54 protein-coding genes and 2 tRNA genes (2 of these 56 cut by a window edge) are annotated in these 54,992 nt (G+C 74.8%); 30 read left to right on the top strand and 26 right to left on the bottom strand.

Annotated elements, in window-relative coordinates; all coding sequences use genetic code 11:
• Positions 1-1,978, bottom strand: partial view of a type 2 lanthipeptide synthetase LanM family protein gene (locus tag AQJ66_RS26255; RefSeq protein WP_061926946.1) — the 5' portion only. 1,154 nt of this gene lie to the left of the window's left edge; only the first 1,978 of its 3,132 coding nucleotides appear in the window; the start codon lies at positions 1,976-1,978; its stop codon lies beyond the left edge, outside the window.
• Positions 1,979-2,447: 469 nt separating this feature from the next.
• On the opposite strand from AQJ66_RS26255, the gene AQJ66_RS26250 reads away from it, so the two are divergent.
• Both AQJ66_RS26250 and AQJ66_RS40695 read left to right on the top strand, forming a co-directional pair.
• Positions 2,448-3,059 carry a helix-turn-helix transcriptional regulator gene (locus AQJ66_RS26250; RefSeq protein ID WP_061926944.1) on the top strand — a complete coding sequence of 204 codons (612 nt, stop codon included), beginning with the start codon at positions 2,448-2,450 and terminating at the stop codon, positions 3,057-3,059.
• Positions 3,056-3,703, top strand: coding sequence for a helix-turn-helix transcriptional regulator (locus AQJ66_RS40695; RefSeq protein ID WP_061926942.1), 648 nt, complete (start codon positions 3,056-3,058; stop codon positions 3,701-3,703). The genes AQJ66_RS26250 and AQJ66_RS40695 overlap by 4 nt, the downstream gene beginning before the upstream one ends.
• 167 nt (positions 3,704-3,870) lie before the next feature.
• Here AQJ66_RS40695 and AQJ66_RS26240 read toward each other — a convergent pair whose 3' ends face one another.
• Both AQJ66_RS26240 and AQJ66_RS26235 read right to left on the bottom strand, forming a co-directional pair.
• On the bottom strand, positions 3,871-4,653 hold the full coding sequence (locus tag AQJ66_RS26240; protein WP_063804090.1) for a 4'-phosphopantetheinyl transferase family protein: 783 nt from the start codon (positions 4,651-4,653) through the stop codon (positions 3,871-3,873).
• Entirely contained in the window at positions 4,646-4,897 is a 252-nt protein-coding gene (locus tag AQJ66_RS26235; RefSeq protein ID WP_061926940.1) for an MbtH family protein, read from the bottom strand. The genes AQJ66_RS26240 and AQJ66_RS26235 overlap by 8 nt, the downstream gene beginning before the upstream one ends.
• A 258-nt stretch (positions 4,898-5,155) precedes the next feature.
• Between AQJ66_RS26235 and AQJ66_RS26230 the strand changes: the two genes are divergently transcribed.
• The 11 genes from AQJ66_RS26230 to AQJ66_RS26180 all read left to right on the top strand — a co-directional run bounded on the left by AQJ66_RS26230 (position 5,156) and on the right by AQJ66_RS26180 (position 18,325).
• Entirely contained in the window at positions 5,156-7,480 is a 2,325-nt protein-coding gene (locus AQJ66_RS26230) for a lantibiotic dehydratase (protein WP_061926938.1), read from the top strand.
• Positions 7,480-8,967, top strand: coding sequence for an amino acid adenylation domain-containing protein (locus AQJ66_RS26225; protein WP_061926936.1), 1,488 nt, complete (start codon positions 7,480-7,482; stop codon positions 8,965-8,967). Before AQJ66_RS26230 ends, AQJ66_RS26225 begins: the two co-directional genes overlap by 1 nt.
• Positions 8,964-10,055, top strand: coding sequence for a threonine ammonia-lyase (locus tag AQJ66_RS26220; RefSeq protein ID WP_244162943.1), 1,092 nt, complete (start codon positions 8,964-8,966; stop codon positions 10,053-10,055). The genes AQJ66_RS26225 and AQJ66_RS26220 overlap by 4 nt, the downstream gene beginning before the upstream one ends.
• Positions 10,056-10,087: 32 nt before the next feature.
• Positions 10,088-10,357, top strand: a complete 270-nt coding sequence (locus tag AQJ66_RS26215; RefSeq protein ID WP_061926934.1) for an acyl carrier protein — start codon at positions 10,088-10,090, stop codon at positions 10,355-10,357.
• Between the two features lie 54 nt (positions 10,358-10,411).
• Positions 10,412-12,700, top strand: a complete 2,289-nt coding sequence (locus AQJ66_RS26210; protein WP_061926932.1) for a lantibiotic dehydratase — start codon at positions 10,412-10,414, stop codon at positions 12,698-12,700.
• 74 nt (positions 12,701-12,774) lie between these two features.
• On the top strand, positions 12,775-13,737 hold the full coding sequence (locus tag AQJ66_RS26205) for a Rieske (2Fe-2S) protein (protein WP_061926930.1): 963 nt from the start codon (positions 12,775-12,777) through the stop codon (positions 13,735-13,737).
• 259 nt (positions 13,738-13,996) lie between these two features.
• The gene (locus AQJ66_RS26200; protein ID WP_079060432.1) at positions 13,997-16,207 is read left to right on the top strand and encodes a sensor histidine kinase; all 2,211 of its coding nucleotides are present in this window, start codon (positions 13,997-13,999) and stop codon (positions 16,205-16,207) included.
• Between the two features lie 92 nt (positions 16,208-16,299).
• Positions 16,300-16,734, top strand: coding sequence for a roadblock/LC7 domain-containing protein (locus AQJ66_RS26195; protein WP_061926928.1), 435 nt, complete (start codon positions 16,300-16,302; stop codon positions 16,732-16,734).
• A 2-nt stretch (positions 16,735-16,736) separates the two neighbouring features.
• A complete protein-coding gene (locus AQJ66_RS26190; RefSeq protein ID WP_061926926.1) occupies positions 16,737-17,108 on the top strand; it encodes a DUF742 domain-containing protein in 372 nt (123 codons plus the stop codon).
• Positions 17,086-17,685, top strand: coding sequence for a GTP-binding protein (locus AQJ66_RS26185; RefSeq protein ID WP_061926924.1), 600 nt, complete (start codon positions 17,086-17,088; stop codon positions 17,683-17,685). The genes AQJ66_RS26190 and AQJ66_RS26185 overlap by 23 nt, the downstream gene beginning before the upstream one ends.
• 61 nt (positions 17,686-17,746) lie before the next feature.
• The gene (locus tag AQJ66_RS26180; protein WP_061926923.1) at positions 17,747-18,325 is read left to right on the top strand and encodes a GAF domain-containing protein; all 579 of its coding nucleotides are present in this window, start codon (positions 17,747-17,749) and stop codon (positions 18,323-18,325) included.
• A gap of 21 nt (positions 18,326-18,346) precedes the next feature.
• Here AQJ66_RS26180 and AQJ66_RS26175 read toward each other — a convergent pair whose 3' ends face one another.
• Complete coding sequence (locus tag AQJ66_RS26175; RefSeq protein WP_061926920.1) at positions 18,347-18,643, bottom strand: muconolactone Delta-isomerase family protein; 297 nt, start codon at positions 18,641-18,643, stop codon at positions 18,347-18,349.
• A gap of 121 nt (positions 18,644-18,764) precedes the next feature.
• On the opposite strand from AQJ66_RS26175, the gene AQJ66_RS26170 reads away from it, so the two are divergent.
• From AQJ66_RS26170 to AQJ66_RS26140, 7 genes are all read left to right on the top strand, one after another.
• On the top strand, positions 18,765-19,694 hold the full coding sequence (locus AQJ66_RS26170) for a LysR family transcriptional regulator (RefSeq protein WP_061926918.1): 930 nt from the start codon (positions 18,765-18,767) through the stop codon (positions 19,692-19,694).
• Positions 19,695-19,919: 225 nt separating this feature from the next.
• Positions 19,920-20,948: an L-threonine 3-dehydrogenase gene (tdh, locus tag AQJ66_RS26165; RefSeq protein ID WP_061926916.1), complete on the top strand. Its 1,029-nt coding sequence runs from the start codon at positions 19,920-19,922 to the stop codon at positions 20,946-20,948.
• A 36-nt stretch (positions 20,949-20,984) separates the two neighbouring features.
• Positions 20,985-22,178, top strand: a complete 1,194-nt coding sequence (locus tag AQJ66_RS26160; RefSeq protein ID WP_061926914.1) for a glycine C-acetyltransferase — start codon at positions 20,985-20,987, stop codon at positions 22,176-22,178.
• A 31-nt stretch (positions 22,179-22,209) separates the two neighbouring features.
• Positions 22,210-23,112 (top strand): LysR family transcriptional regulator, encoded by a 903-nt coding sequence (locus AQJ66_RS26155; RefSeq protein ID WP_061926912.1) that lies wholly within the window; start codon positions 22,210-22,212, stop codon positions 23,110-23,112.
• A 46-nt stretch (positions 23,113-23,158) separates the two neighbouring features.
• A complete protein-coding gene (locus AQJ66_RS26150; protein WP_061926911.1) occupies positions 23,159-23,731 on the top strand; it encodes a helix-turn-helix domain-containing protein in 573 nt (190 codons plus the stop codon).
• Positions 23,728-24,258: a GNAT family N-acetyltransferase gene (locus AQJ66_RS26145; protein WP_208611460.1), complete on the top strand. Its 531-nt coding sequence runs from the start codon at positions 23,728-23,730 to the stop codon at positions 24,256-24,258. The genes AQJ66_RS26150 and AQJ66_RS26145 overlap by 4 nt, the downstream gene beginning before the upstream one ends.
• Before the next feature lie 30 nt (positions 24,259-24,288).
• Positions 24,289-24,648, top strand: a complete 360-nt coding sequence (locus tag AQJ66_RS26140) for an MmcQ/YjbR family DNA-binding protein (protein WP_061926907.1) — start codon at positions 24,289-24,291, stop codon at positions 24,646-24,648.
• A gap of 52 nt (positions 24,649-24,700) precedes the next feature.
• Here AQJ66_RS26140 and AQJ66_RS26135 read toward each other — a convergent pair whose 3' ends face one another.
• The gene (locus AQJ66_RS26135) at positions 24,701-25,624 is read right to left on the bottom strand and encodes a transketolase family protein (protein WP_061926905.1); all 924 of its coding nucleotides are present in this window, start codon (positions 25,622-25,624) and stop codon (positions 24,701-24,703) included.
• A gap of 39 nt (positions 25,625-25,663) precedes the next feature.
• Positions 25,664-26,371, bottom strand: coding sequence for a thiamine pyrophosphate-dependent enzyme (locus AQJ66_RS26130; RefSeq protein WP_061926903.1), 708 nt, complete (start codon positions 26,369-26,371; stop codon positions 25,664-25,666).
• A 126-nt stretch (positions 26,372-26,497) separates the two neighbouring features.
• Between AQJ66_RS26130 and AQJ66_RS26125 the strand changes: the two genes are divergently transcribed.
• A tRNA-Pro gene (locus AQJ66_RS26125) sits at positions 26,498-26,574 on the top strand.
• On the opposite strand, the gene AQJ66_RS26120 is transcribed toward AQJ66_RS26125, so the two are convergent.
• The 6 genes from AQJ66_RS26120 to AQJ66_RS26095 form a co-directional block, all read right to left on the bottom strand.
• A complete protein-coding gene (locus AQJ66_RS26120; protein WP_079060431.1) occupies positions 26,553-27,614 on the bottom strand; it encodes an MASE1 domain-containing protein in 1,062 nt (353 codons plus the stop codon). The two genes, AQJ66_RS26125 and AQJ66_RS26120, sit on opposite strands and share 22 nt — an antisense overlap.
• A gap of 95 nt (positions 27,615-27,709) precedes the next feature.
• Positions 27,710-29,041 (bottom strand): PP2C family protein-serine/threonine phosphatase, encoded by a 1,332-nt coding sequence (locus AQJ66_RS26115; protein WP_061926900.1) that lies wholly within the window; start codon positions 29,039-29,041, stop codon positions 27,710-27,712.
• A gap of 344 nt (positions 29,042-29,385) precedes the next feature.
• Positions 29,386-29,913 (bottom strand): NUDIX hydrolase family protein, encoded by a 528-nt coding sequence (locus AQJ66_RS26110; protein ID WP_061926898.1) that lies wholly within the window; start codon positions 29,911-29,913, stop codon positions 29,386-29,388.
• Between the two features lie 16 nt (positions 29,914-29,929).
• On the bottom strand, positions 29,930-31,141 hold the full coding sequence (locus tag AQJ66_RS26105) for an amidohydrolase family protein (RefSeq protein WP_061926896.1): 1,212 nt from the start codon (positions 31,139-31,141) through the stop codon (positions 29,930-29,932).
• A 2-nt stretch (positions 31,142-31,143) separates the two neighbouring features.
• Positions 31,144-32,547, bottom strand: coding sequence for a type I glutamate--ammonia ligase (locus tag AQJ66_RS26100; RefSeq protein ID WP_061926894.1), 1,404 nt, complete (start codon positions 32,545-32,547; stop codon positions 31,144-31,146).
• A gap of 55 nt (positions 32,548-32,602) precedes the next feature.
• On the bottom strand, positions 32,603-33,412 hold the full coding sequence (locus AQJ66_RS26095; RefSeq protein ID WP_061926892.1) for an SAM-dependent methyltransferase: 810 nt from the start codon (positions 33,410-33,412) through the stop codon (positions 32,603-32,605).
• A gap of 163 nt (positions 33,413-33,575) precedes the next feature.
• On the opposite strand from AQJ66_RS26095, the gene AQJ66_RS26090 reads away from it, so the two are divergent.
• Positions 33,576-34,430: a Cof-type HAD-IIB family hydrolase gene (locus tag AQJ66_RS26090; RefSeq protein WP_061926890.1), complete on the top strand. Its 855-nt coding sequence runs from the start codon at positions 33,576-33,578 to the stop codon at positions 34,428-34,430.
• A 26-nt stretch (positions 34,431-34,456) separates the two neighbouring features.
• Here AQJ66_RS26090 and AQJ66_RS26085 read toward each other — a convergent pair whose 3' ends face one another.
• The 4 genes from AQJ66_RS26085 to AQJ66_RS26070 form a co-directional block, all read right to left on the bottom strand.
• Entirely contained in the window at positions 34,457-35,260 is an 804-nt protein-coding gene (locus AQJ66_RS26085) for an SAM-dependent methyltransferase (protein ID WP_061926887.1), read from the bottom strand.
• A gap of 64 nt (positions 35,261-35,324) precedes the next feature.
• Entirely contained in the window at positions 35,325-35,972 is a 648-nt protein-coding gene (locus AQJ66_RS26080; protein ID WP_061926885.1) for a hypothetical protein, read from the bottom strand.
• A 16-nt stretch (positions 35,973-35,988) separates the two neighbouring features.
• Positions 35,989-36,333 carry a DUF3140 domain-containing protein gene (locus AQJ66_RS26075; protein ID WP_061926883.1) on the bottom strand — a complete coding sequence of 115 codons (345 nt, stop codon included), beginning with the start codon at positions 36,331-36,333 and terminating at the stop codon, positions 35,989-35,991.
• 104 nt (positions 36,334-36,437) lie between these two features.
• Positions 36,438-37,235, bottom strand: a complete 798-nt coding sequence (locus AQJ66_RS26070) for an alpha/beta hydrolase (protein ID WP_061926881.1) — start codon at positions 37,233-37,235, stop codon at positions 36,438-36,440.
• 157 nt (positions 37,236-37,392) lie between these two features.
• On the opposite strand from AQJ66_RS26070, the gene AQJ66_RS26065 reads away from it, so the two are divergent.
• Both AQJ66_RS26065 and AQJ66_RS26060 read left to right on the top strand, forming a co-directional pair.
• Complete coding sequence (locus AQJ66_RS26065; protein WP_061926879.1) at positions 37,393-38,580, top strand: thiolase family protein; 1,188 nt, start codon at positions 37,393-37,395, stop codon at positions 38,578-38,580.
• A 109-nt stretch (positions 38,581-38,689) separates the two neighbouring features.
• On the top strand, positions 38,690-39,463 hold the full coding sequence (locus AQJ66_RS26060) for a sulfite exporter TauE/SafE family protein (protein ID WP_061926877.1): 774 nt from the start codon (positions 38,690-38,692) through the stop codon (positions 39,461-39,463).
• On the opposite strand, the gene AQJ66_RS26055 is transcribed toward AQJ66_RS26060, so the two are convergent.
• Positions 39,452-40,231 carry a TIGR01458 family HAD-type hydrolase gene (locus tag AQJ66_RS26055; protein WP_061926875.1) on the bottom strand — a complete coding sequence of 260 codons (780 nt, stop codon included), beginning with the start codon at positions 40,229-40,231 and terminating at the stop codon, positions 39,452-39,454. The two genes, AQJ66_RS26060 and AQJ66_RS26055, sit on opposite strands and share 12 nt — an antisense overlap.
• Before the next feature lie 112 nt (positions 40,232-40,343).
• Between AQJ66_RS26055 and AQJ66_RS26050 the strand changes: the two genes are divergently transcribed.
• Positions 40,344-41,126 carry a cobalt-precorrin-6A reductase gene (locus tag AQJ66_RS26050; RefSeq protein ID WP_061926873.1) on the top strand — a complete coding sequence of 261 codons (783 nt, stop codon included), beginning with the start codon at positions 40,344-40,346 and terminating at the stop codon, positions 41,124-41,126.
• Here AQJ66_RS26050 and cobF read toward each other — a convergent pair.
• Positions 41,090-41,866, bottom strand: a complete 777-nt coding sequence (gene cobF, locus AQJ66_RS26045) for a precorrin-6A synthase (deacetylating) (protein WP_061926871.1) — start codon at positions 41,864-41,866, stop codon at positions 41,090-41,092. The genes AQJ66_RS26050 and cobF overlap by 37 nt on opposite strands.
• A gap of 47 nt (positions 41,867-41,913) precedes the next feature.
• Entirely contained in the window at positions 41,914-42,447 is a 534-nt protein-coding gene (locus AQJ66_RS26040) for a DUF309 domain-containing protein (RefSeq protein WP_061926869.1), read from the bottom strand.
• A 105-nt stretch (positions 42,448-42,552) separates the two neighbouring features.
• Between AQJ66_RS26040 and AQJ66_RS26035 the strand changes: the two genes are divergently transcribed.
• Both AQJ66_RS26035 and AQJ66_RS26030 read left to right on the top strand, forming a co-directional pair.
• Positions 42,553-42,626, top strand: a tRNA-Pro gene (locus tag AQJ66_RS26035).
• A gap of 161 nt (positions 42,627-42,787) precedes the next feature.
• Positions 42,788-43,660, top strand: coding sequence for a universal stress protein (locus tag AQJ66_RS26030; RefSeq protein WP_061926867.1), 873 nt, complete (start codon positions 42,788-42,790; stop codon positions 43,658-43,660).
• Positions 43,661-43,671: 11 nt separating this feature from the next.
• On the opposite strand, the gene AQJ66_RS26025 is transcribed toward AQJ66_RS26030, so the two are convergent.
• Entirely contained in the window at positions 43,672-45,039 is a 1,368-nt protein-coding gene (locus AQJ66_RS26025) for a phosphoribosyltransferase family protein (RefSeq protein ID WP_061926865.1), read from the bottom strand.
• An 85-nt stretch (positions 45,040-45,124) separates the two neighbouring features.
• Entirely contained in the window at positions 45,125-45,352 is a 228-nt protein-coding gene (locus AQJ66_RS26020; protein WP_061926863.1) for a DUF1918 domain-containing protein, read from the bottom strand.
• A gap of 126 nt (positions 45,353-45,478) precedes the next feature.
• Here AQJ66_RS26020 and AQJ66_RS26015 point away from each other — a divergent pair, with 126 nt between their 5' ends.
• A complete protein-coding gene (locus AQJ66_RS26015) occupies positions 45,479-45,919 on the top strand; it encodes a universal stress protein (RefSeq protein WP_061926861.1) in 441 nt (146 codons plus the stop codon).
• 4 nt (positions 45,920-45,923) lie between these two features.
• Here AQJ66_RS26015 and AQJ66_RS26010 read toward each other — a convergent pair whose 3' ends face one another.
• The 5 genes from AQJ66_RS26010 to AQJ66_RS25990 form a co-directional block, all read right to left on the bottom strand.
• Positions 45,924-47,330: an amino acid permease gene (locus AQJ66_RS26010; protein ID WP_061926859.1), complete on the bottom strand. Its 1,407-nt coding sequence runs from the start codon at positions 47,328-47,330 to the stop codon at positions 45,924-45,926.
• Positions 47,331-47,556: 226 nt separating this feature from the next.
• A complete protein-coding gene (locus tag AQJ66_RS26005) occupies positions 47,557-49,575 on the bottom strand; it encodes a beta-galactosidase (protein WP_061926857.1) in 2,019 nt (672 codons plus the stop codon).
• 27 nt (positions 49,576-49,602) lie between these two features.
• Positions 49,603-50,496 (bottom strand): carbohydrate ABC transporter permease, encoded by an 894-nt coding sequence (locus AQJ66_RS26000; RefSeq protein ID WP_061926855.1) that lies wholly within the window; start codon positions 50,494-50,496, stop codon positions 49,603-49,605.
• On the bottom strand, positions 50,493-51,473 hold the full coding sequence (locus AQJ66_RS25995) for a carbohydrate ABC transporter permease (RefSeq protein ID WP_061926853.1): 981 nt from the start codon (positions 51,471-51,473) through the stop codon (positions 50,493-50,495). The genes AQJ66_RS26000 and AQJ66_RS25995 overlap by 4 nt, the downstream gene beginning before the upstream one ends.
• Positions 51,474-51,481: 8 nt before the next feature.
• Positions 51,482-52,795 carry an ABC transporter substrate-binding protein gene (locus tag AQJ66_RS25990; RefSeq protein WP_061926851.1) on the bottom strand — a complete coding sequence of 438 codons (1,314 nt, stop codon included), beginning with the start codon at positions 52,793-52,795 and terminating at the stop codon, positions 51,482-51,484.
• A 525-nt stretch (positions 52,796-53,320) separates the two neighbouring features.
• On the opposite strand from AQJ66_RS25990, the gene AQJ66_RS25985 reads away from it, so the two are divergent.
• Entirely contained in the window at positions 53,321-54,340 is a 1,020-nt protein-coding gene (locus AQJ66_RS25985) for a sugar ABC transporter substrate-binding protein (RefSeq protein WP_061926849.1), read from the top strand.
• Positions 54,340-54,992, top strand: partial view of an ABC transporter permease gene (locus tag AQJ66_RS25980; protein ID WP_061926847.1) — the 5' portion only. Its footprint extends 424 nt past the window's final position; the window shows 653 of its 1,077 coding nt (coding positions 1-653); the start codon lies at positions 54,340-54,342; its stop codon lies beyond the right edge, outside the window. The genes AQJ66_RS25985 and AQJ66_RS25980 overlap by 1 nt, the downstream gene beginning before the upstream one ends.

Below are 54,992 nucleotides of genomic sequence, written 5' to 3'. Positions count from 1 at the left end.
GCACGACCTCCGGGACCGGGGCCGGGGCGAGTTCGGACCGCCGTGCCAGGGGCGAACCGGCCCCCCGCGCCGCCAGCGTGGCCGAGACGATCCACTCCTGGTCGTGGCAGTCGACCTCGTCCATCCGGGCGAGCTTGTCGCGGACGGCGGTGAGGCTCGCCACCGGCAGCACCTCCGGCAGCCACGTGCCGTCGGCCGTCCGGACCCCTGTACCGGACGGCCGGTGCACGAACAGCGGCACGTCGCCGCGCCACAGGTCCGCCGTCTCGTGCTCGGCGAGCCGCCGGCGTGCCTCGTCGTGCTCGGACTCGGTCCACAGCACCGCGAACACGCCCTCCCGGGCGAGCGCGTCCCCGAGCAGGGACGGGTGGGCGGACTCCTCCAGCAGCGTGGCGTACAGGCGGGTCGAGCGGACGATGAGCCGGGCCTCGCCGTCGGCGTGCGACGCGAGCGGTGCCGCCGGGGCGAGCAGTGCGCGGCCGTGCGCGGCGAGCGCCGCGTAGGCGGTGCGGAACCCCTCCAGCAGAGCCGCCCGGTGGTCGGCCCCGTCGAGGGCCGCCCCGGCGGGGCGGGGCTGGTTCTGCGCGGCGGGGCTGAGCAGCGGGGCCCGTACGGCCCGCATGGTGTCCCGGCCGCTGTCCTCCCAGCGCAGGCCCTCGCTGGGGAAGGTGCCTTCCGCGGACCGGCCGAGTGCGGAGATGTCCAGCGCGCCGTGTTCGCCGATCAGCAGGTGCGGCAGCAGGCAGGTGCGGTGCACGGAGGCGTGCAGGGCGTCCGCGGCCGGGTCGGTGCCGGCCGTCATGGGCTGCGGCAGCCCGGTGTGCAGCAGGGTCTCGGCGTCCACCAGGACGGGCTGGTCGCCGCAGGCGATGACGTTCTCGTAGTGCATGTCGGCGCCGTCCACCGCGTACAGCAGGGCCAGCAGCGCGCCCTGGCGCCGGTAGAAGGCGTCGGTCTCGGCCACCGACCGGCACCAGCGGTGCTCCACGAACTCCAGCCATCCGTACCCCGGCCGGCGCAGGCTGCGCGGGGTGCGCAGCGCCAGGCCGGGCACCTCGGCGTTCAGCCAGGCCACCAGGTCGTCGAGCAGGGCGTGCTGGTCGAGCGGGCGGGGCTTGTGGACGATCCGGTCCCCGCCGGCGAAACGCAGGACGGCGACCGCCCGGTTGCCCTGGTGGGCGTCCCCGAGACCGAGGTCCACCCCGGTCAGGGCGCCGGGCTCGCGCCCGTCGAGGAGCCCGGCGACCAGGTCGTCCCGGTCGGCCTGGAACCGCGCCACCAGCTCCGCCGCCGCGTCCGCCGCGTCCAGCGCGGTCTGGCCGAGCATCCGGGCCAGCACCGGGTAGGCGGCGACGAGTTCGGTAAGGCCCCGCCGGGTGCCGGTGGCGGCGGCGAACGAGGCGAACCGCTCGCGCGGTCCCGCCCCGGCGAGCCGCCGGGCGCGCCGGGCGAGGGCGAGCTCGTGGACCAGCGTACGCGCGGCCTGCTGGACGAGCTGGCCGGTCAGCCGCCGCTCGAACGCCTCCTGCCACACGGCCTGTTCGGCGGCGGGAACGTCCGCCATGCGGTGGGCCAGCCGCTCCGCGGCCGGTACGACGAACGGCCGTACGACGCCGGCGAAGGCGTCGGGGCCCTCCCCGTCCGTGGTGAGCTCCCGCACGGTCTCGGGGGCGGCGGCCAGGGCCGCCTCGACGTACCCGGCCCAGCGGGGCTCGGCCGCGCGGGCGGCGAGCAGCTCGGCCGGTTCCGCCGCGAGCGCCGCCGCGGTCGCCCCGTCCACGCCCAGGTGGGCCAGTCGCAGGGCGAAGCCCTCGGGGTCCCCGGCGGTCCAGGGAGCGCGCCCGGAGGCGGCGGAACGGGCGGACGCCGCCGGCAGGCCGGGGGCGGCGAGCCGTTCCGCGAGGGACAGCGCCGGGGCCCACCACGCGAGCGGCGGGCCGGCGCTCCGGGAGGCCGGGAGGCTGGCGGTCTCAGTCACGACAACGAAGGTGGCAGACGCCCGCGACCCCCACATGGGGAAGTGACCCCCATATTCCTGCGGACCCGCCCCCCAGGTGGGGAATGCCCGCTCCGGGAAGGCCGCGCACCGGGGAGAAGCGCACGTCAGCGGCATGGCCCGGCCGTCTCCCGGAAGGGGGGCGGACCGGTCGGCGTACGGGTGAACCCCCACCTCCCGCGGCGGCCCGCCCCGCAACCCGCGGGGGCCCGCCCGCACGCCTGCCCGGTACGGGCGTCCGTCCGCCGGGCCGCGCCCCGGGCGGGCCCCGGGCGGGCCCCGTGTGCGGGACGGCGGGAAACCGGCCGCCCGCCCCGGCGGGCGGGCGCGCAAAAGGTGGGGACCGACTACCGATGCCGCGGCACGGCCGGCGGGCGCACGGTGTCGTGCAGAACCCCCAGACCGCCCGCCGTGCTCACCACCGGGCGAACGACCTTCCAAGGAGCAGCAGATGGGAGCACCCGTACCCGTCGGTGTGGTCGCCCTCGACCCCGTACTGGAGGCCGGCACCCGCAGCACCCTCCTCGCCTGCCCGGAACTGACCCTGTGCGAGCCCGCCGACGCCCGGGTCGCCGTACTGACCGTGGACCGGCTGGGCCCGGCCGAGCTCGACACGGTGCGCCTGACCCGCGCCCACCGGCAGCGCCCCGCGGTCGTCCTGGTGGCCGGCGCCCTCGCCTCCGGCGACGCCCTGCACGCCCTCGCGGCCGGCGCCCGCGGCCTGCTGCTGCGCCGCGAGGCCGACGCATCCCGCCTCGGCCACGCCGTGCTGGCCGCCGCCCAGGACGACTGCACCCTGCCGACGGACCTGCTGGAAGAGGTCCTGGACAGCCCGGCCGACGCCCGGCACGGCAGCGGCGGCTGGGCCGGAGGCACGCTGTCGGACCGGGAGCGGTCCGTGCTGCGCCTGGTCGCCGACGGGCACGAGACCGCGGAGATCGCCCAGCGCCTCGCCTACTCGCCGCGGACCGTGACGACCGTCGTGCACGACATCACCCAGCGTTTCCGGCTGCGCAACCGCGCACACGCGGTCGCCTACGCCCTCCGGGCGGGCCTGCTGTGACGGCTCCCCTCACGGCCGCGCCCCCCGCGCCCGCCTCGCCCGCCGCCCCCGCCGTGTCCCGCGCCCCCGCGACCCTGCGGGTGCTGCCCGCGCACGGTGCGCACCGGGTGCGGGCCCTCGCCCGCCGCGCGGGCCTGAGCTGCACCGACGGGCACACGACCGCGGGGACCGTCACCGTGGTCGTCGCACAGGACGCCGAACGGGCCCTGCGCGGCCCGCGCGACACCGGGCCGCTGCTGCTCGTGTGCGACACCGTCGGCCGGACCGGCCTGCTGCGCGCCCTGCGCGCGGGCGCGGTCGTCCTGCGCAGCGGGGACCTCACACCGGAGAGCCTGGCGGCGGGCGTCCGGCGCGCCGGGCACCCGCACCCGTGCATCCCCTACCCGGAACTGTCGCACCTGCTCACCAGCGGCCCGCCGCCCGGCGGGGAACCGGGCGGCCGCGGCGGGCCGCCGGTCCTGACGGCACGCCAGACCGCCGTCCTGCGCCTCATGGCCGACGGACACGCCAACGCGGACATCGCCCGGCTGCTGAACTGCTCGGCACACACCGTGAAGAACGTCGTCTACGAGGTCATGGCCCGCCTCCAGGCCCGCAACCGGGCGCACGCGGTCGCCCAGGCGGTCCGCCACGGCCTGGTCTGACCCGGCCCGGCCCGGCCTGGTCTGACCCGGCCCGGCCCGGCGGGCGGCGCCGACGCGGTGCGGGGGCCGTACGAGGAAGGGGCGGGCGCAGGCGCCCGCCCCGGACACACCGAAGGAGAGCGGGGACCGGCCGTCCGGCCGGTCCCCGCTCTCCTCGCGCTGCGCCCTCACCGCGTGCGCAGGGCCACCGCCGCCGCGTACCCCGCCGGGACGAGGACGTCCCGCAGCGTCCACTCCGGTGCCGGAGCGGCCGGCAGCGGGCCGGTGCCGACGTAGTCCAGCGCCGGATCGCGCACCAGCCCGGTCCCCAGGCCCTTGAGGTAGGCCTCCTTGCGGACCCAGGTCCGGGTGAACGCCGCCGGGCGCTCGTGCGCGGGCAGCCGCGCCAGCTCGTCCGCCTCCGCCGCGTGCAGCGCGGACTGCGCGCCGAGCACCGCCTGGGCGGTGGCCAGCCCCTCCACGTCCACACCCACCGGGGTCGGGGCGAGCGCCACCATCACCAGGTCCCCGCTGTGCGACAGCGAGAAGTGCACCCCGGAGGTGCGCAGCGCGGGCCGGCCGTGCGGGCCCCCGCAGCCCGCGCACGGCTCGCGCACCAGCGGCAGCGCGTCGGCGGGGACGCCCAGCAGCCGGCTCAGCACGCCGCGCAGGGACGCGTGCGCCACCACGTACGCGTCGCGGTCCCGGGGCCGGTGGAACGCGGCGGCCCGCGCCCGTTCCTCGGCGTCCAGCAGCTCCCGCGCGCGCCGCAGGGCGAGGCGGTCCTGCCGCCCCACCTCCGCCAGGTACAGCTCCACCGGCCGGTGCGGCACCCGCGGGCCCGGGTCAGGGGTGCCGGAGCCCGGTCCGGACAGGTCCAGGACGGCCGGGCACAGCCGGCCCGGCGGCGCCGCCGACGGCGGGGCGTGCGCCGGCCGCGCGAGCAGCGGACCCGGGCGGGACTCAGACATCGGCCCCGGCCGGCCGGCGGCGCAGGCTGAGCGGGCGCATGTCCGTCCAGACGGCGTCGATGTGGTCCAGGCACTCCTGCCGGGTGCCCCGCCGGCCCTCGGCGTGCCAGCCGGCCGGCGGTTCGCGGTCCGCCCGCCAGATCGAGTACTGCTCCTCGTCGTTGCGCACCACGAGGTACACCTCCTCGGTGTCCGGGCGGACCTCCTCGCCGCCCGTGCCGGTCGCGAAGTCTGATTGCGTCACGGTGAACCTCCCGCAGGTGATGGGGCCGGCCCGCAGGTCAGAACCGGCGAGGTCAGCGTGCCCGCCGCCGCCCGCCCCGGTCAGGGCCGAACGCGCCGGACCCGGGGCACGCGTTGCTGCCGGATCTTCTCTGGTGACGGGAGGCCGCCGCGCGGGACCGTGCTCTCCGGTCGCGGGACGCCCGGCACCCCGGCGGCGCCCGCCGCCCGGCCGAGCCGCGCGATCCCCGCGCACCCCCCGTTTCGGAAGGAGCACGCGATGTCGGACGAGCACGCACCTGTCCTGCTGCCGGGCGGAGGCTGGCGGCTGTGGGAGCAGTTCGCGCTGCGCGGCCCCGGCTTCCCCGCCGACGGCGTGCTGCGCCTGGCCCCGCCCGGACTCGCCGAGGCCGCCGACAAGTTCGGTCCCGGCGACGAGCTGGCGGGGCCCGAATGGCAGGCCTTCGCCGACGACCTCGCCACGGCCGCCGTCCACACCGCCCGGCACCTGCAGCAGATCGCCGCCCAGCCCCGCTTCCAGGCGGCCCTCGCCTGGCAGAACCCCGCCGTCCTGCGCACCGGCATCGCACCGTTCCTGCGCTGGACCCCGGGCACGGACAGCCGCAGCAGCATGCCCCGCCAGCGCGAGGAACTGGTCGCGCACTACTGGCAGCGGTTCTGCGTGAAGAACGACACCATCGGCTTCTTCGGCCCGGTCGGCTGGGGCCGCTGGGACGTGTCCGCGCCGGGAGCCGTCGTCGTGGACCCCGGGCGGGGCTTCCTCGCCGCGCACGAGGTGTACTTCTCCGGCTGGGCCGTCGACGCCCTCGCCAAGGTCCTCGCCCAGGACCCCGCGCTGATGCGCTGGATCCCGCCGCGCCGGGTGTCCTTCGTGCGCTGCGCCGACGGCGCGGTCCACGTCCCCGGACGGCCCGCCCAGCGGATCGGCGCGACCGAGCTGGCCGTGCTGAAACTGTGCGACGGCACCCGGCACCCGGACGCCATCGCCGCCGAGCTCGGCATGGACAGGGACGAAGTGGTCCGTGCCGTCGGTGAGCTGGTGTCCCGGCGCTGGGTGCAGTGGCGCCTGGAGGTGCCCGCCGCCACCCATCCCGACCGCGCGCTGCGCCGCATCCTCGAACGCGTCCCCGACGAGGCCGCCCGCACCCGGGCCCTCGACCGGCTCGCCGTGCTCGAACGCGGCCGGGACGCCGTACGCGCCGCCGGCACCGACGCCGCCGCGCTGACCGCCGCGATCGGCGCCCTGGAGGCCGACTTCGCCGCGCTCACCGACAGCGAGGCCCAGCGGGCCAAGGGCGAACGCACCGCGCCCTGCCGGGGACTGGTCTACTCCGACGCCCGGCGCGCGGCGACCGCCACGGCCGGCGCCGGGCTGCTGGCCCACCTGGAGCCGCTGCAGCTGTGCCTGACGGCCGCCCGCTGGATGACGAACCGCTTCGCCGACGCCGTCCGCGTCCGCCTGCGCACCGTCTACGACCGGCTGCGCGCCTCCGGTGAACCGGTGGACCTGGGCACGCTGTGGCTGCACACCCTGCCCTCGCCGCACCCCGACGCCGGCGACCTGATCGACGCCGTGCAGGCCGAACTGCGCGCCAAGTGGGCCCGCGTCCTGGACCTCCCGGCCGGCGTGCGCCGGGTCCGGCTGACCGCGGCCGACCTCGCCGAGCGGGTGCGCCGGGAGTTCGACGAGCCCGGCGACGGCTGGTCGCTGGCCCGGTACATCAGCCCCGACGTGCTGGTGATCGCCGACGACGAGGTCGCCCTCGCCCGGGGCGACGTGCGGCTCGTCCTCGGGGAGATGCACTGCGCGCTGAACACGATGGGCGCCTCCCTGTTCGTGCACCAGCATCCGGACCGGGACGCGCTGCTCGCCGAGACCACCCGCGACTTCCCCGGCTCCCGCCTGCTGCCCATGCTGCCCAAGGAGCTGCCCCTGAAGTGGTCCACCCGCAGCAGGCCCTCGCTGGACCGGCCCGAGGACCACTACGTGGCCCTGGTCGACCAGACCGGCGACCCGCACCGCCCGCGCACGCTGCTCGGCGCCGACGTCACGGTCGAGGACCGGGCCGGCCGGCTGACCGCGGTCCTGCCCGACGGCACCGGGTACGACCTGCTCGACGTCTACGCCAACACCCTCACCCAGCGCGTCATGGACCGCTTCACCCTCCGCCCGGAGGGCGCGCACACCCCGCGGATCACCGTCGACCGCCTGACCCTCGCCCGCGAGACCTGGCACCTGCCCGTGTCGGAGGTCGACTTCGCCGACGACAAGGCGGAGGCCGCCCGCTTCGTCCGCGCCCGGCACTGGCAGCGCCGGCACGAGCTGCCGCGCTTCGTGTTCGTGGTCTCGCCGACCGAACCCCGGCCCTTCTACGTCGACTTCGACAGCCCCGTCTACGTCACCATCCTCGCCAAGGCGGCCCGCCGGCTCGCCCGCAAGGACCCGGACGCCCGGCTCAAGGTCAGCGAGATGCTGCCCACCCCCGAGCAGGCGTGGCTCACCGACGACGAGGGGCGCCGCTACACCAGCGAGCTCCGTTTCGTCGCCGTCGACCAGACCGTCACCGGCGAGGGGGACGCGTGATGCGCACGATCGCCGACGACATCGCCGCACACGCCGCCCGGCACCCCGACCGCGTCGCGCTCAGCACCCCGGCGGGCGAGGTGACGTACGGCCGGCTCGCCGCCCGGATCGAGGAGATCGCCCGCCTGCTGCGCGCGCACGGCGCCGGTGCGGAGACGGTCTGCGCCGTGGCCGTCGAGCACGGCACGGACGCCATCGCGGCCATGGCCGCGGTGCTGCGCTGCGGCGCCGCCTTCCTCACCCTGGACGTGGGCCAGCCCCGCGACCGGCTGCGCGGCTTCGTCCGCAGCGCCGGCGCCCGCCTGCTGCTGACCCGCGCGGACCTGGCCCCCGCACTCGACCTGGGTGTCCCGGCGGTCCTGCTGGACGGGCCCGGGGCCGCGGAGGGCCCGCCGCCGCGGCCGGTCGACCCGCGTGCGCTCGCGTACGTCAGCCACACCTCCGGCAGCACCGGCCGGCCCAGCGCCGTCCTGGTCGAGCACCGGGCCCTCGACGCCTACCTGCGGGACACCGCCGGGGCGTTCGGGCTCGGCCCGGACACGGTGGCCCTCCAGACGGCACCGCTCGGCTACGACGCCTCGATCCGGGACACCTTCGCACCGCTGCTGGCCGGAGGCCGCCTGGTGATCGTGGACCGCGCCCGGCTGCTGCGCCCCGAGGAGTTCGCCCGCACCGTCCGCGAGCACCGGGTGACGGCCCTGCTCAGCGTCACGCCCTCCTTCCTGTCCCACCTGGCGGCCCAGCCGGGGCTCACCGATCCGCTGGCCGGTGTCACCCTGGTCGCCTCCAGCGGCGAGTCCCTGCGGCCGTTCCTCGCCGCCGGGGGACGCACGCTGGTGCCCGGCCGGCTCGTCAACCAGTACGGCCCGACCGAGTGCACGATGACCACCACCCGGCACAGCGTGCCCGTCCCGCCGGACCCCTCCGCCGACCTGGTGGGCACGCCCCGCGCCGGGACCGTGGTCCGCGTGCTGGACGCGGACCTGGCCCCGGTCGCCGACGGCACGGTCGGCGAGGTGTACATCGGGGGAGTGGGCGTGGCCCGCGGCTACGGCGGGCGCCCGGCCCGCACCGCCGAGTGCTTCGTGCCCGACCCCTACGGCCCGCCCGGCGCCCGCCTGTACCGCACGGGCGACCTCGGCTGGTGGGGGCCCGGCGGCCTGCGCTACGCCGGCCGCACCGACCGGCAGGTCAAGATCCGCGGCTACCGCGTGGACCCGGCCGAGGTCGAGGGCTGCCTGCTGGCCCACCCGGGTGTCACCGGGGCGGTGGTGACGGCGCACACCGACGACCGGGGGCGCGTGCATCTGCTGGCCCACCTCACCGGCGACCTGTCCGGCACCACGGACGCCGAGCTGCGCGGCCACCTCGCCCGGTCGCTGCCGCCGCACCTGATGCCGCGCCGCTTCCTGCGCCTGGACACCCTGCCCACCACCCGCGGCGGCAAGGCCGACCGCCGGCTCCTGGCCGCGGGGAGCACCCTGTGACCGCCCTCGGCCTGCGGCACACCGCGACGGACCCGCGGCCGGCCACCGCCGGACCCCGAGAGGTCCCCGGCCGGGTGACCGGCGCCGAGCCGCAGCCCGGTGCGTGCGGCTCCGTGACCGGTGCCGAGCCGCTGCCCGGCACCGCCGGCCGGGCGCCCGGCATCGCCGACGTGCGCACGGCCGCCGCCCGCATCGCCCGGTACGTCGTCCGCACGCCCCTGCTGCCGGGACCGGCGACCAGCGCACTGGGCCCCGGACTGCTGCTGAAGGCCGAACACCTCCAGCACGGCGGCTCGTTCAAGATGCGCGGCGCCGCCAACGCCGTCCTCGCCCTGGGCGCCGACCGGGTCGTCGCCGGCTCCTCCGGGAACCACGCCATCGCGCTGGCCCGGCTGGCGCGCTCGCTGGGCATCCGGCTCACCGTCGTCCTCGCGGCGGGAGCGGCTCCGGCGAAGGCCGCCGCGATCCGCGCCCTCGGCGCCGCGACCGAGCAGGTGGGCGGGGGAGTGGCCGAGCGCGAGGAGCGGGCCCGGGCGCTGGCGGCGGAGCTGGACGCCGTCCTCGTCCCGTCGTCCGACCACCCGCTCGTGGTCGCCGGGGCGGGCACGGTCGGCACCGAGCTGCTGGCCGACGCTCCCGGCACCGAGACCGTCTACGTGCCCACGGGCGGCGGCGGACTCCTCGCGGGCGTCTGCCTCGCGGCCCTGCACCGTCCCGTCCGGGTGGTCGGCGTGGAGCCGTCCACCACCGCCCGGTACGCCCGCTCCCTGGCCGCCGGCCGCCCCGTCCAGCTGCCGCCCGGCACCACGGTCGCCGACGGTCTGCGCGGCCAGCGCCCCGGAGCCGTCCCCTATCCGATCGTCCGCGACCGCGTCGACGAGCTGATCGCCGTCGGCGACGCGGAGATCCTCGCCGCGGCGGCCCTGCTGCACCGCCACGGCGTCGACGCCGAACCCAGTGGCGCGGTCGCCCTGGCCGGCGCCCTGCGCGCCGGCCGCCGCGAACGGGCCGTGGCCGTCGTCTCGGGCGGCAACACCCCCGCCCGGCTGCACGCCCTGCACCACGACCTCACCCCCGGCACCTTCTGAACACCCGTCAGATCTACTGAGGAGCAACGGACATGACCCCGAACGCCACCACCGCCGCGACCATCGCCCCCACCGCCACGGTCGACCTGCTCGTCGGCATCTTCCAGGACGTGCTGCGCCTGCCCGAGCTGACCGCCGAGACCGACTTCTACGAGGCGGGCGGCGACTCGCTCACCGCCTTCCAGATCACCGGCCGCCTGCAGGAACTCCTCGGCGCCGACGTCCCCGTCTCGCTGGTCTTCGCCTACCCCACGCCGCGGGAACTGGCCGAGGTCGTCGACGCGGACCACGGCACCGCCTGACCGGCCCGCGCCGGCCCGCACCGTCCACCCGCGCCACCCAAGGAGAGCCGTGCCATGACCGAAGACCTCGTGCCGTCCCTCGGCCGCTGGCGGCTGTGGGAGCAGTTCGCCCTGCGCGGGCCCGGCTTCCCCGCCGACGGCGTGCTGCGCCTGGCCCCCGCCGGACTGGCGCAGGCCGCCGACAAGTTCGCCGCCGACGACGCCCTCGACGGCGACCGCTGGGAGGACTTCTCCCGGCTCTTCGCGGGCGCGGCCGTCGAGACCGCGCACACCCTCCAGGACATCGCCCGCACGCCGGCCTTCCGCGAGGCGGTGGCCTGGCAGAACCGGCCGGTGCTCGCCTCCGGCATCGCGCCGTTCCTGCGCTGGACCCCGGGCAGGGACAAGCGCAGCAGCATGCCCCGCCAGCGTGAGGAACTGGTCGCGCACTACTGGCAGCGGTTCTGCGTGAAGAACGACACCATCGGCTTCTTCGGCCCGGTCGGCTGGGGCCGCTGGGACCCGGCCGTGCGCGGTCTCGCCGTCGACACCGGCCGGGGGCTCACCGAGACGTCGACGGTGTACTGGGCGAGCTGGGGCATCGACGCGCTGGCGCGGACCCTCGACGCCGACCCCGGCCTGCGGGAGTGGATCGCCCCGCGCCGCGTCCCCTTCGTCGCCCTCGACGGGGACCTGGTCCGGATGCCGGGCCGGCGCCCGGTCGCCGTCTCCGCCGAGGCGGCGGCCGTCCTCGCCCGCTGCGACGGCGTCCGGCCCGCCCGGAGCATCGCCGGCGAACTGCCCGGCACCGACGTGCCCGCCGTGCTGGCCGACCTGGTGGCCCGCCGCTGGGTGGTGTGGCGTCTGGAGGTCCCCGCCGGCACCCACCCGGACCGGGCCCTGCGGGCCTGGCTGGACTCCGTCGGAGCGGCCGGGCCGCGCGAGCGGGGCCTGGCCGCACTGGACCGGCTGGAACGGGGCCGTGCCCGGGTCGCGGCGGCCCGCGACGCCGACGCGCTCGTCGAGGCGATGGCGGCGCTCGAACAGGAGTTCACCGCTCTCACGGCCACGGCCGCCGTGCGCGAGAAGTCCTCGTCGACGGCGCCCTGCCGGGCGCTGGTCTACTCCGACACCCGCCGGTCCGCCACCGTCCGGCTCGGCCCGGCCGTCCTCGACGCGCTGCGACCGCTGCGGCTGCTGATGGACAGCGCAGGATGGCTGACCTCCCGGCTCGCCGCGGCGGTCACGGCCGAGACCCGCCGCGTGTACGACCGGCTCGCCGCCGAGGGCCCGGTCGACCTGGCGTCGTTCTGGTTCGGGTGCCTGCCGGTGCTGCACGGCCCCGCGCGCGCCACCGCCGCCGGGCTCCAGCGGGAGTTCGCCACGCGCTGGCAGCGCGTCCTGGCGCCGCCCGCGGACGCCCGCCGGGTGACCGTGCGGTCGGCGGACGTCGAGGCGGCCGTGCGCGCGGAGTTCGGCGACACGGCAGGCGGCTGGACCGCGGCCCGGTACCTGAGCCCCGACCTGATGATCGCCGCCGACGGGGCGGAGGCGGTGGCACGCGGCGACCTCACCGCCGTGCTCGGCGAACTCCACGTCGCCTCCAACACCCTGGGCGCGTCCCTGTTCACCCACCAGCACCCCGACGTGTCCGAGCTGCTCCGGCTGACCGACCGCGACCACCCGGGCCCCCGCCTGATGCCGCTGATCCCCAAGGAGCACCGGGCCCGCCTGTCGACGCGCGTCCGCCACACGCTGGTACGCCCCGAGGACACCCAGGTCGCCCTGACCGACCTCACCGCCGACCCGGCCCGCACCCGGGTCGTGCGCTCCGCCGACGCGACGGTCGAGGAACACGGCGGCGAGCTCGTCGTACGGCTCCCGGACGGCTCGCGGTTCCCGGCGGTCGACGTGTTCTCACACGTCCTGACCACCCTGGCGATGGACCTCGTCCGCGTCCTGCCGGAGGCGGACCACACCCCGCGCGTGACCGTCGACCGGCTGGTGATCGCCCGGGAGACCTGGCGGCCGTCCGCGGCGGGCGCGCGGTTCGCCGACGAGAAGGACGAGGCCCGGCGCTTCGTCCGGGCCCGCCGCTGGCGCACCGCGCTGGGCCTGCCCCGCTACGTGTTCGTCGTCTCCCCGACCGAGTCGCGGCCCTTCTACGTCGACTTCGACAGCCCCGTCTACGTCACCATCCTCGCCAAGGCCCTGCGCCGCCTGGCCCGGACGGACCCGGAGGCCGCCGTCACGATCACCGAGATGCTGCCGACGCCGGAACAGACCTGGCTCACCGACGACCAGGGCCGCCGGTACACCTCGGAGCTCAGGTTCGTGGCGCACGACACCGCGCCGGACTCCTGAGACGGTCCGCCGGGCCGCCCGGGCGGGCCCCCTCCGTACCGTTTGCCCTGGCGGGCGGCGGGGACTCGGCGCGCATGAGCGCAACGTTCCATCGCCGCCGCCCGTCGCGGCGCAACCGCATGCTGACCCTGCTGGACGCCCTGGAGCGGCAGACCCGGGCGGACCCGCTGATCGACGTCGCGGGCCGGGCGGTGCGCGCCCTGCCGCTGGGGCGCGGCCGGGACGGGCTGCACGGCAGGTGGCTGGGCCACCCGGTGCACCCGGTGATGGTGCAGGTGCCGATCGGCACCTGGCTGTCCGCCGCGGTACTGGACCTGCGGCCCGGCCGCTCCCGTGAGGCCGGCCTGCTGGTGGGCGTGGGGCTCGCGGCGGCCGCACCCGCCGTGCTGACGGGTGCCGTCGACTGGGCGGAACTGCACCGGCAGCAGATGCGGGTCGGGCTCGTCCACGCGCTGGCCAACGCGGCGGCGGTCGGGATGTACGCGACGTCGCTGGCCTGCCGTGTCAGGGGACGCACCACAGCGGGCCGCCTCTACGGCTTCCTGGGGCTGACCGCGGTCGGGATCGGCGGCATGCTGGGCGGCCACCTGGCCTACCGCCAGGCATCCGGCGCCAACCACGCGGAAGAGGTGGCGCACGTCGTGCGCGACACCTGGCACCGGGTCGGAGCGGTGGCGGAGTTCCCCGCCGGAGAACCCGTGCGCCGCGTCGTGGACGACGTACCGGTCCTCGTCCTGCGCGAGTCCGGCGGCATGATTCACGCGCTGGCGGACCGCTGCAGCCACCTCGCGGGCCCGCTGTCCGAGGGCACGGTCGCCGACGGATGCGTCCAGTGCCCCTGGCACGGCAGCGTCTTCCGGCTCAGCGACGGCTGGAACGTGCGCGGCCCCGCCACCGCACCGCAGCCGGCCTTCGACACCCGGATCGTCGACGGCCACGTGGAGGTCCGCCTGCGCCGGGCGCACCACCGCCGGGACGGGGACGGGACACCCCCGAGCCTGACGGGAACGGACGGGCACCGCCGGCACAGGGGCTGACGGCCGCCCCGTACGACGGGTGATCCACGGGTTATCGGTCTGCCGTACGACGCTTCATACCAGAGCGGGACGCTGTCCGGGGGACTTTGTCAACTGCCCACCGCACATGATGCGCAGGCGACTACTGTGAGTGTCCGTCGGGCGACGCAGGGCCTGGGAACGGGCTTTCCCGTCCGGCGCAGCGAGGGCGCACGCCCGCATCGCGCACGCCCGTACCGCGCGGGCGCGAACAGGCCCGAGGACCAGTACGAGGACGCGTATGTCTCACCTCCGTGCACCGGCCGCCCGTGCCGACCGCCGGGAGGGCGGCCGGCACGGGCGACCGGTGGCCCGACCCGCTCCCGCACTGCCCGAGACGCACATACGGCCCCAGCTCATGCGGCTCGCCGTGCTCCCGCCCGTCGCCGTCGCGCTCAGCGCGAGCGCGGCCGTGCTGTTCAGCATCCGCACCGCCGGCGCCCGCACCGGCCCCACCCTGTGGGCCGTGCTCGCCGGAGCGGTCGCGGTGGCCACCGCGGGCATCCTGATCGCCGCCGTCGCCGCGGACCGCGCCGCCCGCTCGGTCACCGACCGCGTCGACGCCCTGCGCCGCAGCGCCGCCCGGGGCGAGGCCGACCTGCGCGCCCTCGTCGAGGCGCTGCGCCAGGGCGAGACCCCGCCGCAGCGGGGGCAGCGCCGCCGGCCGGCCGCGGACGCCGACGACTTCGACCTGCTCGCCGCCGACCTGGCCCGCGCGCACGACGGCGCCGTCACGGCCGTCGTCCAGGCCGCCCAGCTCTCCAGCCAGGCGGGCAGCGAACAGAAACTCGAGGTCTTCGTCAACCTCGCGCGGCGGCTGCAGTCCCTGGTGCACCGCGAGATCTCGATCCTCGACGACCTGGAGAACGAGATCGAGGACCCGGACCTGCTTAAGGGCCTGTTCCACGTCGACCACCTGGCCACCCGCATCCGGCGCCACGCCGAGAACCTCGCCGTCCTCGGCGGCGCCGTCTCCCGCCGGCAGTGGAGCAACCCGGTGTCCATGACCGAGGTGCTGCGCTCGGCGATCGCCGAGGTCGAGCAGTACTCCCGGGTCAAGCTCGTGCCGCCGATCGACGGCGAACTGCGCGGGCACGCCGTCGCCGACGTCATCCACCTGCTCGCCGAACTCGTCGAGAACGCCACCGTGTTCTCCGCCCCGCACACCCAGGTGCTGCTGCGCGCCAACCTCGTCACCTCCGGGCTCGCCGTGGAGGTGGAGGACCGCGGACTCGGCATGCCGGTCGGTGAGCAGAGCAGGATGAACGCGCTGCTCACCGACCCCGACCAGGTCAACGTCGCCAGCCTGCTGGCCGACGGCCGCATCGGCCTCTACGTCGTCTCCCAGCTCGCCCGCCGGCACGGCATCACCGTGCGCCTGCAGAGCAACATCTACGGCGGCGTACAGGCCGTGCTCGTGGTGCCGCAGGCCCTGCTGGGGTCCGCGCCGGCCCCTGCCGGGGCCGCCGTACCGCAACCGCGGGACGCGGCGCAGGGCGGCCAGGTGCCGGAGCCGACCGCACCGGCGCCGCTCGCCGTGGGTCCGGGCGGGCGGTCCGGTGGGGGTCCAGCGTCTGGAGGGCTCGCACCGTCCGGCGGGGTGACCCAGTCCGGCGGGGTTGCAGCATCCGGTGGGGGCGCACCGTCCGGTGGGGGCGCACCGTCCGGTGGGCTCGCACCGTCCGGCGGGCTCGCGCAGTCCGGTCGGGTCGCGCAGTCCGGTCGGGTCACCCGGTCCGGCGGGGCCGGGCACGACAGCGGGAACTCCGCGCGGGCCGGGGCGGACGCGGCGTCGGCCGGAACGGAACACGCACGGGCCGCTGCCGCGCCCGGCCCGGGTCGAGAACCCGCGCCCGGCCCGGCACCAGAACACGCCCCCGGCCCCGCGTCCGGCGGTCCCGCCACCGGCCGGCGGCGGCGCGCCCGCGGCGCGCCGGGCCCGGTCGCGGCGAGTGAGGGCGCCCCGCACCCGCTCCCCGTGCGCGGGACCCGGGCGGAGCGGCCCAACCCCGCCGACGCCGTACCCGGCATCGGCTCCGAACACCGGCCCGTCGTCGAGGCCCACGCGGGCAACGCGCCCGTACCGCGCGCCGCCGCGGCCGTCCGCGGCACGATGGGCAAGCCCCAACTGCCCCGCCGCCGCGCCCAGGAGCACATCGTGCCCCAGCTCCGCGGCGGCCCCGCCCCCCGCCAGGGCGGTGACGGCGTCGCCGGCCACGACCCCGGCCTGATGGCCGCCTTCCAGCGCGGCATCGGACTCGCCGAGGCCCAGCAGAACCTGGAGCCGGCCGCCCCGGACCCCGCACCCCCGGACCTCACGGCCTCGCAGCCCGCGTCCCCGGACCTCGGGACCCCGCGCCCCCTGCTCCCGGCGCCCCCGCCCCACCAGCACGTCCACGTGCCCGCGTCCGAGGGCACCGGCCGGTCCGACGGGAGCGCACCGGCCGGATGACCGTCCTCAGCCACGCACCCCACCCGACCCCCACCCCCGACCGCACCCCCAGCGCTCCTCCAGACCTTCGTACCCCAAGGAGTCGATCCACCATGGCGAGCGATGCGCCGACCGCCCACGCCTCCGACCTCGACTGGCTGCTGAGCGGCCTCGTACAGCGGGTACCGCACACCTCCAGCGCGGTACTGCTGTCCTGCGACGGACTGGTGAAGTCCCTGCACGGCCTCGACGCCGACAGCGCCGACCACATGGCGGCCCTGGCCTCCGGCCTGTACTCCCTCGGCCGCAGCGCGGGCGTCCGGTTCGGCGACGGCGGCGAGGTCCGCCAGGTCGTCGTCGAGCTCGACTCGACGCTGCTGTTCGTCACCACCGCCGGCTCCGGCACCTGCCTCGCCGTGCTCGCCGGCCGGGAGGCCGACGCCGCCGTGCTCGGCTACGAGATGGCGATGCTGGTCAAGAGCGTCCGCCCCTACCTCGTGACCGCGCCCCGCCGGCACGCCGTCGAACCCACGGCGATGAGGCCTTGAGGGTGACCGCAGCCGGCGACGGGCCCTGGCTCGACGACGCGGCCGGGCGGCTGGTGCGCCCCTTCACGGTCAGCAACGGCCGCACCGAGCCGAGCATCGCCCTCGACCTGATCTCGCAGGTGATGGCCACCGGCGTCACCCCGCTCGGCTACCTCGGCCCCGAGCACGCCCAGGCGCTCGACCTGTGCCGTGCGCCGGTCTCGGTGGCCGAGGTCGCCGCCCAGCTGAGACTGCCCGCGGTGGTGACCAAAGTGCTGCTCTCGGACCTCGTCGACTGCGGGGCGCTGACCACCAAGCCCCCCGCCTTCCACCACAACCCCACTGACCGGTCTCTGCTGGAGGCAGTGCTCGATGGACTACGACGACAGCTCTGACCCGTTCCCCACCGCGCTGAAGATCCTGGTGGCGGGCGGGTTCGGGGTCGGCAAGACGACCTTCGTGGGAGCGGTCAGCGAGATCGCCCCGCTCAGCACGGAGGAGCTGCTCACCACGGTCAGCGCCGCCACGGACAACCTCGACGGCATCGAGAACAAGGTCGAGACGACGGTCGCCATGGACTTCGGCCGGATCACCCTCGATCCGCGGCACGTCCTGTACCTGTTCGGCACGCCCGGGCAGGAGCGGTTCTGGTTCATGTGGGACGAGCTGTCGGAAGGGGCGCTCGGCGCGGTCATCCTCACCGACACCCGCCGCCTCGAGGAGTGCTTCGCGGCCGTGGACTTCTTCGAGGAACGCGGCCTCGCCTTCATCATCGCCGTCAACGAGTTCGACGGCGCCTACCGCTACGACCCCGAGGAGGTGCGCACCGCCCTCGACCTCGACCCCCGGATCCCGGTGATCCGCTGCGACGCCCGGATCTCCAGCTCCGGGGTGCAGACCCTGCTCACCCTCGTACGCCACCTCATCGCCCACGCCCCGGTACCCGCGCCGCGCCACGGCGCCCCCAGGTGATCCCGCCCCACCGCCCACGGAGCCACCCCATGACGCACCACCACCCCGCCGGAGTCCGGCCATGACCTACGAGCCACCGCGTCCCGTCCGGGGGCTGCTGCTCACCCCCGAGGACACGGAGGCCCCCGTACGCGTCTCCCGGCTGCGCCTCCTCGGCCTCGGACAGCGGCCCGAACCGGCCCTCGACGCCTTCGCCGGGCACCTCGCCCGGGTCACCGGCGCTCCGTACGCCATGGTCAACTTCCTCGGCGCGGACCACCAGTTCTTCGCCGGCCTGTGCACCCCGGTGACCGCCCCGGTCCTCCGGGAGGACGGCAGCCGGCCGCAGGTCGGCCGCGTCCTGCCGCGCGACCACGGGTTCTGTCCGCACGTGGTCGTCCGGCGCAGGGCGCTGGCCCTGGAGGACGTCAGCGATTACCCGCGGTTCGCGGGCAACGCGGCCGTCGACGAGTTCGGCATGCGCTCCTACCTGGGCGCGCCGCTCATCGACAGCACGGGGACGGTGCTGGGCACGGTGTGCGTCGCCGACGTGCGGCCGCGGCCCTGGGGGAGACCGGGCCTGGAGACCATCAAGTCGGCGGCGGCGGAACTGGTCGCGCGACTGGAGGGACACGATCCCCACGGGCTCCCGCCGCTGTGACGGGGGTGCCGCCCCCGGTACTCACGCGCGGGCCGCGCCCGGGTCGTTGGGGTGGGACTCGAGCGGGGTCACGGTGAGGGTCATCCACGGGCGCAGCGGCAGCGTGCCGAGCACCTTCTCGTGGAGCTCCGCCTCGTCGGCGGCCCGCCACACCCCGATGCTGCGCACCTCACCCACGGGACGCCACAGTCGCGCCAGGTTGCCGGCGGCGGCCAGCTCCTTGGCGCGGACGGCCTCGGCGGCCCGGCGCCGGTCGACCTCCTCCTGGCTCGTGCCCTCGGGGACGGTGGTGGTGATCTCGACCAGGAACTCCCGCATGATCTCTCTCCGCTGCTGCCCGTGTGGTCCGCTTCCGCCCTCAGCCTGCGCCCGTGACCGGCGCCGGTGCCACGACCGGCATCCTCGCTGCTGATAGGCGCAGCCTCTCAGCGCGCGTAGCATGGCGCGCGTGGAGCTGCGCCAGCTGCGGTACTTCGTCGCGGTCGCCGAGGAGCTGAACTTCGGACGGGCCGCCGAGCGGCTGCTCATCGCGGGCCCCTCGCTCTCCCAGCAGATCAAGGCGCTGGAACGGGACCTGGGCGTCCGGCTGTTCGACCGGGACCGCCGCTCGGTCTCCCTCACCCCGGCCGGCGCCGCCCTCCTCCCGCACACCCGCGCGCTGCTGGAACGGGCCGAGGACCTGAAGGGCCGTGCCCGCCGGCTGTCGGGCTCGCAGCCGGTGCGGCTCGGCTACGTCAACTGGCTCCCCCCGGACATGACGGCGCGTACGGCCGCGGTGGCCCAGTTGCACGTCGACGCCTGGGTGGCGCCCTCCCACACCCAGGCCGCCCGGGTCGCCGACGGCAGCCTGGACCTCGCCGTGTGCTGGGTCCGGGCCGAGGACCTCGAACGGCTCGGGCTGCGGGCCCGGCTCATCGGCGCCGACCGGCTGTACGCCGTGGCGAAGGGCCCGGGCACCGGCGACGTCGCGGCCCGGGACGTCGACGTCCTCGTCGACGACGACACCACCTCCTGGTCCTCCTGGAACGGCTACGCCGAGGAGCTGGCACAGGCCACCGGTGCCCGCCCCGTGCGGATCTCCGACGGCGGCGTCACCGGCCCCGCCTTCTTCGACCACGTCCGCCGCGGCCGCCGTCCGGTCCTCAACTCGCCCAAGGGACAGACCACTCAGCTCCCGCCCGACCTGGTGCGCCGCGAGGTCGTCACGCCCGAGGTGTACTGGACCTGGTCCCTGGTCCAGCGCGCGGGCGAGGACCGCGGCGCGGTGCTGGCCACCGCCGAGGCGCTCTGCGAAGGCGCCGGCGACCTCGGCATCCGGGCCCCGGGCGCCTGGCTGCCCGCCGGCGACCCGCACGCCCCGTCGCGCTGACCCGCACCGCGCGCCCGTGCCTCCCGGCGGGACGAACGACCAGGTCTCCCGCCTCGGAACCGTTTCGGAGGGGGTATGAAGGAAAGCTGAGGCGGCGGTTAAGAAAAGCTCGATGGACCCCGGCGCGCGCGTACGGCAGATTGCGGGGTGATTCCACCCCTCGGACCCGGTGCGGGCCGCTTCGGCGTGCCCGCGGCCGGGACCTCACCCACAGGAGCCGCACGCGTGAAGGCGCTGGTCAAGGAGAAGGCGGAGCCCGGGCTCTGGCTCGCGGACGTCCCGGAGCCCGTCATCGGTCCCGGTGACGTGCTGATCAAGGTGATGCGGACCGGTATCTGCGGCACCGACCTGCACATCCGGGCCTGGGACGGCTGGGCGCAGCAGGCGATCCGCACTCCGCTCGTGCTCGGGCACGAGTTCGTCGGGCAGGTCGTCGAGACCGGCCGCGACGTCAGCGACATCCGGGTCGGCGACCGGGTCAGCGGCGAGGGCCACCTGGTGTGCGGCAAGTGCCGCAACTGCCTGGCCGGCCGCCGCCACCTGTGCCGGGCCACCGTCGGGCTCGGCGTCGGCCGGGACGGCGCGTTCGCCGAGTACGTCGCGCTGCCCGCGTCCAACGTCTGGGTGCACCGCGTCCCCGTCGACCTCGACGTCGCCGCGATCTTCGACCCGTTCGGCAACGCCGTGCACACCGCGCTGTCGTTCCCGCTGGTCGGCGAGGACGTGCTGATCACCGGCGCCGGCCCGATCGGCCTGATGGCCGCCGCCGTGGCCCGGCACGCGGGCGCCCGCAGCGTCGTCGTCACCGACGTCAGCGAGGAGCGCCTGCAACTGGCCCGCAAGATCGGCGTGACCCTCGCCCTGAACGTCGCCGAGAACACCATCGCGGACGGGCAGCGGGAGCTGGGCCTGCGCGAGGGCTTCGACATCGGCCTGGAGATGTCCGGCCGCCCCGAGGCCATGCGGGACATGATCGCCAACATGACGCACGGCGGCCGCATCGCCATGCTCGGCCTGCCCGCCGAGGAGTTCCCGGTCGACTGGGCCCGCGTCGTCACCTCGATGATCACCATCAAGGGCATCTACGGCCGCGAGATGTTCGAGACCTGGTACGCGATGTCGGTGCTGCTGGAGGGCGGCCTGGACCTCGCCCCCGTGATCACCGGCCGCTACGGCTACCGCGACTTCGAGGCGGCCTTCGCCGACGCCGCGAGCGGCACCGGCGGCAAGATCATCCTCGACTGGACCGCGTAACCTCCCTCCTCCGCCAGCACCTCCAGGAGCACCCCCATGTTCGACTCCGTCCGCGACGACCTGCGCGCCACCCTCGACGAGATCCGTGCCGCCGGTCTGCACAAGCCCGAACGGGTCATCGGCACCCCGCAGTCCGCGACCGTCGACGTCACCGCCGGCGGCCGCCCCGGCGAGGTCCTCAACTTCTGCGCCAACAACTACCTCGGCCTGGCCGACCACCCCGAGGTGATCGCCGCCGCCCACCAGGCCCTGGACCGCTGGGGCTACGGCATGGCCTCCGTCCGCTTCATCTGCGGCACCCAGGAGGTGCACAAGGAGCTGGAGGCCCGGCTGTCGGCCTTCCTCGGCCAGGAGGACACGATCCTGTACTCCTCCTGCTTCGACGCCAACGGCGGTGTCTTCGAAACCCTGCTCGGCGAGCAGGACGCGGTGATCTCCGACGCCCTGAACCACGCCTCCATCATCGACGGCATCCGGCTGTCCAAGGCCCGCCGCCTGCGCTACGCCAACCGCGACATGGCCGACCTGGAACGGCAGCTGAAGGAGGCCTCCGGCGCCCGCCGCAAGCTGATCGTCACCGACGGCGTCTTCTCCATGGACGGCTACGTGGCGCCCCTCGGCGAGATCTGCGACCTCGCCGACCGCTACGACGCCATGGTGATGGTCGACGACTCGCACGCCGTCGGCTTCGTCGGCCCCACCGGCCGCGGCACCCCCGAGCTGCACGGCGTGACGGACCGGGTGGACATCGTCACCGGCACCCTCGGCAAGGCGCTCGGCGGCGCCTCCGGCGGCTACGTCGCCGCCCGCGCCGAGATCGTCGCCCTGCTGCGCCAGCGCTCGCGCCCCTACCTGTTCTCCAACACCCTCGCCCCGGTGATCGCCGCCGCCTCCCTCAAGGTCCTCGACCTGCTGGAGTCGGCCGACGACCTGCGCGTCCGCCTCGCGGAGAACACCGCGCGCTTCCGCGGCAGGATGACCGACGAGGGGTTCGACGTCCTCCCCGGCGACCACGCCATCGCCCCCGTCATGATCGGCGACGCGGCGACGGCGGCCCGGCTGGCCGAACTCCTGCTGGAGCGGGGCGTGTACGTGATCGGCTTCTCCTACCCGGTCGTCCCCCAGGGCCAGGCCCGCATCCGGGTCCAGCTGTCCGCCGCGCACTCCGTCGAGGACGTCGACCGCGCCGTGGCGGCCTTCGTCGCGGCCCGCGCGGAACTGGAGGCCTGACCAGCCCGGACGCCTTGCGATAATTGACCCCATGATCGAGGCACGGCGGCTCCACATCCTCCGTGCGGTGGCCGACCACCGCACGGTCACGGCGGCGGCCGCCGCGCTCTACCTCACCCCCTCCGCCGTCTCCCAGCAGCTGACGGCCCTGGAGCAGGAGACCGGCCACCGCCTGGTCGAGCGCGGTGCCAAGGGCGTACGGCTCACCCCGGCCGGCGAGATCCTGCTCAGCCACACCCACGCGGTCCTCGCCCAGCTGGAGCGCGCCGCGGCGGAGCTGGCCGCCTACGGCTCGGGGGAGGCGGGCACGGTCACCGTGGCCGCGTTCGCGACCGGCATCGCGCAGGTCGTGGCGCCGGCGGTGGCCCGGCTCGCCGACTCCGCGCCCGGCATCCGCATCCGCGTCCAGGACGCCGAGGGCGACGCCAGCCTGCCGATGGTCCTGGACCGGCAGGTGGACGTGGCGGTGGCGGTCGAGTACAGGGGCGCGCCGAGCGCGGACGACCCCCGGCTCAGCCACGTCCCGCTGTACGCCGAGCCCTTCGACGCGGTCGTCCCCGTCGGCCACCGCCTCGCCGACGCCCCCGAGGTGCCCCTGGCCGAGCTGGCCAAGGACCCGTGGATCAGCCCGTACCCCGGCAACCCCTGCCACGACGTGGTCGTCCTGGCCTGCGAGAACGCCGGGTTCCAGCCTCGCTTCGAGCACTCCTCCGACGACTTCCGGGCGGTGGTCGCGCTCGCCTCGGCCGACGCCGGCGTGGCCCTCGTACCGCGCTCGGCCCTGCGCGGCATGGACCTCACGGGCGTGGTCGTGCGCCCCGTCGACGGCGTCGCCCCGACCCGCCGGGTCTTCGCGGCCGTACGGCGCGGGGCCGAGGGGCACCCGCTGATCCGGCCGGTGCTGGAGGCCCTGACGGGAGCGGCGCGGGCGTGAGGTTCCCGTAACCGGCCCGTCTCACAGCGGGGATACCGTCCCGCATATGAGAGACGACGCGTACGACCCCGTCGACACCCGCATCGGCGCCCGGCTCGCCGAGCTGCGGGCCCGGGCCGGCTGGTCGCTGGACGAGCTGGCAGGGCGCAGCGGCGTCAGCCGGTCCACCCTGTCCCGGGCCGAGCGCGCCGAGACCAGCGCCACCGCGGCCGTCCTGAACCGCTTGTGCCACGTCTACGGACGCACCATGTCCCAGCTGCTCAGCGAGGTCGAGGCGGAGCCCGCCGCGCTGGTCCGGGCCGCCGAGCAGCAGGTGTGGCAGGACCGCGCCTCCGGGTTCGTCCGGCGTTCCGTCTCCCCGCCGCACGCGGGCCTGCGCGGCGAACTGGTCGAGGGCAGGCTCACCCCGGGCGCCGACCTCGCGTACGACCGTCCGCCCGTGCCCGGCCTGGAACAGCACCTGTGGGTCCTGGCCGGCGCGCTGGAGGTGACGGCCGGGCCGGCGGAGCACCGTCTCGACGCCGGCGACTGCCTGCGGATGCGCGTCTTCGGCCCGACGAGGTTCCGCTGCCGCGGGACCGGCGAGGCGCGCTACGTGCTGGCGGTGGTGCGGCCGTGAGCGTGGTGCGCTGGGACGCGGAGCGGGTGCGGACGCGCAGCGGGGAGCTGGGGGACCTGCTGGCCGACACCGTGGCCGGGGGCGCCTCGGTCGGTTTCCTCGCGCCGCTCGACCGGGCGGAGGCCGCCGCCTGGTGGCGGCGGCGGGCCGAGCAGGTGGCGGCGGGCCGGCTGGCGGTGTGGGCGGCCCTGGACGGCACGGACCGGGTGACCGGCACGGTCGGCCTGGACCTGCCCGACAAGCCCAACAGCCGCCACCGCGCGGAACTCGTCAAGCTGATGGTGCACCGCTCCGCGCGCGGGCAGGGCCTCGGCCGCCGGCTGCTGGCCACCGCCGAGGAGGCGGCCGCGTCCGCCGGCATCACCCTCCTCCACCTCGACACCGAGACCGGCAGCCCCGCCGAGCACCTCTACCGCACCGCCGGCTGGACCCGCGCCGGCACCATCCCCGACTACGCGGCGGACCCCTCCGGCGTCCTGCGCGGCACCACCCTCTACTACAAGCGGCCGGGATCGCCCCCGGGGTGACTGTCGGTGGCAGGGTCTACGGTGCCTGGCATGCCGAACGCAGACGACGTACGCCGTATCGCCCTGTCCCTGCCGGACACCACGGAGAAGACCGCCTGGAACATGCCCACGTTCCGGGTGGCGGGGAAGATGTTCGCCACGCTCCCTGAGGACGAGACGTCCATCGCCGTGCGCTGCCCGAAGGAGGAGCGCGACGAACTGGTGCTGGCCGAGCCCGGCAAGTTCTGGATCGCCGGCCACGAGGCCCAGTTCGCCTGGGTGAGAGCGAGACTCGGCGCCCTGGACGGCGAGGAGGAACTGCGCGACATCCTCGCCGACTCCTGGCGCCAGGCCGCCCCGCCCCGGCTCCTCGACGTCCACCCGAACCTGGGTCTGCCCGGCGGCCGCTGACCGACCGTCGGCGGGCGGCCGGCGGCGTGGCGCGACCCGCCGTCCGGAGCGGTCAGGTCCGGGCCGTCCCCGCCGCCTCCCTCCCCAGGAAGCCCCCGATCCGCGCCCGCAGGGACCCCGCGTCCAGGCCGTGCGCCGTGACGTGGTCCTCGATCGTGCCGTAGCGGCGCAGTTCGGGGCGGGTGACGCCGAGGGCCAGGACGCGGTGCGGGACGTCGGTCAGGGCGTCGGAGACGACCCGCGTCGACGTGCCCGCGAGGTACGGCTCGACGAGGACCACGTCGGTGCCCGCCGCCTCGGTGGCGCGGCGCAGCCCCGCCGTGTCGAAGGGGCGTACGGTCGTGGCGTACAGCACGGTCAGGTCCAGGCCCTCGGTCGCGTCGAGCACCGCGTCCAGCGCCGGGCCCACCGCGACGACCACGCCGGAGCGCCCCTCGCGCACCGTGCGGACGCGCTCCCCGTCGACGGCCCGGCCCCGCCGGTTGGCCTGCACGGAGAGCCGTACGTACACTTTCTCGTCCCCGGCGGCGACCGCGTGCCGCAGCAGGGTCTCGGCCTCGTCGGGATGCCCGGGCACGTGCACGGTCCAGCCGTCCAGGGTGTCGAGCAGCGACACGTCGCCGGGCGCCATGTGGGTGTAGCCGCCGGCCGGCCAGTCGAAGGACGCGGCCGCGCTGACCAGCACCGCCCCGGCGTTCTGGTGCCCGAGGTCCAGCTTGACCTGCTCGAAGGGGCGTTCCACCAGGAAGCTGGCGAAGGTGTGCACGACCGGCCGCAGGCCGGTGAGGGCCAGCCCCGCCGCCGCCCCGACCATGAGCTGCTCGCGGATGCCGACGTTGATCACCCGGTCGGGATGCCGGCGCCCGGCCTCGCGGAAGCCGTCCGCGCCGATCTCGGCGAGGACGACCGCGACCCTCGGGTCCTCGTCCAGCAGCCGGGAGACGACGGGGGCGAAACGGTCACGCATGGTGTCCATGGGAGATGCTGCCCTTTCTGCGCGGAGCGCGAGGGGAAGTCAGGCGTTCTTCGGCTCGACACGAGCCACGACCACGAGCGGACGCCCCGGGTGCGGGGCCGTGAACGCCGCGTACAGCGCCTCGTGGTCGCGGCCGTCGACGGTCACGGCGTGCCAGCCCGCCGCCTCGAAGCGGGCGGCGATCCCGCCGGGCAGCGCATGGCGGGCGGAGGAGTTGTCGACCACCACGGTGTGCAGCCGCTCCAGACCCGCGGGCCCGGCGAAGGCGATCGCCTCGTGGTTGCTGCCCTCGTCCAGCTCGGCGTCCCCGGTCAGTACCCACACGGCCGGCTCGTGCAGCCCCTGCGCCCGCAGCCCCAGCGCGGTGCCGACGGCGATCGGCAGCCCGTGCCCGAGCGATCCGCTGCCGATCTCCGCCCCCGGGACCAGCACCCGGTCGGGATGGTGCCCGAGCGGGGAGTCGTACGACCCGAACCCCGGCAGCCAGCCGACCGGCACGAAGCCCTTCGCCGCCAGCACCGCGTAGTACGCCATCGGCCCGTGCCCCTTGCTCAGCAGGAACCGGTCCCGGGCCGGGTCCCGCGTCCGCTCCGGCGTCACCCGCAGCACCCGGTCGTACAGGACCCAGAGCACGTCGAGCGTGGAGGTGGCAGCCGGCCCGTGCTTCTCGTCACCGGTCATCATCCCCATCAGCCGGGGGAGATCCGCATAGCCGTGGGTACGGCTGTCGTCCGTCGCGATCGTCATGCCGGAGATCCTGCAACCTCAACCAAACTCGAGGTCAAGCGGGAAAAGGCGTGCGCGATCACCGACCCGAGTGCGGTATTGTTTCCCTGCGCGTTTCGACCGGGGAAACCCCAGGTCAAACGGCACCGGGACGTGGCGCAGCTTGGTAGCGCACTTGACTGGGGGTCAAGGGGTCGCAGGTTCAAATCCTGTCGTCCCGACCAGCTTTCGGGCCGGTCGGAGGCCGTCTTCTCAGCGATGAGGGGACGGCCTTTGTCGTTCCGTTCCCGCCCTCCTGGGAGGGCAGCTCCGGCCGGCGGTCTCCGGTGGCGATCCTGGCCGCCATCCCGGCGAGCTGCCCGCAGGCGTTCGCGATCTCCCGCTGGGTCTCGTCGCGCTCGCTGACGACCGCGCTGAGCAGCAGCGCGGTCAGCGCGACGGAACCGTTGAACGCCTGCAGGCTGACCATGCAGGTGAGCAGGTCGTGCCCGGCGAACGGACCGGTCCGGCGGGCGGCGGCGACGACCGCGAAGGTGGACACGGCCAGCGCGCAGGGGGCGGCCCCGGCGAGCTGGAAGCGGAAGGCCGCCCAGAGCAGCAGGGGGAAGGCGAGGAACAGCAGCGGCACCGCACTGGTCTCCAGGAATCCGACGCCGATCGTGACGGCCAGGAGCAGCAGCGCCTCCACCCACCGGGGCGTCGGTACGCGGCGCGGCAGACGCGCCGGGCTCAGGACGAGCAGGACCGGCGTGACCAGCAGGACGCCCGTCGCGTCGCCCGTGTACCAGACCGACCACGTCGGCCAGAAACCGCCGGGTCGCAGCCCCCCGGCGAGCGCCAGCGCGCTCGTGCCGGTCGTCGAGCTGATCAGCATGCCGGTGAATGCGCCGAGGAAGATCAGCGCGAGCGCGTCCCGCAGGCGGTCCAGTTCCCGGCGGAACCCCACCCGGCGCAGCAGCGCGTAGGAGCACAGGGGCGCCAGGGTGTTGCCCGCCGTGATCGCGAGCACGGCGGGCGGTGACGGCCCCAGCGAGACGTTGACCAGGAAGGCGCCGAGGGCGATCCCGGGCCACACCCGCGGTCCGCGCAGCAGCAGGGCCGCCACCGCGATGCCGCTCGGCGGCCACAGCGGGGTGACCTGGCCGCGCACGAGTTGCTGGAGCAGCCCCGCCCGGGCCGAGCCGTAGTACAGCGCGGCGAGTACGCAGATCTCCAGGACGGCCGAACCGGCCCGCCCGAGCCGTTCATGCCGCGCGACAGCCATCGGGCGACCTCCGTGTCCACATCGCCCCGGGAAGACCATCATCCGCCCGATCCCGCGGATCCTCCACGGCACCGCCCGTGCCGTCCGGCCGCCGGTCAGGCCGGCGGGGTGCGCAGGGCGAGGATGGCCATGTCGTCGTGCCCGTCGCTGGGGTGGTGGTCGGCCAGCGCCCGGACGAACTCCGGCAGCGGCAGACCGGCGTGGGCCGCCGCGAGGCCGGCGAGTTCCTCCAGGCTGTCGTCGATGGAGTGACCGGGGTGCTCCACGAGCCCGTCGGTGAAGAACACCACGGTGGCGGCCGGGAGCAGCGGGTGGGAGTGGTTGGGCCGGGACTGCCCGGTGTCGACGCCGAGCGGCAGCCCGGGCTCGGCGAGCAGGATCTCCACCCGCCGGTCCGGGGTGATCAGCAGGGGCGGGACGTGACCCGCGGAGCTCCAGTACAGGCGCCATCCCGCTCCCTCCGGTTCGATGCGGGCCAGGGTGGCGGTCGTGACGGGATGGTCCGTCAGCCGCTCCAGGGTCCGGTCGAGCTGGGCGAGGACATCGCCCGGCGGATTGCGGTGCTCGAACAGCAGGGCGCGCAGCATGTTGCGGGTGGCGGCCATGGCGGCCGCCGCGTGCAGGTCGTGGCCGACCACGTCGCCGATCACGACGGCCACGGCGCCCTCGGGCAGCGTGATGGCGTCGTACCAGTCCCCGCCGAGCTGGCTCGGCTCGGCGGCGGGCCGGTAGATGGCGGCGGCGGTGAAGGGGCTCAGGTCGGGCAGCGTGGGCAGCAGCAGCCGCTGGAACTGCTCCGCCCCGATCCGGATCCGCTCGAACAGGCGGACGTTCTCGATCGCGATGCCGGCGGCGCTGGCCAGGGCGATGACCACGTTCTCGTCGTGGACGTCGAAGGGCTGTCCGTCGAGCCGCTCGGAGAGGTAGAGGTCGCCGTAGATCTCCCCGCGCACGCTGATCGCGACGCCGAGCAGGGTCCGCATCCGCGGATGGCCGGCCGGGAACCCGGCGGAGGACGGATGGGCCGGGATGTCCTCGACGCGCAGCGGGTCGGGATGGCGGATCAGATGGCCGAGGACGCCCCGGCCGCGGGGCAGGTCGGTCCCCGCCAGGTCCGCGCGCTCCTTCTCGGTGAGGCCGGCGGTGATGAACTGCTCCAGCTCCCCGGAATCCGCGAGCACGCCCAGCGCGCCGTAGCGGGCGCCGACCAGGTCCATGGCGGTGGTGACGATACGGTGCAGCACCGCGGGCAGCTCCACCTCGCGGCTGATGGCCACCACCGCGTCCAGCAGGCCCTGCAACCGGTCCATGGAGGACAGCAGGGCACCGAGCTGCTCGTCGATCCGGCCCAGCTCGGAGCGCAGGCGCGTCTGCAGGTCGGAGAGGGGCGGCTGGCGCGGTGGCCGTCCCTCGTCCTCGCCCGCCATCACGCGCTCCGCGTGGTCGCCCGGGGCCCGGTCGGGTCCCTGCGCCGGTCACGGCGGACCGGCGCGGCGGGCATCTCGGGGAAGCGGTGCATTCCGGCCTCCTGACACGACCCCGGTCGGCGCGGGATCCCGGCGTGGCCCGGCCGGCGCGAGCGGTCACGCGCGAACGGCCACGGCCGCCACGCGGTACGGCGCCACCGGGTCCCCGGGTGGGTTCCCCGCCGGGACCTCGTCGGGTGCGTCGCCTCCGATTCTCGCACCCGCGCCCGGTTCCGCCGAGCCGGACGGTGCGGGGCCGCTCAGCCCCGCACCGGCACCGGAACACGGCCGCCGGAACGCGACGGTCAGAAGACGACGCCCACGTGCGCGAGGGCCTGCTTCAGCAGCACACCGTGACCGCCGGGCATCTCGCTCTGCAGGGCCGGCGACGCGGCCTCCTGCGGGCTGAACCACACCAGGTCCAGCGCGTCCTGCCGCGGCCGGCAGTCGCCGGCGACCGGGACGACGTAGGCGAGGGACACCGCGTGCTGGCGCGGGTCGTGGTAGGGCGTGATCCCGGCCGTCGGGAAGTACTCCGCGACCGTGAACGGCTGCAGCGAGGCCGGCACCCGGGGCAGCGCGACCGGGCCGAGGTCCTTCTCCAGGTGGCGCAGCAGGGCGTCGCGGACCCGCTCGTGGTGCAGCACGCGCCCGGAGACCAGCGTCCGGCTGACCGTGCCGTCCGGGCCGATGCGCAGCAGCAGCCCGATGCTGGTGACCTCACCGCTGTCGTCCACGCGCACGGGCACGGCCTCGACGTACAGGATCGGCATCCGGGCCCTGGCCATTTCCAGCTCGTCCGTGGTGAGCCAGCCGGGCGTGGTATCGGTCATGTCAGACATTGCTTGATCATACTTTCCGGGTGGGGCGCCCGCCGAGGTCGCGGGCCGGTTCGTTCGCGGGAAGTCGGTCGGGAAGCCGGCCGGGAGGTCCGCCGGGAAGCCCGTACAGCCGGCGGGCGTTGTCGCCGCCCGTCCAGGCCGCGATGCGCAGGGCGTCGGGCAGGCTCAGCTCGTCGGCGTCCACCCGGTCCTGCAGCAGGCCGGCGAGGCCCTGCCGGAAGCACAGGGCGCCCAGGTGGTGGAACTCGGCGACACCGTAGGCGTCGGAGCTGTACAGCAGTTTGCGGAACGGCGTGATCTCCAGCGCCTCCTCCAGCACCGCGCGGCAGCGGGCCGGACCGGTGTAGTGCAGGGCGAGGCCGACGTCCAGGTACACCTGCTCGAACACCGCCGCCAGGTAGGCGGCCTGCCGGTGGTAGGGCCAGCAGTGCAGCAGCAGTACCGGGACCGTCCCGGCCGTGCGGCGCAGCCAGTCGGTGAGCAGGGCCGGGTCGGCGTGGTGCAGCCGCAGGTCGGCGTCGCCGAACCCGGCGTGCAGCTGCAGCGGCAGCCCCAGGTCGACGGCCGTCCACAGCAGGTGCCGGACCAGCACCGGATCGGCCAGCCGGCCGCCCTGCCCGAGCCAGCGCCGGGCGGCCCCGGTGACCTCGCCGTCCGCGGGGCGTGCCGGGTCCAGGCCGAAGCCGGTGCGGTAGGCCGCCACCGACTTCACCGCCACCACGCCCGGCCGCCGTACGGCCTCCTCGGCGGCCGCCCGGAACACCGCCGCGTACTCGCCCGCCTCCACGCCCCGGGCCGCGACCGCCTCCGCGACCTGCTCCAGCCGGACGACCTCGTGGGCGGCGGCGCCGGCGGCCTCGGCCAGGGCGGCCGGGGAGGTGACGGGGTGCGGGGCGTAGCCGGTGTCCACGCAGAACGCCTCGGCCCCGGCGGCCCTGAGGAAACGCCGGTTGACCTCCTGCCAGCCGAGCTCCGCCCGGCGGGCGAGGTAGTCGTCGGGGGCCGCGTGCCGGGGCAGGTCCAGCAGGGGCGCGCAGTGCCGGCGCACGGCCACGCCGGCCGGGCTGTCGAACGGCGACACGCCGGGCCAGGCCTCGCCCTCGGTGATCAGGGAGGCGAACGCGCCGGGGGAGAGGTCGGCCGTCACGGCGCCGTGGCAGTGGTGGTCCACCAGCGGCAGCGCGGCGAGGGTCTCGTGGACCGGTCCGGAGGCGGGCACCGTCAGTACGTCCAGCGGTAGGCCGCGGCCAGCCGGTCGTCGTCCAGGCCGTCGGCGGCGGCCGCCTCCCCGAGCCGGACGGCGGTCACCGCGTCCGCCAGGACCGGGCCCAGCGCGGCCCGCAGCACCTGGTCGGCCCGGAACTCCTCGACCGCCTCCGGCAGCGACCGCGGCAGCCGCCGCACACCGAGCGCGGCCGCCTCGTCCGGGCCGTACCGGGCCGGGTCGCCGGTGATCTCCTCCGGCAGCGACAGGGAGGCGGTCATCCCGTCGAGCCCCGCGGCGATGACGCAGCCGAGGGCGAGGTAGGGGTTCGCGGCCAGGTCGACCGGCTTGACCTCCAGGTTGGCCTGCTGCTCCTCATGCCCCGCCGTGCCGGTGACCACCCGCAGCGCGGCCTCGCGGGTCTCCCGGCCCCAGGCGGTGAACACCCCCGCCCACTGGGAGGGCTTCAGCCGCAGGTAGCTGACCGGGCTCGGCGCGGTCACCGCCGTCAGCGCGGGCAGACGGGCGAGCACCCCGGCCGCGAACGCCTCCGCGCCGGCCGTCATGCCGTACCGGCCCTCGCCGCCGGCGTGCAGGTTCACCCCGCCGCGCCAGCAGGACAGGTGCAGGTGACCGCCGTTGCCCACGCCCTCGGCGAGCACGGCGGGTGCGAAGGACACCCGCAGGCCGTGGCGCCCGGCCACCGCCCGCACCGTCTGGCGCACCAGCACGCTGCGGTCGGCCGCCGCCACCGGGTCCAGCGCGCCCACCGACACCTCGAACTGCCCGGCCGCGTACTCGGGATGGACCTGCTCGACGTCCACGTCCTGCGCCGCGAGGGCCGCGAGCAGGTCGGCGGTGCAGTCGCTCAGCTCCACCTGCCGCGCCGCGCCGTACGCCGGGCCGGACACCGCCGGGACGAACTCCCCGCCGGGCGCCGAGCCGAGCCCGGCCGCCCATTCGATCTCCACGGCCGCCTTGAAGGTGAGACCGTGCCGTTCGGCGGCGTCCCGGACGATCCGGCGCAGGAAGGTCCGCGAGCATCCGGGGTGCCGCGCGCCCTCCTGCGTGATCCGGTCCACGGGCGCCCAGGCCCAGCCGGGCTGCCCGGCCAGGACCGTCAGCTGGTCGAGGTCGGGGTAGAGCCTGAGGTCGCCGTCGGGGGAGCCGAGGACGTCGGTGGTGACGATCGAGTCGTGGGCGAGGAAGGTGTCGAAGACCGGCGACATGCCCACCCCCCAGCGCACGGCCGACTCCAGCCGCGCCGTCGGGACCGTCTTGACCCGGCCGACGCCGGCCGTGTCCACGTAACCGAGGACGATCCCGTGCACGCCCCGCGCGGCCAGGTCGGCGGCGATCCCGGCGACCCGCTTCAGGTCCCCGGGGCGCCCGCCCGGCACGGGGTCGGCAAGCGTGGTCATACGTCCTCCTCGACGGGCTCGGCCCCCGCGTGGGTCGCGGCCGGGGACGGTCGGGTCAGGGTTTCACGGCCACCGCTCCGTACTGCGGCACCGCGGCGGCGTCGGACCCGGCGCGCCACTGCGAACAGGGCACCAGACCCGGCTCGACCAGCTCCAGGCCGTCGAGGAACGAGGCGATGTCCGCGTGGGAACGGGCGGTGATCGGCGGGGTGGCGTTGGCGTTCCAGAACTCCATCGCGGCGGCGTTGCCCTCGCCGCCCACCTCGGCGTCGTAGGTCGGGTGGGTGAGCACCAGGTGGCTGCCCGACGGGACCGCCGCCATGACGCGCCGCACGATCTCCCGGGCCTCGCCGGTGTCCAGGACGAAGTTCAGGATGCCCAGCATCATCACCGCGACCGGCCGCTGAAGGTCGAGGGTGTCGCCGGCGCGCCGGACGATGGCCTCCGGGTCGTGCACGTCGGCGTCGATGTAGTCGGTGACGCCCTCGGCGGAGCTGGTGAGCAGCGACCGGGCGTGCACCAGCACGATCGGGTCGTTGTCGACGTACACGATCCGCGAGTCGGGCGCGATCCGCTGGGCGATCTCGTGCGTGTTGTCCACCGTCGGCAGGCCCGTGCCCACGTCCAGGAACTGGCGTATGCCGCGCTCGCCGGCCAGGAAGCGCACCGCCCGCCCGAGGAAGTCCCGGTCCGCGCGGGCCACCGCCCGGATCACCGGGAACATCCCGGCGACGTGCTCACCGACCCGCTGGTCGACCTCGTAGTTGTCCTTGCCGCCGATCCAGTAGTTCCAGACCCGCGCGTTGTGCGCCACCGAGGTGTTCAGCCTCGCCGATCCGGCCGTCGGGGAATGCCCCTCGCTCACGTCGCCGCCCTTCTCCCTGTGCGATTGCCCGCCGTCATTGTGCCGCTCCTTGATCGCGCTGTCCCGGGAAACGGCGCAGCGTGACCCCCGGGGCACCCTCCGGCGCGCTCCGCCGCGTGGGGGACACTGGAGGTCCCGCCCCGCCCCGACCGGAAAGCAGGACATGCCCGCCACGCCCGCGTCCCTCCTCCAGGCCCCCACCCCGCCCGCCGGCGCCGCCGGCATCCGGCTCGTCGTCACCGACATGGACGGCACGCTGCTGGACGACGCCAAGCGCGTGCCCGACGGGCTGTGGCCGACGCTCGCCGAACTCCGCCGCCGCGGCGTGCTGTTCAGCCCCGCCAGCGGCCGCCAGTACGCCACGCTGGCCCGGCAGTTCGCGGACGGCGGCGAGGGTATGGCGTTCATCGCGGAGAACGGCACCTACGTGGTCCGCGACGGCGTGGAGCTGCACTCCGACCCGATGGAGCGGTCCGTCGCGGCGGACGTCGCCCGGACGGTGCGGCGGCTCGTCGCGGGCGGCGCCGACGTGGGCGCCGTCGTCTGCGGGAAGCGGGCGGCGTACGTCGAGCGGACCGACGAGGCGTTCCTGGCCGAGGTGCGGCGGTACTACGTCGAGCACCGCGTCGTCCCGGACGTCACGGCCGTCGAGGACGAGGTGATCAAGGTGGCGCTGTTCGACTTCGGCTCCGCCGAGCACACCACCGCCCCGGCGCTCGCCGCCGTGGCCGCCACGCACCAGGTCGTGGTCTCCGGCGAGCACTGGGTCGACGTCATGAACCGCACCGCCAACAAGGGCACCGCCCTGCGCGGCCTCCAGCGCGAGCTCGGCATCACCCCCGCCGAGACCATGGTGTTCGGCGACTACCTCAACGACCTGGAGATGCTGGACGCCGCCGACTGGTCCTTCGCCATGGCCAACGCCCACCCCGAGGTCCTGCGCCGGGCCCGCCACCAGGCCCCGTCCAACAACGACAACGGCGTGCTGCGGACCATCGCGCGCGTCCTCGGCCTCTAGCAGGGCCTGACCGGAACGTCCCGCCGTCAGCTGGGGCCCGGCTTGCGCCCCACCGCGCCGTACAGCGACACCGGCCCCTCGGGCGCGGTGTCCGGGCGCCAGTCGCCCACCGGGACGATGCCGGGGTCCAGCAGCTCGAGCCCCTTGAAGAAGCCGCCCACCTCGGCGTGCGAGCGGGCCACCAGGGTCACCCCGCCCGCCGCGTAGGCCGCGATGCCCCGGCGGACGTTCTCCGGTTCGAAGTCGGCGGTCATGGTCGACAGGACCAGGCAGCTGCCGGGCGCGAGCGCGTCGAGCAGGCCGGCCACCAGGTCGTGGGCGCCGTCCTCGTCGGCGATGAAGTGCAGCAGGGCGATGAGCGAGAGGGCGACCGGGCGGTCGAGATCCAGCACCTCGGCGGCCCGGCGGAGGATGGCCAGCGGATCGCGGGCGTCGGCCTGCACGTACTCGGTCACGCCCTCCGGGGTGCCGCGCAGCAGCGCGTTCGCGTGGGCCAGCACGATCGGGTCGTTGTCGACGTACACCACGCGCGCGTCCGGCGCGACGGACTGGACGATCTGGTGCAGGTTGGGCTCGGTCGGTATGCCGGTGCCGATGTCCAGGAACTGGCGGATCCCCGTCTCCTCGGCCAGGGTCCGGACGGCCCGCCGCATGAAGGCCCGGTTGGCGCGGGCGGCCTTCGGGGCACCTGCGTCGATGGCCGTGATCCGCCGCCCGAGCTCTTCGTCCACGGGGTAGTTGTCCTTGCCGCCGAGGAACCAGTCGTAGACCCGGGCCGGATGCGGCCGCGTGGTGTCGATCCGCCGGTCGTCCGGCCCGGTCCCCGTCACGTGCTGCTCCTCCGCTCGGCGGGCCCCGGCGGTCGGCCCGGGGCGTGTCAGCAGTCTGACACGATCATGCCGCGCGGCGGAGACAGTCTTCGGCCACCTGCTTGTCCAGCGCGGCCCGCACCAGCGCGGCCGCCAGGACGGCCGGTTCGGTGCCGGAGGCGAGCCGGGCCAGCCGCTCAGGGTCCTCCGGCAGCCCGAGCCGCCCGGCGCCGGCGAGCGCCTTGCCGTCGAGGTACGGGGCGACATCCGGCCACACCCGCTGCGCCTCGCGCAGGAAGATGTCGGCACCGGCCGGACCGATGCCCGGCTCCTCCTGCAGCAGGCGGCGCAGTTCGCCGGTGTCGCCGCCGGCCTCCCGGTGCAGCCGGCGCAGGTCCCCGCCCCAGCGTTCGTCGAGCAGCTCGGCGCCGTCGCCGAGCTGGATGGCCGTCCGCTCGTCGTAGCGCCGGTAGCCGCCCCGGCCCAGCGCGTCCACCCGCCGCTGCCATCCGGCGCCGGCCATCCGGCGCGGGCTGTCCAGGCGGTCCTCGTGCAGGGCGCGGGCCGCGGCCACCGCGACCGAGGCCCGGATCCGGGCGCTGAGCAGCAACGACAGCACCAGCAGCCGGTACAGCGGCTGCGGGGAGTCCGTCAGGCGGATGCCGGCCTCCTCGGCGTACGTCCGCCCGTACCCGGACACCAGCTCGTGCACGACCCGTTCGTCGCGGTTCATGACCGTGCCGGCCCTGCTAGGGCTTGAGCGGGTCGTGGCCCAGCGTCATCAGCCGGTGCCGGCGGCGGGTGTCCTCCGGCGTCGACTCCGGCTCGGGCTCGTTCTCCGGGTCCGCGAGGTCCCCGACCGTGTCGACGACCTTGTGCATCACCCGGACGTCGTCCTCGGTGAGGTCCGTGCGCCGCTTCCGGAGGACGGCGAGGACGTGCTGCCCGGTGGGCGTGCCCGCCCGCTCCGGCAGCGGCTCGGTCTCCTCCCCGGCGTCCCGGACCTTGAGCCAGGCGGCGAGTTCCGCGGAGGTCATGTTCACCGCGCGGTGGAAGTCCTCCCACAGCGCGTCGAGTTCGAGTGCGTCGGCCATGGCGCTACCGCCTTTCGTATCGCTTCGTATCGCTACGCCTTGATACGTCCCCTCACGTGTCCGAAAGGTGGGTGCCCCTGCCCGGGAGGGTGAAACCGGCCTGGTCAGCGCGGCAGCGTCCGGTCCAGGAAGCCGGTCACCTCGGCGAACACCTCTGCCTTGCACGTCTCGTTGAACACCTCGTGCCGCGCCCCGGGGAAGATCCGCTCGGTGAGCCGGCCCCCGCTGAGCCGCTCCACCCCGATCCGGCTCCCGGGCAGCGGCACCAGCCGGTCGTCGTCCCCGTGCAGCCACAGCACCGGCAGGTCGCCGACGTCACCGCCCTCGGCGACCGCGTCCAGGGTCCGGACGAACGCCTCGAGCGTCGGCCGCTTCATCGGCCCGTGCCACACCAGTGGATCGGCGGCGTACGCGGCGCCCACGGCCGGGTCCCGGGAGAGCGCGGAGGGGCTGATCGGGGTGTCGGGGATCTCGTCGAGCGCGAGCAGCCGGCCGGGCAGCTCCCAGACGCCGATCACCGGCCCCGACAGGACCAGCGCGCTCAGCTCGTCGCGGTGGCGCTGGGCGTAGCGGGCGGCGATCAGGCCGCCCATGGAGTGGCCCACGAGGACGAGGGGCAGGCCCGGGTGCGCGGCACGGGCGAGCTCGGCCGTCCGGTGGACGTCGGCGACCACGTCCTCGAAGTCCTCGATCAGCACCCGCTCACCGGCCGACCTCCCGTGCCCGACGTGGTCGGGCCCGTAGACGGCGGCCCCGTACGCGGTGAGGACGCCGGCCAGTTCCGCGTACCGGCCCGCGTGCTCGCCGTAGCCGTGGACCACGAGGACCACGCAGCGCGGGCCGGGGTGCGGCCACTCGCGTACGGTTCTGCCGTCCAGCACGTGCTCGCGGGACCCCGTCATGGCTCCTCCGGCTGCTCGGTGTCGGTGCCGGGGGATCTTCCCAGCGGGGCGCCCGGCGGTCTATAGTGCAAAACTAGCAGTGCTAATTAAGGCCTGTCGCGGAACACCACCCGATTCGTGCTGGTCCACAGCGTCGTCGATCAGGAGTCCACCAGCCGTGCGTCCCGTCCACTTCGCGGCCGCCCGCCGCACCCCCATCGGCAAGCTCCGCGGAGCCCTGTCCAGCGTACGGCCCGACGATCTCGCGGCGCGGGTGATCCGCCACCTGGTGGCCGAGGTGCCCGCCCTCGACCCGGCCCGGATCGACGACGTCTACTGGGGCGCGGCCAACCAGGCCGGAGAGGACAACCGCAACGTCGCCCGCATGGCCGCGCTGCTGGCCGGCCTGCCCGAGTCCGTACCCGGCGCCACCGTCAACCGGCTGTGCGCCTCCGGCCTCGAAGCGGTCACCACGGCCGCCCGCACCATCGCCGCGGGCGAGGCCGACATCGTGATCGCGGGCGGCTCCGAGTCCATGAGCCGCGCCCCCTTCGTCCTGCCCCGCCCCGACGAGGCGCTGCCCCACCGCATCGAGACGCACGACACCCGGCTCGGCTGGCGCCTGGTCAACCCGGCCATGAAGGAACTGCACGGCCTGCTGTCCATGGGCGAGACCGCCGAGGAGGTCGCCGAGCGGTACGGCATCACGCGCGAGCGCCAGGACGCGTTCGCGCTGCGCAGCCACCAACTGGCCGCCGCCGCCCGCAAGAACGGCCACTTCGACGACGAACTCCTCCCCGTCGAGCGCCCGGACGGCATCGTGGTCGAGCAGGACGAGTGCGTCCGCGAGGACACCTCGCTGGAGAAACTGTCCCGGCTCAGGCCGGTGTTCCGCGCGGACGGCACCGTCACCGCGGGCAATGCCTCCCCGCTGAACGACGGCGCCGCCGGGCTCCTGCTCGTCAGCGAGGAGGCGCTGAACGAGCTGGGCCTGGAGTCCCTCGGCCGGTACGTCGCCGGCGCCTCGGCGGGCGTCCACCCCGACGTGATGGGCATCGGCCCGGTCCCGGCCACCCGCAAGGTGCTCGCCCGGGCCGGCTGGGAGGTCGGCGACCTGCAGGAGGCCGAGTTCAACGAGGCGTTCGCCGCGCAGGCCCTGGCCTGTGTCGACCAGCTGGGCATCGACCCGGACCTGGTGAACCCGAGCGGCGGCGCCATCGCCCTCGGCCACCCCCTCGGCTGCTCCGGCGCCCGCATCCTGACGACCCTGCTGCACCGCATGCGGCGCACGCGCGCCGAACGGGGACTGGCGACCATGTGCGTCGGGGTCGGCCAGGGCAGTGCGGTCCTCGTCGAGCGGCACTGAACCGCGGGATCCGCCGCGACGAGGCGCGCGCCATGGGCCCGCAGCGGGGGACCGGCCCGTGAGACGGTGCTGATGCCCGCCGATGCGTGTGCATAGCATCGGCCTCCGCATGAACACGATGACGCTCTGGCACATATCCGGCTGGGAGTTCGCCGCCCTCGCCGCCGCGGCCCTGCTCGTGGGCTTCTCCAAGACCGCCGTCAGCGGCGCCAACACGGTCAGCCTCGCCGTCTTCGCGGCGGTGCTGCCCGCCCGCGCCTCCACCGGTGTGCTGCTCCCCCTCCTTATCACCGGCGACGTGCTCGCCGTCCTCACCTACCGCCGGCACGCCCACTGGCCCACGCTGTGGCGGCTGTTCCCGGCGGTGGCGGTCGGCGTGGTGGCCGGCACGCTGTTCCTGGTGTGGGCCGGCGACGGGGCCGTACGGACCTCGATCGGGGCGATCCTGCTGCTGATGGCCGGTGTCACGGTGTGGCGGCGGCGCCGGGCCGAGGCGGGGGAGGAACCGGACGCCGTCACCACCCGGGCCGGCCGGATGAAGGCCCGCTCCTACGGCGTGCTCGGCGGGTTCACCACCATGGTCGCGAACGCCGGCGGGCCGGTGATGTCGATGTACCTGCTGTCCGCCGGATTCCGCAAGCTCGGCTTCCTGGGCACGTCGGCGTTCTTCTTCCTCATCGTCAACGTGTCCAAGGTGCCGTTCAGCGCCGGCCTCGGCCTGATCGACGGCCGCTCGCTGCTCCTCGACGCCGCGCTGGCGGTGTTCGTCCTGCCCGGCGCGCTCCTCGGCAGGTGGGCGGTGGACAGGATCAACCAGCGACTCTTCGAGCAGCTCGTGATCGCCGCGACGGTCGTCGGCGGTGTCCAGCTGCTACTGCGCTAGGCCCAGCAGCGCCGGCAGGTCGGCGAAGGAGTCCCGGACGTGGTCCGGGGTGCCGCTCGCGCCCGCCTCGGTCTCCGGCCGGTACTTGCCCGTCCGCACCAGAACGCCCGTGATCCCGGCCCGCTGCGCCGCGAGCACGTCCGACTCGACGTCGTCGCCCACCATCAGCGCCTGGTCCGCGCGCACGCCGAGCCGGGCCAGCGCCGCCGCGAAGAACGCCGGGGACGGCTTGCCGGTGACCTCCGCCTCGACCCGCGCGGCCCGCTCCAGCCCGAGCAGGAAGGCCCCCGAGTCCAGCTGCAGCCCGGCGTCGGTCCGCCAGTACAGGTTGCGGTGCATGGCCACCAGCCGCGCCCCCCGCCGCAGCTGCCCGAAGGCCCGGTTCAGCGCCGCGTACCCGAACTCGGGCCCGGCCCCGCCGACCACCACCACGTCGGGATCGTCGTCCACCAGCGTGACGCCGGCCAGGTCCTCCGCGACGTCCCCGCTGTTGAGGAGGGCGCACCGGGCACCCGGGAAGCGCTCGGCGAGGTAGGCGGCCGTCACGGCGGGCGCGGTGAGCACGTCGTCCACGCCCACCTCGAAGCCCGCCTCCGACAGCGCCGCGGCGACCGAGGCCCGGGTCCGGGACGTCGTGTTGGTCACCAGGGCCACGCCGAGCCCCGCGGCGCGGATCGCCCGCAGCGCCGCCACCGCACCCGGCAGCGGCTTCCAGGACACGGTGAGCACACCGTCGATGTCGACGAGCACGGCACGCACGGCTTCCATGAACCGGACCTTAGGGCCTGTCCGGCCATCCCGCCCGCCCCGCGGGCGGACGGCGGGAACGGCCGCACAGGCCCCGGCCCAGCCGCCGCGTGCCGCCCCGTACGCTCACCCCATGACCGCGCACGTCCTGATCCTGGGCGGCACCACCGAGGCCCGCCGTCTCGCCGCCGAGCTCGCCGGCCGCCCCGGCCTGCGCGTCACCACCTCGCTCGCGGGCCGCGTGACCCGGCCCGCCGCCCTGGACGGCGCCGTCCGGACCGGCGGCTTCGGCGGAGCGGACGGCCTCGCCGACTGGCTGCGCGCGCACCACGTCGACGCGCTCGTGGACGCCACCCACCCCTTCGCCGGGACGATCACGGCCAACGCCGCCCGCGCGGCGGCCGCCACCGGCGTGCCGGCGACCGTCCTGCGCCGCCCCGGCTGGCGTCCCGTCCCCGGCGACCGCTGGCACGACGCCGGCTCCCTGGACGGGGCCGCCGCCGCCCTGCCCGGGCTCGGCCGCCGCGTCTTCCTCACCACCGGCCGGCTCGGCCTCGCTGCCTTCGCCCACCTGGCGGACCTGCACTTCCTCGTCCGCTCGGTGGAGCCGCCCGAGCCGCCCCTCCCGCCGGACACCGACGTCCTCCTCGCCCGCGGCCCGTTCACCGTCGCCGGCGAGACGGACCTGCTGCGCGCCCACCGCATCGACGTCCTGGTGACCAAGGACAGCGGCGGCGCGGCCACGGCCGCCAAACTGACGGCCGCGCGGGAGCTCGGGTTGCCCGTGGTGGTGGTGCGCCGCCCCGCCCTGCCGGACGGGGTGACGGCGGTGCCCGACGTGCCGGCCGTCCTGGACCGGCTCGGGCTGGGCGCCTCCGGTCAGGCGCCGCCCTTCGGGTCCCTGCGCAGCAGATAGGTGTCCATGATCCAGCCCTTGCGCTCCCGGGCCTCGGCCCGCAGCCGCTCGATGCGCGGAGCGGCCTCCGCGAGCGGGCCGGAGACGAGGATCTCGTCCGGGGTGCCCAGGTACGCGCCCCAGTAGATGTCGATGTCCTGGTCGGCGTACCGCCGGAAGGCCTGGTGCGCGTCCAGCATCACGACGACGTCGTCCACCCCCTCCGGGAAGCCCTCGGCCAGCCGCCGCCCGGTGGTGATCTGCACCGGCCGGGCCACCCGGTTCAGGCCCGTGCGGTGCCGGGCCACCAGCGAGGAGACGCTGCTGATGCCGGGCACCACCTCGTAGGCGAACTCCACCGCGCCCCGCTCCAGCACCTCCTGCAGGATCCCGAGCGTGCTGTCGTACAGCGACGGATCCCCCCACACCAGGAAGGCCCCGGTGTCCTCCTCGCCCAGCTCCTCGGCGATCAGCCGCTCGTAGATCCCGGCGCGCGCGGCACGCCAGTCCTCCACGGCCGGCGCGTAGGAGGTCCCCCCCGCCGTCCGGTCCCGCTCCGGGTCGCGCGCCTCCACCACCCGGTACGACCCCTCGGGCACATGTGCGTCCAGCATGTCCCGGCGCAGCCGGGTGAGATCGCCCTTCACCTCGCCCTTGTCGAGCAGGAAGAACACGTCCGTGCTCCGCAGCGCCTTGACCGCCTGCAGGGTCAGCTGGTCCGGGTCGCCCGCGCCGATACCGATCACATGAATCCTTCGCACGGCCCCGAGTCTGCCGTACGCCGCGGAGCGTCACGCCACCGCCCGGGCTACCGCGCCCCGCCCGCCGTCAGCCGAGGCGCCTCCGCCCCCGCGTCCACGGGCGCCGCGCCCGCCTCCACCCGCCCGGCCAGCTCCCGGGCCCAGGCGGCGACACCGGCGAGATCCAGCCCGTACGGCCGGTCCTCGCCCTGCCCGGTCTCCCACGCCTCGACCGCGCCCGCGCCGCGGCGCAGGAGCCGCGCCCCGCCCGTGGCGTTGCCGCGGGCCGCGTGCGTGAGGCCCACCGCCAGCTGGGCCAGCCCCCGCCACAGCGTGCGCTCCTCCTCGGGACCCGACTTCCAGGCGTCCTCGAACACCTCGTGCGCGTGGAAGGGCCGGCCTGTGTCCAGCAGCGCCTGCGCCTCGGCGACCGTCTCCCGCGGGTTGCGCACCACCCCCTCGGGCTGCCGGTCGACCCCGGCCGAGCCGTACGGCAGCGGCCGGCCCAGCCCGTCCCGGGGCCGGGCGTTGCGCGCCCGCCCCCGCTCGTCCCGGTCCCGGCCGTCCGCCGGCGCGTCTGTGTTTCCCCTGCGACCGCCCATACGACCGATTGTCCCCGTCCCGCCCCGGTCCCTCTTCGGCGCACCCCCGCGCGTGGGGTAAAGTGCTGTTCGCGCGATCACGCGGATCACCGCGAGCGAGCGCATCGGGACGTGGCGCAGCTTGGTAGCGCACTTGACTGGGGGTCAAGGGGTCGCAGGTTCAAATCCTGTCGTCCCGACTTGCGAAGACGCAGGTCAGAGGCCGTGTCGGAGAAATCCGGCACGGCCTCTCGATCGTTGTGCGCAACCGTGCGCCGCGGGCGGCTGCTCCGCGTGCGGCGGGGCGGGGACCGGGGGGATCCTCGAAGGGAGAGCCCGCCGCACCGCCAACGGGGGTGTCATGAGCGACCCGGTCGTCGTGGGAGTGGACGGATCGCCGTCGAGCCTGGCCGCGGTCGAGGTCGCCGCGCGCGAGGCCGGGCTGCGCCGCGTGGGACTGAGGATGGTGCACGCCTTCGGGGCGCCCTCGATCCGCCTGCCGGGCGGCGGGCCCCCGTGGAGTCCGGCCCAGGCGGGGGTGCGCGAGCTGGTCGACGGCACCCTGGACCGGGCCGAGCAGCGGGCGCGGGACGTCGCGCCGCACGTGGACGTCACCCGCGAGGTGACCGTCGGCGAGCCGCCGGCCGTGCTGGAGATCGAGTCGCACACCGCCTCGCTCGTCGTGGTCGGCAGCCGCGGACTGGGGGGGTTCGGCAGCCTCCTGCTCGGCTCCACCGCCGTGCAGCTGGCCGCGCACGGCCGCTGCCCGGTGCTGGTGGTACGCGGCCGGGAGAACCCGAGCGGTCCCGTGCTGCTGGCGGTCGACGGCTCACCGGCCGGCGGGCCGGCCGTCGGATTCGCCTTCGCCGAGGCGTCGATGCGCGGTGCGGGCCTGGTCGCACTGCTCGTCTGGAACACCTGGGGCGAGCCGGCGCACGAGGGCCCGCCGACCGCGCTGGACGTGATCGTGGACGTCGGGCGCCTGCGCGGGGAGGAGCAGCGCGTGCTGGACGAGACGCTGGATCCCTGGCAGCGGCGCTGTCCCGGGGTCGCCGTGGAGCGGCGCCTGGTGCGCTCCCGGGTCCGCCCGGCCCTGCTCGAGGCCAGCGGCGACGCGCAACTGGTCGTCTCCGGGGCCCGCGGCCGCGGGGGCTTCACGGGGCTGCTGCTCGGCTCGGTCAGCCAGGCCCTGCTGCACCACGCGTCCTGTCCCGTCGCCGTCGTCCGGGGATGAGGCCGGCGGCCTCACACCGTGTGGCGCCGGCGGCGGTGCGCCGGGTGCGCCGCGGTGGCGGGGACGGCCGGAGCCGGCATGTGGTCGAAGAACCAGTCGCGGGCCAGGTCGGTGACCTTCCGCAGGGCACCGGGTTCCTCGAAGAGGTGGGTGGCGCCGGGGACGATCGCCAGCGCGTGCTCGCAGCGCAGCCGGGCCAGGGCCTCGCGGTGGTGGCCGAGGGCCTGCCGGTCGTGGCCCCCGGCGATCAGCAGCGTGGGCGCCGCCACCGCCGGCAGCCGCGGCCCGGCCAGGTCCGGCCTGCCGCCGCGGCAGACGACCGCGGCGATCCGGGCGTCCGGTTCCGCGGCGGCCCGCAGCGCGGCGGCCGCGCCGGTGCCGGTGCCGAAGTAGCCGACGGCGAGCCCCCGGCACCCGGGCTCGTCGCGGAGCCGGCCGGTGGCGTCCGCGAGCCGCCGGGCCGGTCCGGCCGTGTCGAAGGCGCCCGCCCGGTCCGCCTCTTCCTCCTCGGTCAGCGGATCGAGCAGCAGGGTGACGAACCCGGCCCGGTTCAGCCCCTCCGCGACGTACCGGTCGCGCGGGCTGTCCCGGCCGCTGCCGCCGGGCGTGAACACCACGACCCCGAACGCGCGGTCGGGGACCGTCAGCCGCCCGTGCAGCAGTGCGGCACCGGCCGGGACGTCCACCTCCCGGCCCACGGGGAGGGTGTGACCCGACGGAGCCCGGCGCGTGCTCACCGGGTGGACGACCGCCTCCTCCAGACAGGCGACCACCTCGTCGTCGTCGATCGGGGAGGAGCCGGCCGGGTAGAACCGCCCGACCGCGGAGAAGTGCCGTGGCGCGTGCAGGCAGACCAGGCCGTCGGCGTCCTCCCCGAGCCGCTCGGCCCAGTCGTGCGGGGCCACGGGGACCGCGAGCACGATCCGGGCGGCGCCGCGGGCACGGGCGATCCGGCAGGCGGTGCGCGCCGTCGCCCCCGTGGCCACTCCGTCGTCGACCACCAGGACCGTGCGGCCCTCGAGCCCGACCGGTGGCCGCCCGCCGCGGTAGTGCCGGGCGCGGCTCTCCACCACCGCCTCCTCGCGTGCCTCGGCCTCGGCCAGCTCCCGCGCGGTGATGCCCGCGGCGCGCACCACCTCGTCGTTGATCACGCGGACGCCGCCCTCGCCGACCGCCCCCATGGCGAGCTCCGGCTGGAACGGCACCCCCAGCTTCCGCACCAGGCACACGTCCAGCGGCGCGCCCAGTGCCCGGGCGACCTCCGCGGCGACCGGGACCCCTCCGCGCGGCAGCCCGAGCACCACGAGGTCGGCGCCCCTGAGGTGCTTCAGGCGGCCCGCCAGCCGCCGGCCGGCCTCGTGGCGGTCCACGAAGAACACGGTCCGGCCTCCTTCCGCGGCGCGGCGGGGCGGACCGCGGCGGACGGCGACGCGCTCCGCCCCGCACCTCGTCCGGCGAGTCCGGTCACCGCCCCTCCCGGCGCGGCTGCCCGTACGGGGCGGCGTGCGCCGGGTGGGTCTCGATGACGCATCCCGGGCCGGGGAAGATCTCCGTCTCGTGACCGTCCTCGTAGCGCACCCGGTAGGGCGCCTCGCCGTCCTCGCCGAGCACCTGCACGACGGTGGCATGGTGCTCGGGGGATCCCACGGTTCTGCCGGTGAACCGCAGCACGTCACCTTCATGCGCCTTCATCGTGGCCCACCTCGTTCCCTGCCGGCGTTCCCTGTCCTTCGTTCAGCATGACTCCGGACGACGGCTCGCGCAGTCGGTACCGGCGCCTTCCGCGGGACCATGGAGGGAACGTCCGGGAGGTACGTGATGGCGTCCGGTGGCAGGCAGGTGATCGTGGTCGGCGTGGACGGGTCCGCGGCGAGCGAGGACGCGCTGCGCTGGGCGGCCCGGCAGGCCGGCCTGACCGGCGCCGGCCTGCGCGTGGTCACGGCGTGGCGGCTGCCGGTGATGTACGGCTACCCGCCCGACTACTCGGGGGCGGGCTACCAGGACAGGGCCCGCGCGGCACTCGACGCCGCGATCGGCCGGGTGCTCGGCCCGGCGCCGCGGCCGTCCGTGGACGCCCGCGTCGAGGAGGGCCACCCGGCCCAGGTCCTCCTCGCCGCCGCACGCGGTGCGGACCTGCTGGTCGTCGGCAGCCGCGGGCACGGCGCCTTCACGGGGATGCTGCTCGGCTCGACGGCCCGGCACTGCGTCGACCACGCGCCCTGTCCGGTGCTGGTGGTGCCGCCCGGTACGGCGTCCTGAGGCGTCACGGCCGTACGGCGGCGCGCCGCTGCCGCGCCGCCAGCACCGCGTACACGACCACCCCCGCGAACAGGAACAGCACGCCCTGGTACACCGCCGCGTAGCCGGCGCCGGCGACGAGCCACAGGGAGAAGGCGGCCGCGACGGACGCCACCACCGCGTCCCGCACCAGCCGCGCCCGGTTCACCGGCTCGCGGCCGGAGACGAGGTGGAACAGCTGCGCGGCGGTGGCCAGCAGGTACGGCACCGTGGCGGTGAACGTCGTGATGAGGACGAGCATGTCGAAGACCTTCGGCGAGCCCGCGGCGTAGTTGTAGACGGTGAGCAGCGAGGCGAGGACGACCGTGACGCCGACGCCCACCGTGGGGACGCCGCGGCGGCGCCGGGCGAAGGCCGCCGGGAACAGGCCGTCGCGGGCCGCCGCGTACGGCGTCTGGGCGCTCAGCAGCGTCCAGCCGTTGAGGCAGCCGGTCATCGACACGAGCGCGGCGAGGGCGACGGCCCAGCCGCCCCAGGCGCCGCCGAACATGGCGTTCACGGCGTCGGAGAACGGCGCGGTGGACTTCACCAGGCGGTCGTGCGCGACCGTGCCGAACACGGACAGCGTGCCCAGCAGGTACACGAGCGCGGCGCCGGCGGTGCCGAGGACGGTGGCGCGGCCGACGGTGCGGCGGGGGTCCCTCACCTCGCCGGCGCTGACGGCGGCGGACTCCACGCCGAGGTAGGAGAAGAGCAGCAGGGCGGCGGCGGCGGACACCGCGCCGACCGCGCTGCCCCCGGTGGCGTTGAACGGCCCCAGCTTCGCCGGATCGAAGAAGAACAGCCCGCCGGCGGCGACGAGCAGCAGCGGCACGAACTTCAGCACCGTCGACACCAGCTGCACGGCGCCCACGTACCGGGTGCCCGCGAAGTTGGCCAGCGCGGGCAGCCACTGCAGCGTCAGGGCGGCGAGACAGGCGGTCCAGCGGTGGCCGGTCACCGGGATCAGGACGTCGAGGTAGCCGACGGCGGCGACGGCGAGCGCGGCGTTCGACACCCAGGTGGTGATCCAGTACGCCCAGGCGGCGAGGAACCCGGCGAAGTCGCCGAAGGCCTCGCGGGCGTAGACGTACGGGCCGCCGGTGCGCGGGTCGCGCTCGGCGAGCCGGCCGAAGACGAGCGCGAGGGCGACGGCGCCGACGGTCAGGACGCCGAAGGCGACCAGGCCGACCGTGCCGTAGGGGGCCACGGAGGCGGGGAGCAGGAAGATGCCCCCGCCGATGATGTTGCCCATGACCAGCGCGGTGGCGACGGGCAGCCCGAAGCGGCGCGCGTGCCGTCCGGGGGTGTCGTGGGGGCTTGCTGCTGCGGGGACCCCGGCGGTGGCCGGGGGAGCCGGATCCGACGTGGGGGCGGTTCCGGTGACGTGCATGGGTGGGTGTGCCTCTCATCGAACTGGTGTTCCCAGGATCGCCGGGACGCTCCCATGGTCGGACATGCACCGGCATGTCGACAAATCACCGCTTCTTGTCTCGCAGGGGCGGCTTCCCGGCGCAAGAACTGCTGCGTGAGGGCCTGAAACGCGTCATACGTGCGGCGGCGGGTGGCCGGGGCGACCGCCCCCGCCACCCGCCGCCGGCGGTCCCGCCCTGCGCGGCTCACCGACCGCGCGGCTCCCGCACCACCGCCACGTCACCGGGCGCCACCGTCACCGAGCCGGGCGTCTCCTTGCCGGTGAGCAGCTCCGTGGCGTCCGCCGCGACCGGCACCGACGCACCCCGGCCGGTGTGGTCGATGACGAACAGGTAGTCCGCCTCGGGGCCGCGCCGGCGGACCACCTCCACCCCGGCCGGAGCGGAGCGCACCGGCTCCACCCCCGCCTCGGAGCGCACGCGGTCCAGCACGGCGGCCAGGGTGTCCGGGTCGGGCAGCGTCGCCAGGTACCAGGCGGCACCGGCGCCGTACCCGTGCCGGGTCACCGCGGGGACACCTGCCAGGGGGCCGTCGGCGTACGACGCGACCGCCTCGGCGCCCTCCAGCCGCAGCCGCTCCGACCACAGCGTGCCGGTCGCGCCCTCGGGCACCGCACCGCTCAGGCCGACCGGCGCGCCGGGCAGCAACGGGAACGGCTCGTCGGAGCGCACGCCCAGCACGTCCCGGAACGCGCCCGGGTAGCCGCCGAGGCGGACGTGGCAGTTCTCGTCCACGGCCCCGCTGTGGAAGCCCACGGCGAGTGTGCCGCCGCCCTCGGCGAACGCGGCGAGGTTCGCCGCGCCCGCGTCGTCCACCAGGTAGAGGCTGGGCGCGAGGACCAGCCGGTACGCCGACAGGTCCGCGTCCGGCCGGACGAAGTCCACGGCGACACCCGAGCGCCACAGCGGCTCGTACCAGGACCGGACCAGCTCCAGGAAGCGCAGCTCCCCGCTCGGCTGGGACGGCAGCTCCAGGGCCCAGCGGGCGTCCCAGTCCCAGACCACGGCGACCTCGGCGGTGCCGGTGCTGCCGCGGACCTCGGCCAGCGCCTTCAGATCGGCGCCCAGGCGCACCACGTCCTGCCAGATCCGGCTGTCCGTCCCGGCGTGCGGCAGCATCGCCGAGTGCCACTGCTCGGCACCCGCCTTCGCCGCCCGCCACTGGAAGTACGCGACCCCGTCCGCCCCGCGCGCCACGTGCGCCAGCGCGTTGCGGCGCAGCTCGCCCGGACCCTTCGCCCGGTTCACGGGCTGCCAGTTCACCGCGCCGGTGGAGTGCTCCATCAGCAGCCAGGGGCCGCCGGCGAGCGAGCGCACCACGTCACCGCTCAGCGCGATGTCGATCTCGGACTCGGGGTCGGTGGACATCAGGTAGTGGTCGTTGGACACGACGTCCAGCTCCGGTGCCCAGCGCCAGTAGTCCAGCGCCTCGAAGTTCGCCATCACCATGAAGTTGGTGGTGGCCGGCACCGAGGGGGCCGCGGCCCGCAGCACGTCCCGCTCCGCCGTGCACAGGGACAGCAGTTCGTCGGAGCAGAAACGGCGCCAGTCCAGCTGGTGCGTCGGGTTGGGTACGGCGCCGGTGGCGCGCGGCGGCAGGACCTCCTCCCAGTCGTAGTACCACTGCGACCAGAAGGTGGTGCCCCAGGCGTCGTTCAGGGCGGCCGGGTCGTCGCCGTACCGCGCCCGCAGCCAGCGGCGGAAGGCGGCCGCGCTGGTGTCGCAGTAGCAGGCCGCGTTGTGGCAGCCGTACTCGTTGTGCACGTGCCACATGACGACGGCCGGGTGGTCCGCGTACCGCTCGGCGACCGCCCGCGCGATGCGCAGGGCGGCCTCCCGGTAGGCGGGGGAGGACGGGCAGAAGGTCTGCCGGCTGCCGTAGGACAGCGTGCGGCCGTCCCGGTCGGTCGGCAGCGCCTCGGGGTGCGCCCGGAAGAACCAGGCCGGCGGTGCCGCCGTGGGCGTGGCCAGGTCGGCGGCGATGCCGTTGTCGTGCAGCAGGTCCAGGACCTTGTCCAGGCGCGAGAAGTCGTACACGCCCTCGGACGGCTCCAGCAGCGCCCAGGAGAAGATGCCGACGCTGACCAGGTTCACCCCGGCCTCGCGCATCAGGCGCATGTCCTCGGCCCACACCTCCTCGGGCCACTGCTCGGGGTTGTAGTCGCCGCCGTAGGCGAGGCCGGGGACGGACAGGGTGCGCTTCACGGTGTTTCTCTTTCAGGTGGGGACGCGTCAGCCCTTGGCCGAGCCGAGCGTGAGACCGCTGACGAACTGGCGCTGCAGGGCGAAGTACACGATCAGCGTCGGTATCGCGGTGAGCAGCGCCCCTGCGGCGACCAGGTTCGGGTCGGTGAAGTACTGGCCGGAGAGGTTGTTCAGCGCCGAGGTGATCGGCATGTTCTCACCGGTGGAGATCAGCACCAGCGCCCAGAAGAAGTCGTTGTAGATCCAGATCGACAGCAACGTCGCCAGGGCCGCCATCGCCGGCCTGCACAGCGGCAGCGTGATCTGCCAGTACAGCCGCCACACCGAGGCGCCGTCCACGAGGGCGGCCTCGGTCAGCTCGTGCGGCAGGGAGCGCATGTAGTTGCTGAGCACGAACGCGCAGAACCCGGACTGGAACGCCACGTGGATCAGGACGAGGCCGAGCGCGGAGTCGTACAGCTTGCCGCTGGCGGTGATGCCCGGCAGGTTCGTCAGCAGGTACAGCCGGTACAGCGGGGTGATGATGACCTGCTGCGGCAGCAGGTTGCCGGCGGTGAAGACCAGCAGCAGGGCCAGGTTGACCCGGAAGTCGAACCGGCTGACGTAGAACGCCACGCACGAGGACAGGAACAGCGTCAGCAGCACGGCCGGCACCGCGATGAGCAGCGTGTTGCCGAAGTAGTGCAGCATGTCCGACTGCTCGAAGGCGTTCGTGAAGTTGTCGAAGCTGAGCTTGTCCGGCCAGGAGACGTAGCCCTTGGCGCTGGTCTCGCTGTACGGGCGCAGGGCCGAGAAGATCGCCCACAGCAGGGGCGCCAGCCAGGCCAGGGCCGTGCCCGCGAGGAAGACGTGCAGCAGGACCCGCCCGGGGCGGACGGGGGTGCGCTTCTTCAGCGGCGCCGCGACGGTGGTGCTGCTCATGCGCGCCGCTCCTTCCGGAAGGTGGCGATCAGATAGGGGATGATCACCGCGAGGGAGATCACCAGGAGGACGACGGCGATGGCCGAGCCGTAACCGATGCGGCTGGACTCGCCGATGATGTTGTTGGTCACCAGGATCGAGAGCAACTCGGTGCCCTGGGCGCCCTTGTTGAAGACGAACACCAGGTCGAAGGCGCGCAGCGCCTCGATGATGGTGACCACCAGGACGACCGTGTTGGTCGGGCGCAGGGTGGGGAAGATGACGTTCTTGAACGTCTGCCACTCGTTCGCGCCGTCCAGCGCGGACGCCTCGCGCAGGGAGGGGTCGACGCTCTTCAGGCCGGCCAGGTACAGGATCATCATGTAGCCGGCGTGGCGCCAGGACGCGGCGATGAGGACCGCCCACAGGTTGAGCTTGGGGTCGCCGATCCAGTCGATGTAGTGGCCGGGCTTGTTGGCGCCGATGATGCTGTTGATCAGGCCGGTGTCGGGGTTGTACACCAGCTGCCAGACGAAGCCGATGCACGCCATCGAGATGACGACGGGCAGGAAGAAGGCGGTCTGGTAGAGCCGGGTGAAGCGGATCTTCTTGTCCAGCTGGACGGCGAGGAACAGGCCGAACGGCGTGGGGATCAGGATCAGCACCACGAACCAGATGACGTTGTGCTGGACCGCCGGCCAGAACTGCGGGTTGTCGCTGAAGAGCTGGTGGAAGTTGTCGAGGCCGACCCACTTGATCGAGTCGAACCCGATGCCGTCCCAGGTGGTGAAGGCCAGGAGGATGGAGGCGATGGCCGTGACCCAGACCAGGGCCACGTGCAGGAGGGTGGGCACGCCCGCCATGGCGGCGAGGGTGATCCGGTCGCGGCGGGTCAGCAGGCGCCGGTGGCCCTGCGTGACCCGCTTCTTCTGGGGCGCGGCGCCCGGAGGCGGCACCGCGGCCGCCTCCGGGGACTTCGTCGTCGTGTCCGTAGTCATCGGGCTGCTCACGAGGACGCGAAGATCTGCTTCTTCTGGCGTTCGATGGACGACAGCAGGCTGTCCACGCCCTTCGGGTTCTGCAGGAACTTCTGCAGGCCGGGCTGCATCACCGTGGAGGTGAAGTCCGGGCGGGAGTCGCGGTCCATGAACTGGGTGAGGCTCTTGGCGCCCGAGATCATCTCGAACGCCTTCTTCTGCAGCGGCGAGTACGCGGAGGTGTCGGCCTTGGTGGAGGCGGCCACCACGCTGGAGTCGGCCTTGAGGTAGATCTGCTCGGCCTCCGGCGTGCCCAGGTACTCCAGCAGCTTCACGACGCCCGCGTGGTTCTTCGGGGCCTTGCTGACCATGAAGCCGTCGGTGGGCGCCTCGACGGTGTCCTGGCCGTAGGCGGGGTTGATCTCCGGGAAGGCGAAGAAGTCGAGGTCGTCCAGGTCGGCCTTGTCGGTGAACTGCTGGGCCACGAAGGAGCCGAGGAGGTACATGCCGGCCTTCTTGGACACCAGGGACTGGGCGGCGTCCTGCCAGGTGCGGCCCATGAAGCCGTCCTGGTGGTAGGGGAGGATCTCGGCCCAGTGGTCGAAGGCGGCCTTGACCTTGGCGTCGGTCCAGGCGGCCTTGCCGGCCATCAGCTCGACGTGGAAGTCGTAGCCGTTGACGCGGAAGTTGATCTGGTCGAAGGTGCCCATCGCCGGCCAGGCGTCCTTGTCGCCGAAGGCGATCGGGACCAGGCCGTCCTTCTTCATCTGCTTGCACAGGGCGACGAACTTGTCCCAGGTGGTGGGGACCTCGTAACCGTGCTTCTGGAACACGCTCTTGCGGTAGAAGATCGCCCACGGGTACGTGTACAGCGGCACGAAGTAGTACTTGCCGTCCTCGCCCTTGCTGAGCTTCTTCATCGCGTCGGGGAAGTTGCCGCCGATCTTCGCCCACACGTCGTCGATCGGGGACGCGAGCCCCTTCTTCGCGAAGAACTGCATGCGGTAGCCCGCGAACCAGTTGAACACGTCGTCCGGCGTGCCCTGGAGGTAGGAGTTGATCTGCTCCTGGAAGGTGTTGTGGTCCTTGGTGTTGACGTCGACCGTGACGCCGGACTGCTTCTTGAAGGCCGCGTAGATCTCCGCGAACGCCTTCTTCGGCACCGCGTCCGAGGCGTTGGAGCCGACGGTGACCGTCTTCGGGTCGGAGGACGAACCGCTGCCGCCGCAGGCGGACAGCAGGGGTATGCCGGCACCCGCGAGGAGGGCGGCACCGCCGGCCCCGCGCAGCAGGGAACGACGGCTGGGACCCGGGACGGCGAGGCCGGACGGGGAGAGGCGCATGGCGGCTCCTGAGGCGTACAGGGTTCGGCCAAGGGGATGAGTCGGCGCTCCCGAAAGGTTCTCGAAACCGATCAGAAACCAACTCGACCGAACATCGTGGGCGTAATAACAGCCTCATGTCCGCTCATGCGTCAATAGCCTCCGGGCGCTTGGACGTGTGTCTTGCCCGAAACGTAATCGTCACGGTCACCTGCAACTTTGTTGAAGGGCAGACGAGAAGCCCCCGCGGCGCCGGGCGGCCGCGGGGCTGTGTGAACGAGGGGGTTCCGCTTCGGGGTCTGACCAGCGGCGGGAGGCGCGGCGCGCGGGCCGTGACGGCGGACCGGGTCGTCGGTGCGCTCGCCGGGTAGGTCATGCTTTCGGGTGCAGGTGGAGAGGATGGAGGTGTCGGCTATATGTACGGACATCCTGACCACCTCGTGAAGTGATGTCTTAACAAAGTATTGACAGTGGGCGCGGCAAGGACTTGGATCCGGTCCAACGCACACCGCGCCCCTTCCCGTCGCACAGTGAGGTGCAGGAACGATGGACCGCTCTTCTCACTCCCGCTTCCGCAGGCTGGCCCCCGTCGCGGCCGTGGCCGCCGCGGCAGCCCTCACCCTCGCCGGCTGCTCCAGCAGCTCCGGCGGGAAGAAGGCCGAAGGGGGAGGATCGAACGCCTCGGCGGGCAAGGCGACCACCCCCCGGATGACGGTCGCCCTGGTCACCCACCAGTCGGCGGGCGACACCTTCTGGGACATCGTCCGCAAGGGCGCCGAGGCCGCGGCCGCCAAGGACAACATCAAGCTCGTCTACTCCAACGACCCCAACGCGGGCACCCAGGCCAACCTGGTCCAGAACGCGGTCGACCAGAAGGTCGACGGCATCGCGCTCACCCTGGCCAAGCCCGACGCCATGAAGGGCGTGATCGCCAAGGCCACGTCGGCGAAGATACCCGTGGTCGGCCTGAACTCCGGGGTGAGCGACTGGAAGAAGCTCGGCCTGATGGAGTTCTTCGGCCAGGACGAGACGGTGGCGGGCGAGGCGTTCGGCAAGAAGCTGAACGAGGTCGGCGCCAAGAAGGCCGTCTGCGTCATCCAGGAGCAGGGCAACATCGGCCTCACCCAGCGCTGCGACGGCGTGAAGAAGACCTTCTCCGGCACGACCGAGACGCTCTACGTGAACGGCACCGACATGCCGTCCGTGAAGTCGACGATCACCGCCAAGCTCAAGCAGGACTCCGGCATCGACTACGTGGTCACGCTCGGCGCCCCCTTCGCGCTGACCGCCGTGCAGTCGGTGTCCGACGCCGGCAGCAAGGCCAAGATCGCCACGTTCGACCTGAACAAGCAGCTGACCGGCGCCATCCAGAAGGGCACCATCCAGTTCGCCGTGGACCAGCAGCCCTACCTGCAGGGCTACCTCGCGGTCGACTCCCTGTGGCTCTACAAGAACAACGGCAACTACAGCGGCGGCGGCGAGCAGCCGGTGCTCACCGGCCCGGCCTTCGTCGACAAGTCCAACGTCGACCGCATCGCCGAGTTCGCCGCGAAGGGCACCCGGTGATGAGCATGGCCCAGCACGCCGAGCCGGCGGTGGGGACACCGCCGGCCCCCGGCCGCAAGGAGGTCGACGGCCGTACCGCGCGGCGCCCGCTGGCCCTCAGGCTGCTGGCCCGGCCCGAAGTGGGCGTCTTCCTCGGTGCCGTCGCCGTCCTGGTCTTCTTCCTGATCGCGGCGCCCACGGTCCGCCAGGGCAGCTCGATGGCCACGGTCCTCTACCAGTCCTCGACCATCGGCATCATGGCCCTGCCGGTCGCGCTGCTGATGATCGGCGGCGAGTTCGACCTGTCCTCGGGTGTCGCCGTGATCAGCTCCGCGCTGACCGCGAGCATGCTCAGCTACCAGCTCACGATGAACGTGTGGGTCGGCGTGATCGTCGCGCTGGCCGTCTCGCTCGCCATCGGCGCGTTCAACGGCTGGATGGTGATGCGGACCGGCCTGCCCAGCTTCCTGGTCACCCTCGGCACCTTCCTGATCCTGCAGGGCGTGAACCTCGCCGTGACCAAGCTGGTCACCGGCAACGTCGCCACGGACGACATCAGCGACATGGACGGCTTCGACCAGGCGCGCAGGATCTTCGCCTCGTCCTTCGACGTCGGGGGCGTGGAGATCAAGATCACGGTGGTCTGGTGGGTGGTCTTCGCCGCGCTGGCGAC

The organism is Streptomyces bungoensis (genome assembly GCF_001514215.1).
In the GTDB taxonomy this organism is placed as follows: Bacteria; Actinomycetota; Actinomycetes; order Streptomycetales; family Streptomycetaceae; genus Streptomyces; species Streptomyces bungoensis.
This window is presented reverse-complemented; position numbering and strand designations above follow the sequence as displayed.

Coding starts and splice junctions, on each gene's coding strand:
- AQJ66_RS26250 (WP_061926944.1), top strand. CDS start 2,448: ATGGGAGCACCCGTACCCGTCGGTGTGGTCGCCCTCGACCCCGTACTG.
- AQJ66_RS26240 (WP_063804090.1), bottom strand. CDS start 4,653: ATGTCTGAGTCCCGCCCGGGTCCGCTGCTCGCGCGGCCGGCGCACGCC.
- AQJ66_RS26230 (WP_061926938.1), top strand. CDS start 5,156: ATGTCGGACGAGCACGCACCTGTCCTGCTGCCGGGCGGAGGCTGGCGG.
- AQJ66_RS26225 (WP_061926936.1), top strand. CDS start 7,480: ATGCGCACGATCGCCGACGACATCGCCGCACACGCCGCCCGGCACCCC.
- AQJ66_RS26215 (WP_061926934.1), top strand. CDS start 10,088: ATGACCCCGAACGCCACCACCGCCGCGACCATCGCCCCCACCGCCACG.
- AQJ66_RS26210 (WP_061926932.1), top strand. CDS start 10,412: ATGACCGAAGACCTCGTGCCGTCCCTCGGCCGCTGGCGGCTGTGGGAG.
- AQJ66_RS26205 (WP_061926930.1), top strand. CDS start 12,775: ATGAGCGCAACGTTCCATCGCCGCCGCCCGTCGCGGCGCAACCGCATG.
- AQJ66_RS26200 (WP_079060432.1), top strand. CDS start 13,997: ATGTCTCACCTCCGTGCACCGGCCGCCCGTGCCGACCGCCGGGAGGGC.
- AQJ66_RS26195 (WP_061926928.1), top strand. CDS start 16,300: ATGGCGAGCGATGCGCCGACCGCCCACGCCTCCGACCTCGACTGGCTG.
- AQJ66_RS26185 (WP_061926924.1), top strand. CDS start 17,086: ATGGACTACGACGACAGCTCTGACCCGTTCCCCACCGCGCTGAAGATC.
- AQJ66_RS26180 (WP_061926923.1), top strand. CDS start 17,747: ATGACCTACGAGCCACCGCGTCCCGTCCGGGGGCTGCTGCTCACCCCC.
- AQJ66_RS26175 (WP_061926920.1), bottom strand. CDS start 18,643: ATGCGGGAGTTCCTGGTCGAGATCACCACCACCGTCCCCGAGGGCACG.
- AQJ66_RS26170 (WP_061926918.1), top strand. CDS start 18,765: ATGGCGCGCGTGGAGCTGCGCCAGCTGCGGTACTTCGTCGCGGTCGCC.
- AQJ66_RS26160 (WP_061926914.1), top strand. CDS start 20,985: ATGTTCGACTCCGTCCGCGACGACCTGCGCGCCACCCTCGACGAGATC.
- AQJ66_RS26155 (WP_061926912.1), top strand. CDS start 22,210: ATGATCGAGGCACGGCGGCTCCACATCCTCCGTGCGGTGGCCGACCAC.
- AQJ66_RS26150 (WP_061926911.1), top strand. CDS start 23,159: ATGAGAGACGACGCGTACGACCCCGTCGACACCCGCATCGGCGCCCGG.
- AQJ66_RS26140 (WP_061926907.1), top strand. CDS start 24,289: ATGCCGAACGCAGACGACGTACGCCGTATCGCCCTGTCCCTGCCGGAC.
- AQJ66_RS26135 (WP_061926905.1), bottom strand. CDS start 25,624: ATGGACACCATGCGTGACCGTTTCGCCCCCGTCGTCTCCCGGCTGCTG.
- AQJ66_RS26130 (WP_061926903.1), bottom strand. CDS start 26,371: ATGACGATCGCGACGGACGACAGCCGTACCCACGGCTATGCGGATCTC.
- AQJ66_RS26120 (WP_079060431.1), bottom strand. CDS start 27,614: ATGGCTGTCGCGCGGCATGAACGGCTCGGGCGGGCCGGTTCGGCCGTC.
- AQJ66_RS26115 (WP_061926900.1), bottom strand. CDS start 29,041: ATGGCGGGCGAGGACGAGGGACGGCCACCGCGCCAGCCGCCCCTCTCC.
- AQJ66_RS26110 (WP_061926898.1), bottom strand. CDS start 29,913: ATGACCGATACCACGCCCGGCTGGCTCACCACGGACGAGCTGGAAATG.
- AQJ66_RS26100 (WP_061926894.1), bottom strand. CDS start 32,547: ATGACCACGCTTGCCGACCCCGTGCCGGGCGGGCGCCCCGGGGACCTG.
- AQJ66_RS26090 (WP_061926890.1), top strand. CDS start 33,576: ATGCCCGCCACGCCCGCGTCCCTCCTCCAGGCCCCCACCCCGCCCGCC.
- AQJ66_RS26080 (WP_061926885.1), bottom strand. CDS start 35,972: ATGAACCGCGACGAACGGGTCGTGCACGAGCTGGTGTCCGGGTACGGG.
- AQJ66_RS26075 (WP_061926883.1), bottom strand. CDS start 36,333: ATGGCCGACGCACTCGAACTCGACGCGCTGTGGGAGGACTTCCACCGC.
- AQJ66_RS26070 (WP_061926881.1), bottom strand. CDS start 37,235: ATGACGGGGTCCCGCGAGCACGTGCTGGACGGCAGAACCGTACGCGAG.
- AQJ66_RS26060 (WP_061926877.1), top strand. CDS start 38,690: ATGAACACGATGACGCTCTGGCACATATCCGGCTGGGAGTTCGCCGCC.
- AQJ66_RS26055 (WP_061926875.1), bottom strand. CDS start 40,231: ATGGAAGCCGTGCGTGCCGTGCTCGTCGACATCGACGGTGTGCTCACC.
- AQJ66_RS26050 (WP_061926873.1), top strand. CDS start 40,344: ATGACCGCGCACGTCCTGATCCTGGGCGGCACCACCGAGGCCCGCCGT.
- AQJ66_RS26040 (WP_061926869.1), bottom strand. CDS start 42,447: ATGGGCGGTCGCAGGGGAAACACAGACGCGCCGGCGGACGGCCGGGAC.
- AQJ66_RS26030 (WP_061926867.1), top strand. CDS start 42,788: ATGAGCGACCCGGTCGTCGTGGGAGTGGACGGATCGCCGTCGAGCCTG.
- AQJ66_RS26020 (WP_061926863.1), bottom strand. CDS start 45,352: ATGAAGGCGCATGAAGGTGACGTGCTGCGGTTCACCGGCAGAACCGTG.
- AQJ66_RS26015 (WP_061926861.1), top strand. CDS start 45,479: ATGGCGTCCGGTGGCAGGCAGGTGATCGTGGTCGGCGTGGACGGGTCC.
- AQJ66_RS26010 (WP_061926859.1), bottom strand. CDS start 47,330: ATGCACGTCACCGGAACCGCCCCCACGTCGGATCCGGCTCCCCCGGCC.
- AQJ66_RS26000 (WP_061926855.1), bottom strand. CDS start 50,496: ATGAGCAGCACCACCGTCGCGGCGCCGCTGAAGAAGCGCACCCCCGTC.
- AQJ66_RS25995 (WP_061926853.1), bottom strand. CDS start 51,473: ATGACTACGGACACGACGACGAAGTCCCCGGAGGCGGCCGCGGTGCCG.
- AQJ66_RS25990 (WP_061926851.1), bottom strand. CDS start 52,795: ATGCGCCTCTCCCCGTCCGGCCTCGCCGTCCCGGGTCCCAGCCGTCGT.
- AQJ66_RS25985 (WP_061926849.1), top strand. CDS start 53,321: ATGGACCGCTCTTCTCACTCCCGCTTCCGCAGGCTGGCCCCCGTCGCG.